This window comes from Salinibacter altiplanensis (assembly GCF_002894645.1).
Classification (GTDB): domain Bacteria; phylum Bacteroidota; class Rhodothermia; order Rhodothermales; family Salinibacteraceae; genus Salinibacter; species Salinibacter altiplanensis.
In genome coordinates this window covers 1-55,341 of sequence record NZ_NCQY01000004.1, presented here as the reverse complement: position 1 = coordinate 55,341, position 55,341 = coordinate 1, and the positions used below count along the sequence as shown (strand labels likewise).

Sequence of the window (55,341 nt, the reverse complement as noted above, 5' to 3'; positions counted from 1 at the left end):
ACTGAGGCATTTCCGCGGCGTCCGCCACGAGGTCGTCGGCGAGCGAGAACGCTCGGTCCGGAGCGGTGCCCGAGGCCAGCGCCGCCACGGGATCGTACAGGACCGCCCCGCTAATCGCCTCGGGCTCAAGAGGCCCACCTGAGAGATAGTCGCGGAGCAGCGCGTACAGTGCGGGGGCCGCTGGGCCTCCGTGAAGGTGCACGGAGGCATTTGTCGGATCAATCCCGTCGAGGATTTGCGCGAGATCGGCCTTCGAACGGAGGGCCACCCCGGACTCATCCGAGAGTGCAGACGACGGGGCGATCTCGAGGGCATCGGCTCCTCCGTCGACCGCGGCCCGGGCGTGCTTGCCCGCCACTTCCGGGTCGGGGTGCCGGATGGACTGGCATACGCTCCACGCGCCGGCGGGAGTGTCTGCGGCATCGGCCAGGGGGAGGGTGCTCTCCGGGTCGGTGTGCGATACGTTCTGCAAGGCGTCGGGAGAGAGGTACGCCGGAAGGGATACCCCCTCCACAGATGACCACTCGAGAAATGCCTCCGGAGCGGTGCCGCCGAGGTCCGACTCTACGTGTTCTCGCCACTTCGCAGGCGTAACTGCGTCGAACTCGTCGAAGAGCGGTGGAAACGCTTCCGTTCCGGGCATGTGGTGAAGGAGCACTCGGTGAAAAGCGGAACGAGGGAGGCAGACGTGAACCCTGCACCAAGGGCTACTCCGTACGCCCTTCGTCTCCGGGCGGTCCGAAGAGCGACCGTGCGCGCCGGATCAGGTCGTAGACCGCGATGCCATAAGCGACGCCTACGTTGAGCGAAATTTTGGCGCCGTGCTGGGGGATCTCGAGGGCGAAATCGACCGCGTCGAGTACGTCTGCTTCAACGCCCCGCACTTCGTTGCCCACGACGAGCGCAAGCGGAAAGGCGTCGGCCGCGACCGCGTCGGGGTGCCGGGTATGGTCCGTCTGCTCAAGGGCCGCGACCGTATAGCCGGCGTCGCTCAGGTCGCGGAGAAGAGGACGTGCCTCGTCGTGCTGGCTCCACTCGACGCTGTCCTGCGCACCGAGGGCCGTTTTGTGGAGGTCCTTGTGCTCCGGAGTCCCGGTAAAGCCGGTGAGGTGAACGTGTTCGATGCGGGCCGCGTCGGACGTTCGAAACATCGACCCGACGTTGTGAATCGACCGCACGTTGTGCACGATGAGGCGGACGGGATGCTTTGGAAGAGCCGGGACGTCCTCAGGGGCCGGCCGCTCAATTTCATCCCAACTAAGCTTGCGCATCGGGCAACTGGTCGAGAAATTGAAAAGCAGTTGGTTTCAAGGCTGTCTTCTGAATTCGCTTTCCGAGGCCCTGTTTCTTGCCGGACGTTCTGCATCTACCTGCACCCACATCCAAATGTAGCCCCATGCTCTCGTCCCCCGTTCGTTGGGCGCTGCCGTGCGCCCTCGGCCTACTCGCGATGGCCGCCACCGGATGCACGGCGTTCCGGGAGGTCGCCAATCTGCGCAAGGTTCAGTTCTCGATCGATCGGGTTGCCCAGCCCCGCCTGGCAGGGGTGGACCTGTCAAGGGTGCAGTCGTACGACGATCTCCGGGGGACCGACGTGCTTCGGCTGGGCTCGGCGCTCTCTGACGGAACGCTTCCGTTGTCCTTTACCCTCCACCTGAACGCCGAAAATCCATCCTCGAACAGCGTCAACGCGCGGCTTACCCAGATGGACTGGACCCTCCTGCTGGAAGACAAAGAAACGGTGTCGGGCCGGTTCGAGCGAGAGAGGGTCCTGTCGCCTGGGGAGCCTACGGAGGTGCCGGTCGACGTAGAACTCGACCTTGTCCGGTTTTTCGACGACAACCTGCAGGGCCTCGTGGACCTGGCCGCGGCCATCCGGGGCGATGCGCTCCCACAGACCCTCAAGCTACGGGTCCAGCCGACCGTCAACACGAAGGTCGGGTCGATCCAGTACCCGTCCCCCATCACGGTTGTGCGCCGGAGCGTTGGGCAGGATTCCCAGCAGCCTTAGCCGTACATTTTCACTGCGTCCATTGACTTTTGACCAGTACTCTTCCGACGTGATTGTTACCATCGATGGCCCTGCCGGCTCTGGCAAGAGCACCACGGCCCGACGCGCCGCCGCCCGACTCAGCTACGTATACCTGGACACGGGCGCCATGTATCGGGCCGTGGCCCTGGGCTTTCTGCGTGCCGATGCCCCCGCTACGATCGCGAGTGCAGAAACCGTGCTCTCCTCGCTGAGGGTGGATGTGCAGTACCGGGACGGGACGATGCAGGTCTTTCTGGGGGACGAAGCGGTCACCGACCGCCTTCGGTCCGCCGAAGTGGGGCGCATCGTGAGCGACATCTCGACCCTTGAACCGATCCGTGAATACATGGTAGAGCAGCAGCGCCGGATCGGGCGCGTCCAGGCCGACCGCCACGGCGGGGTGGTGCTGGATGGACGCGACACGGGCACGGTGGTCTTCCCCGAGGCCCCCGTCAAAATTTTCATGGTGGCCGATATCGACGAGCGGGCCCGGCGTCGGCTCCAAGAGCATGAGGCGGCGGGGGAGGAGATCACTTTCGAAGAGGTTCGCGCCGAGATCGAGCAGCGCGACGAGCAGGATCGGACCCGAGACATTGCTCCTCTTCGGCGCGCCGACGACGCGACCGTCCTTGACACGACCGATTGTACGATTGCGGAGCAGGTTGAGCTTGTCGTAGATCACGTTAAAGCGCAAGACGCCCACGGAACGTAGATGCTCGGGCGCAATACAACTGTCGCCTATTAAGCAGGGCACCCACGCCCATTCACAGGCACGCCTGACACTCTATCTTGTGTTCTGGGGCAGGCAGCCCGTCTGTTCCTAGACCTCCTTCATCCTCTTCACGCTCCCTCCTGGACTGTCAGGACCAGGCAGGTACAAATCGCAATAGTCGTCGGTCGGCCACGTGGCTGGCGACTTGCAAACCTACCACACCGTATATGGCAGAACAAGAACAAGTAGCGCCCAAAGACGACTCTCAAGACACTGCTGACGCTCAGGCTTCTCCCCCCGACGCGGATGCCGCAGACGAGGCTGAGGCCACGGCTCCGGACGCCGAAAATTCGGGCACTGCGACGGAGGCGACCGATGCCGCCGTCGCGTCGACGCCCGATGCGGAGGACGAGGATGCCGATGAGCCTGCGCCTGAAGGATCTCCGTCGGCGGACGACGGACCGGTGGGCGATGGCGGCGACGGGGCCCCCGAAGATCCCCCGGAGGAACCCGGCTTCGTGAGCCGCATCCTCGAAGAGGCCGTGGAGGAGGCGTCCGAAGACCTTCCCATGCCGTCCGGCGAGCAGGCCTCGGTTGACGTGTCCGAGTTCGAAGAGCCAACGGGCACTGTTTCGCCCGACGAGCTTGAGCGAACGGAAGAGGCACAGGGCTTCACGGGCGAGGCCTATGGAGAAACGGTTTCCCTCGATGACCTGGAGGCTGAGGGGCAGGCGCCGACCGATGCCTCAGTGTATGACCAGTTCCGGGATGTCGTCGACGAGACCTCCATTGATGTCCGTGAGCAGGACATCGTTGAGGGCCGTGTGCTGCGGGTCAACGAAGACTACGTGGTCATCGACATCGGCTACAAGAGCGACGGAATCGTCTCCCGTGACGAGTTTGGGGAGGAGGAGGATGAGATCCGTCCCGGGGACACCGTGGAGGTATACCTGGAACGAAAGGAGGACCGCGACGGTCAGCTCGTGCTCTCGAAGGAGCAGGCCGACAAGGTCCGGCGTTGGCAGCGGGTGGAAGAAATCTACGAGAACGAAGAGGTGATCGAAGGCACGATTATCCGTCGCATCAAGGGCGGAATGATCGTGGAGCTCTTCGATGGGATGGAGGCCTTCCTGCCGGGGTCGCAAATTGACGTCCGCCCGGTTCGGGACTTTGAGTCCTACCTGGAGACGCGGATGGAGTTCAAGATCGTCAAGCTGAATCCCGGAAACGAGAACATCGTCGTCTCCCACCGCGAGCTCATCGAGCACGAGCTCGAAGAGCAGCGGCAGGAGATTCTCGAGTCGCTCGAGGTCGGACAGGTGCTCGAAGGCACCGTCAAGAACATCGTCGACTTCGGCGTCTTTATCGACCTCGGGGGAGTTGACGGCCTTCTGCACATCACAGACCTGTCCTGGGGCCGCGTTTCACACCCGAGTGAGGTCGTGGAGCTCGATCAGGAAATTGAAGTCGTTGTTCTCGACTACGAAGAGGAGCGACAGCGCATTTCCCTGGGCCTGAAGCAGCTTCGAGACCATCCCTGGGACAAGATTGGCAACAAGTACGACGAGGACGACGTGGTTGAGGGGAAGGTGGTCTCAATCACGAACTACGGGGCCTTCGTCGAGATCGAGAAGGGCATCGAGGGGCTCGTCCACATCAGTGAGATGTCGTGGACGCGTCACATCGAGCACCCCAGTCAGATGGTGTCCCTTGGGCAGGTGGTCGACGTTAAGATCCTCAACATCGACCAAGAAGAGCGGAAGATCTCACTTGGGATGAAGCAGCTGGAGCCCGATCCCTGGGAGGGCATCAGCGATCGCTACCCGGCGGGCACGGTGCTGACCGGCACGGTGCGCAACATCACGAACTTTGGGGTCTTCGTCGAGATCGAGCCCGGGATCGATGGGCTGGTCCACGTCTCGGACCTGTCCTGGACCAAGAAGATTCGCCATCCGGGCGACATGGTCGATGAGGAGCAGGAGCTCGATGTCGTGATCCTCAACATCGATGAGGAGCGACGCCGCATCTCCCTGGGCCACAAGCAGGTGAAGACCAATCCGTGGGACCAGTTTGCGGATGCGTACGGGGAGGGCAATGACACGAATGGCGAGGTCATCCGTGTGGAGGACAAGGGACTCGTCGTACAGCTGCCGCTGGACGTGGAAGCCTTCGTTCCGGGCAGTGAGCTCAAAGACGGCCCCAAGGCCTTCAAGAATCATTACCACGAGGGGGATGAGCTTGACCTCCGGGTCATTCGGTTCGACAAGGACCAGAAGGACATTGTGCTCAGTGAAACGGCGAAGGACGAGGCCGAGCGCGAGGAGGAGCAGCAAGAGGAGCAGCGCGAATCCCGCCAGAAGGAGCGCGAATCCCGTCAGGAGAAGCCCGAGCCCGAAGAGACCGAGCGGGACTTCAAGCAGGAGCCCGAGGCGCAGCCCGATGAGCCGACGACCGGCCCCACGACGCTCGGGGAGCTCTCTGGGTTGGCGGACCTGCGCCGTGAAATGGAGGAGGAAGAGGCCGCGGAAGAGGCCGCCGAGGCTGAGGTGGAGACGCCGGCTGATGAGGATGTCCCTTCCGAGTCCGACGCCGAGGACGCATCCGACGCCGAGGCGACACCGGAGGACGAGGATTCTCCCTTCGACGAGACGGCTGGCTTCCCGGAGAACTTCCCCCGCGTCTCCCGACTTGAAAATGCAGACGTGACCTCCCTGGCGGAGGTCCGTGAGGTGGATGACCTCACCAACCTTGACGGCATTGGGTCCGCCTACGCGGAGGAAATTTCCGATGCCCTCGACGAGTTTGATGAGACGGGGTCCGTGAGCGACTAGCCGTTTCGGGCCACCGGACGCATCTTTGAAGTACGAAGGGCGGCTTCCCGACTGGAAGCCGTCCTTTTTCTTTAGGGTTCCGGGGCGAGAGGTCTTCGGCAATCGGGTCCTGTTTTTTTCGTTTCTTTCGTAACGCAATTCTCCTACTACGACGCCTAATCCTATGGAAGAGACCGACGAATACCTCCCCAGTGCCAGCAACTCGATCACTGTTCGGGTGGTCATTTCCAACCGTCCCGGCATGCTGGCGAAAGTCACCTCTGTGATTGGCGAGCACGGGGGCAATATTGGGGCCATTGACATCGTGCGGGCCGAAAAGGAAGAACTGACCCGTGACATCACCATCAACACCCGCAGTGACGACCACGCCGAGTCGATCGTTCAGGCGCTGCGTGACCTTGACGGGGTCGAGGTGGTCAACATCTCGGACCGTACCTTCTTGTTGCACCTTGGGGGAAAAGTAGAGGTTGAGAGCAAGTCTCCGCTCCGCACCCGCGACGAACTGTCCATGGCGTACACGCCTGGGGTGGCCCGTGTGTGTGAGGCGATCCACGAGACGCCCGAAGATACACACCGGCTTACGATCAAGAGCAATACGGTTGCGGTCGTCTCCGATGGCACAGCCGTTCTCGGCCTGGGCGACATCGGGCCCGGGGCTGCCCTCCCGGTGATGGAGGGCAAGGCGCAGCTTCTGAAAGAGTTTGCGGACGTGAATGGGTTTCCCATCTGTCTCGATACGACCGACGTCGACGAGATTGTAAATACGGTTCGCCGCATCGCCCCGGTCTTCGGCGGGATCAACTTGGAGGACATCGCCTCCCCGCGTTGCTTTGCCGTGGAAAGGCGCCTGAAAGACGAGCTTAACATTCCGGTCTTTCACGATGACCAGCACGGCACGGCGGTTGTGACGGCTGCCGCCCTCCTCAATGCACTGAAGGTTGTGGACAAGGACCTCGACGACATCAAGGTCGTGACGGTTGGCATCGGGGCGGCGGGAACGGCGGTCACGAAGATGTTCATGGAAATGGGGGTTGAGGAAATCGTGGGGGTGGACAGTGACGGTCCGGTGACCACGGACCGCGACGACCTCAACGGCGCGAAGCAGCAATATGCCGAGATGACGGATCCATCGGTGGACGGCGATACCCTATCGGAGGCGATGGACGGGGCCGATGTCTTTGTCGGGCTAAGCGTTCCGGATGTCCTTGACGTGGAGGACGTGAATCGCATGGCCCGCGACCCAATTGTCTTCGCGATGGCCAATCCGCGCCCGGAGATCATGCCGGAGGAGGCCTACCCACACGTGGCGGTGATGGCCACCGGGCGGAGTGATTATCCCAATCAGATCAACAACGTGCTGTGTTTCCCGGGCCTGTTTAAAGGAATCCTCGACTGCCGGGCGAAGGGCATCACCAGTGAAATGAAAATTGCAGCGGCCGAGGCGATTGCCAAGGCAATTGATGATCAGAGTCTGACCCCGGACTACATCATTCCAAGTGTGTTCGACGAGAATGTGGTAACCCAGGTCTCGAAGGCGGTGTCTCGGACGGCCCAACAGCAGGGACTGGCCCGAAAGCGTACCTAGGGGCGCTCCGATGGACATGTCGCTGCGCTTCGACCCGTCCGGTCGCTAGGACGGCAATTCTGGGGGCATCCGGAAACGTACGAGTTGCCCCGGGATGCTGGGAGGCTCCGGGCCGCCGTGGGAAATCTGTCGTGGCTTCGCAGTCGGAGGTGTGACAGGGGCAGCCACCGGCCCGGACCTTGGGAAACATCGGTACCGATCGAGGCGGTGGCAGTGCAACGCAGTCCCGCGATCGCCCTGCAGTGACGCTGAGTGGGTGTGCCATCTTCATGCTCTTGGCTTCGGAGGCCGCGCCCGGGCGCACCCTGGCCTGCCAAAAGCCGAATCGGGTCGCCTACCCCACTTTGCATGCCCCGCGGCCCTTGCAACGCCCCCCAGGCTCTGTGTCCGGTCCGCGTCTCGCGGCCCCAGGTTTCCAACGTCCGTTGCGTGTCCTCCCACGCTGCGGGGGAGCTTCTCCGAGAGGCGTAGCCCCTGGAATTCCGTCGCACACGACGGAGCAGACGCCACACGGAACAAGGCGCTCCCCCAAATTCCGAAGTCTTCCGAACAGACAGCTCCAATGCATTCCCATGGCGAAGGTCGTCACGTACCTTCTTGTGTCCAATCCAGAAGACCTCGAAGCGGTCCGCTCTCACTCGATCATCGACGAGCACGGATTCGAAGGGCGGCCGATGGAGGAGAGCGACGAGGCCCTCCCGGCTCTCAAATTCGTGACGGAGAGCGCACTGGAGGACCATACGGACCTGGAGAGGCCTTGCAGGGAACTCTCAGAGGCGTTTCCCGAGGCGACGGTGACGTACTGTGAAGTAGAAGAACGGTTTAATCACGTCGAGCACCTCCGATCCGTCGTTTTTATCGACGGAACACGGGCGGGTAATATTGAGCATGGATACGTGTTCAATGTCGGAGCATGAGTCATACCTTGAGGAAATACTGAGCCTGCACCTAGGCTCACCGATGAGTACAATGAAGTATGTTTATATTCGGGATGGTAGAGATAGACATTAAATGAAGCTGAACGAAAAGGGGAACCATGTCTTTGGTTTTAAATTCTGTGCACATGCGAATCTCAGTAACGACTATATCTTGAATTATGAGCGCAGATTTTCAAATGGAAGTCATGGACCAGGAAGATGCCGAGCGTGAACTCGGCGCCAGCGGGGGACGAGGCCGTACGTCCAAGTACGAGCCCATTGCGCAGAAGTGGGGCGAGGTTGGGGATGAGGAGGCAATTGTTCTCTCGGATCTTGAGCAGAACGATATTCAGAACCTCCGCAACCTCTTGTACCGCCGCTTCGGCAAAGAAAATGTCATCGTGCGCTCGGCGCAGCAGGAGGACGAGAGCTACAAGGCGGTCGTTCGGGCCCGGGAAAACGACGAGTACCTCCGGAACGGCGAGTAGCCGACGGAGACATCTCTCACATGTGGTGTCTCTCCGTTTCTGCAATACAAAACGGGTGGTGATGGCATGCATCACCACCCGCATTGCAGAGGGGAAGCCAAAAAAGTGCCCACGCCCGTTTAGTCTTCCACCGAGTCCATCTGGGCCTTTTGTAGTTGCCCGGAGTAGTCGACGTAGAGGGTTTTGTGCTCCGTCCAGAACTCGAAGGCTGCGTAGCCCCCATCCCGCTGCCCATTGCCGGTGTCTTTCACCCCCCCGAATGGCATGTGCGCCTCGGCCCCGATTGTAGGGCCGTTGACGTACGTAATGCCGGCCTCAAGGTCCCGCATTGCCCGGAAGCTGTTGTTCACGTCCTGGGTGTAGATGGAGGAGGAGAGCCCGTACTGGGTGTCGTTGGCCACCGCGACGGCCTCGTCGTAGGACTCCACCTCGAACGTCGCGAGCACCGGCCCGAAGATTTCTTCCTGGGCGATTGTCATCTCCGGGGTCACGTCCGTAAAGAGGGTGGGGGTGTAAAAGTGACCGTCGAGACCATCCACCGAAGCGGGGGCGCCGCCCATCTCCAGGGTGGCCCCTTCCTCCTGTCCGATCTCGACGTACCGGTGGACCTCCTCCGCGGCGGCCTGATTGATGAGGGGCCCCACGTCGGTGTTCGCGTCGTTGCCGTCCCCGAGGACGAGCGTCTCCGCCTCGTCCCGAATCATGTCCACGAGCTCGTCGTGGACCGCCTTGTGACAGATAAGGCGGCTGGTGGCCGTGCAGCGCTGCCCCGTGGTTCCGTATGCGCCCCAAATGGCCCCCTCCAGCGCAAGATCGAGGTCTGCGTCGTCCATCACGATCATCGGGTTTTTGCCGCCCATCTCCAGCGACACCGGTTTGTTGAGGCGGCCGCAGGTCTCGGCGATCGCGGTGCCCACCTCGTAGGACCCGGTGAAGCCGAGGGCATCGACCTCCGGATGCTCCACGAGTGCCTGCCCTGCCTCGTCCGCGCCATGCACGACGTTGATGACGCCCTCCGGAATCCCCGCGTCGATCAGCGTCTGTACGAAGCGAAGGCCGCTGTGTGGGGCGTCCTCGCTCGGCTTGAAGACGATGGTGTTGCCGGCGGCAAGGGCGGGGAAAATTTTCCACGAGGGCACGGCGACGGGGAAGTTCCAGGCCGTGATGATGCCGCACACCCCGAGCGGTCGGCGGATCGTCATGTTCATCTTGTCGGGCAGCTCACTCGGGACCGTGGTGCCGAACAGCCGTCGCGCCTCACTGGCTGCGTAGTAGGCCGTGTCGATCGCCTCCTGCACGTCCCCCTTCGTTTCGAAGAAGGGCTTGCCCATCTCGCGGGTCATCGAACGGGCGATGTCGTCCTTGCGCTCCGTGAGCAGATCGCCGGACGCTTTTAGAATTTTTCCGCGGTTGGGGGCGGGGGTGCTGCGCCAGTCCGAAAAGGCGTCACGAGCCGCCTGTGCGGCGGCGTCGACGTCGGAAGGGGCGGAATCCGGAAACTGGCCGATGTGATCGCTGGGATCGGCGGGGTTCCGGTTGTCGAAGGTGGCCTGGGAGGCGGCGCCGGTCCAACGGCCGCCGATGTAATTTTCGAATGTGTCGGGCATACCAGAAACAAAAGAGACAATTTGGAGAGGAAAGTGCCTTCTCAAACCTAGGTGCCGAGACCTTCAAAATACAACTCGGCACGAGACCTTCGACTGCTATCACGGAAGAGCCCCCCGAACCTCCCGGTAGGGACGAAGTACGTGTCTGTGCCCACTGTCCACTTCGCCCTACACCCGCAACTGACTCCCATGGCCGCCCCTGCCACCGTCCCTGATCTCGATTCATACGTCTCGGAACGGGTCCGCGAGACGCCCCCGAGCGGCATCCGCCGGTTCTTCGACATCGCCGCCACGATGGACAATGTCATTTCGCTTGGGATCGGAGAGCCGGACTTTGGCTCGCCGGACCCGGCGCTGGAGGCCGGCATCGATGCGCTGGAGAATGGACGCACCAACTACACCGCCAATGCCGGTATGGAAGAACTTCGCGCGCTGATCGCGGAGGACTACGAGGAGCGGCATGGTCTCTCGTACGACCCAGGGAGCGAGATTGTCACCACCGTGGGGTGCAGCGAGGCGATGCAGCTGGCCATGCAAGCCCTTCTCGATCCGGGGGACGAGGTGCTGATCCCCGAGCCCTGCTTCGTATCCTACGGGCCGTCCGCCCGGTTTGCAGGGGGCGAGGTGGTGCACGTCCCGACCCATGTGGAGAACGACTTTCAGGTGACGGCCGCCGACATTGAGCCGCACCTTAGCGACCAGTCCAAGGTGCTCTTCCTTGGGTATCCGAACAATCCGACCGGGGCGGTCCTGCGGCGCGACACGCTCCAAGAGATTGCCCAGCTCGTGGTCGATCATGACCTGCTGGTTGTCTCCGATGAGATCTACGACCAGCTTATCTACGGCACGGCCCATGACCGGGGGCACGTGTGCGTCCCCACCGTTGACGGACTGCGCGAACGGACGGTGCTGTTGGGCGGCTTCTCGAAGAACTACGCGATGACGGGATGGCGCATCGGGTTTGCCTGTGCGCCGGAACCGCTCTTGCAGGCGATGCACAAGGTGCACCAGTACATGATTATGAGCGCGCCGACGATGGCCCAAGAGGGGGCCATTGCCGCGTTGCGCGACGCCCAGGGAGACGTAGAGACAATGCGGCAGAGCTACGACGAGCGCCGCCGCACCATCGTGTCGGGCCTGAACGACGCGGGCCTCCCTACCTTTGAGCCGGAGGGGGCCTTCTACTGCTTTCCTGACATCACGCCTACAGGAATGACGTCGGAGGCGTTTGCCCAGCGTCTCTTGGAAGAAGAAAAAGTGGCGTGCGTCCCTGGAACGGCCTTTGGCCCGAGCGGCGAAGGGTATGTGCGGTGCTCCTACGCCACCGGCCTGGATGACATCAAGGAGGCGCTCACCCGGATCGACCGGTTCGTGTCGCGGCACCTGTCCTGAGGGCCTGGTGTGCTCGGCCCGGAGAAACATCCCTCCTCGGGCCCCGGTTTCTACAGGCAATCGGACTCACCTCTAGTCTACATTCTCGTCAAATTCCTCTTCCCCGATCATGAAGTCGTACTCGGACGAAGACCTCGAACAGCTAGCTGAGCGCGTCGAGGCGCTCGGGGGCTATCTTTGACGTAGACGGTCGCCGCATGACCGTAGAGGAGCTGAACCAGGAGCGGATGGATCCCGACTTTTGGGACGATCCGGATCGGGCCCGTGAGATTGAAAAACGAATCGCCCGGGAAGAAGAGTGGATCGAGGCCTGGGAGGACGTGAAGGAGCAGGCCGAAGACATCGAGACGCTCCAGCTTCTCTCTGAAGAAGAGGGGGAAGACATGTCGGACGAAATTGCCGCGGAGGCCGGACGGCTCGAAAAGAAGCTCGACCGGCTCGAGCTGGAGAGCCTCCTCGATGATCCCGACGATGAGCGGAACGCCATTCTTGAGATTAACCCGGGGGCCGGAGGCACCGAAAGCCAGGACTGGGCCGAGATGCTGCTCCGCATGTACATGCGCTGGGCCGAAGAGCAGGACTGCGAGGTGGAGCTCGTTCATCAGCAGTCCGGAGAAGAGGCCGGCATCAAGAGTGCGACCCTGAATGTGCAGGGCACCTACGCCTATGGCCGACTGAAGAGCGAGACCGGTGTCCACCGGCTGGTCCGCATTTCGCCCTTCGACGCCGATAGCCGCCGCCATACCTCGTTCGCGAGCGTCTTCGTCTACCCCGAGGTCGACGATGGCATTGACGTCAATCTCGGCGATGGGGAAATCGAGCTGCAGACCTTTCGGTCCGGGGGGAAGGGAGGGCAGCACGTCAACAAGGTGGAAACGGGGGTGCGGCTCATCTGGACGGGCACCCTGTCCAACGGAGACGAAACGACGGTTCGCGCCGCATGCACCCAGGAACGGAGCCAGCACAAGAACCGTCGTCGGGCACGTGAGATGCTCAAGAGCCGTATCTACCAGGCAGAGCGGCAGCTCAAGGAAGAGGAAAAGGAACGACTCGAAGATTCAAAAAAGAGCATTGAGTGGGGGAGTCAGATTCGCTCGTATGTGCTGCACCCTTACACAATGGTAAATGATCACCGGACGGAGACCAAGCGGACCGATGCCGAGGCTGTGCTGGAGGGCAAATTGAATCCATTTATCAAAGCCTACCTGCTGAAGGGAAAGAAAGACCGGGATACATCACCGGTGTAGGAGAGGAAACATGTGGGCCGATCATGGGGATGGATCCAACGGATGTACAGAAACATCGGATGAGGGCGGACGTTGCAGCGGTGCGACACGCATGACTTCGTGGTTCGCTGAAAACGAAGGTACAACAGGGTGGCCTCCGATGCCACCTTTTTGTACTTTTGTGCTGATGCCCGGCTGTGCTTCTTCCCGTGGGCATCTGAAGGGGGAAAGGCGGCTCAGTGCCTGGGTCGCACGCGGCGTTCGTCCCGCCTGTCGGGCCGGACGCTTTTTTGCACTAGGTGCTTCTGGACACTTGACGATCACAGTTGTGAATCCAACGCAGCAACGCCTTGCCGATCGGGTTTCCGGATTGACCGAAGAGGTTATCGTTGGAACCGACTACTTTCTGGTGGACGTGGAGGTGCGAGGGCACAAGGGCACGCGAGTTGTGGAGGTCTACATCGATTCCGAAGACGACGTAGGCCACGACGATCTTGCCCTTATTAGCAAGGAAGTTGGGTTTCTGCTTGATGTGGAGGACGTGGTGGACGGAAGCTACAAGCTGGAGCTCTCCTCGCCCGGGATTAAGCGTCCTTTGACGATGCCGGCGCAGTATCGGAAGAACGTTGGACGCACCTTGCGTGTACGCTTTGAAGCCAACGGCAATGAGGAGATCGTGGTGGGGGGTCTGGCGGACGCGGACAACGAGGAAATTGAGCTTCAGCTCCCCTCAAGGGAGCGCCTTCAACTGTCATACACGGCAATTACACAAGCACGAATTGAGCTGCCCTGGTGAAGGGCGATGGGACGGATGCGGCGGGCTACGCGGACTTACTTCTTCACAGGACGAGACGGATTATGCGAAGCGAAGACCTGATCTCCTCATTTGGGGAAATTGCCCGGTCCAAAGACATGGACCGGGACACCCTGCAGATCATCGTCGAGGATGTATTCCGCGCGATGCTTCGCAAGCGGTACGGGTCGGACGAGGCCTTCGAAATTATCTTCAATCCGAAGCAGGGAGACATTCAGATCCTCCACATTCAAGAGGTCGTTGGGAACTGGGAGGTTGAGGATCCGGTGACCCAGATCAAAGAGTCCGAAGCCCAGGAGATTGACGATGGGTTTGCGGTTGGCGATGAGGTAGCCGGCGGGCTCGATGTCAGTGAGTTTGGGCGCCGGGCCGTCATGACCGCACGCCAGACCTTTCGTCAGCGGATCCGTGACATTGAGAAAGAACAGGTCTACCAGAAATACACGGAGCTCATCGGCGAAATTGTCGTCGGGGAAATCTACCAGGTCCGTCGCCACGAGACGCTTCTGATGCACGAGGACACTGAGCTTGCGTTGCCCCGCGACGAACAGGTCCCGGGGGACCACTACCGGAAGGGCAACATGCTCCGTGCTGTGGTCAAGGAGGTCCGGCGCGACGCTGGAAGTGACCCGCAGGTAGTCGTGAGCCGTACCTCGCCGATCTTCATGGAGCGTCTCTTTGAGGTAGAGGTGCCGGAGGTGCACGACGGAATCGTTGAGGTCAAGAAGGTGGCTCGGATTCCTGGGGATCGCGCCAAGGTGGCGGTGGAGAGCCACGACGAAAAGGTGGATCCCGTGGGCGCGTGTGTGGGTGTGAAGGGCGTCCGGATTAATGCCATCGTCCGGGAGCTCTCCGACGAAAACATCGACGTGATGCAGTGGTCCGACGATCCCCAGGAGCTTATCTCTCGGGCGTTGTCCCCGGCTGAGCCGACGAACGTTTCCCTGAATCAAGAAGAAGACGCCCCGCGGGCCCGTGTGGAGGTGCCGGCCGATGAGGTCAGCCAAGCGATCGGCAAACGCGGCGTGAACATCAAGCTTGCCTCAGAGCTGACCAGCTACGAGATTGACGTCTACCGCGAAATTCCGGCGGACGAGGAAGACATTGACATCGAGCAGTTTGGGGACGAGCTTACACAGGAGACCATCGGCAAACTCAAGCGAATTGGGTGCGATACCGGGAAGGCCGTACTCGAGTTGTCGCCGGACGCTCTGGCCCGACGGGCCGACCTCGACCGCGACGTTGCCGAACAGGTGATGGAGATTATCGAAACGGAATTTGAAAAAGGGCCGGGCATTATTGAGTCAATTCGTCAGGGGCGGTTCACAGTGGAGGCGGTGCAGACGGCGGGGGCGACCGACGCCGACGACGGCACCTCCCCCAACGAGGCCTCGGCCGAAGCCGCCGCGTCTGCCGACGCGAAGACCTCGGGTGATGCGGACGATGGGGACCCAGAAGCCGCTGCTGCGGATTCTGGGTCGGACGCAGACGGCCCGGAGAGCGCCCCGTCCACGGAGGCACCCGACCCCGACGACGAAGATGCCCCCGTGGAAGACCAGCTCGACGACGAGCCCGACCAGGAACCGAGCACCCAGAACCCTTCCGAAGACCAGCAGGAAGCGGAATCGACCCCCGAAGAGTCTGAGGTTCGATCTTAGCTGTCCATGCCGTCGGGGATGACATCGGCGGCCGTTTTTGTAGTGAGTCTGAGCAACAACCGATTGCCATATGGCAACCAAGACGAAAGACTTTCAAGACAAGAAGCTCTTTCAGGTCGTTCGGGAACTGAATGTTTCCGAAGGCCGCGTGGTGGAGTTTCTAGAGGAGGAAGGGTACGAAGACGCCCTCTCCGGATCCGGTCTCAATGCGAAAATTGTCGACGAAGAGGCGTATCTCGTCCTGCGGGAGGAGTACGCCGACGACGCCGAGGTTGCGGCCCGCATCCGAGAGCTCCGTTCAGGAGACGAGGACGGCGGTCCCGAGCGAGACGAGGTCGCCACTCTCGATGAGGAGCAGGAGGCTGAGCCGGAGTCCACCACCGACGAGGCCGAGCCGGAGGACGCAGAGCCCGAGGACGCAGAGCCGGCAGCCGCGCAGGATGACGAAGCGGTGCAGGACGCGGAGGCGCCAGCGGAGGTGGAACCGGAGGCCCCCGATGAGGAGGCCCTCGGCGAAGAAGCTTCCGATGAGACCGACCCTGCCGAGCGCCTCGTCGACGCGGCGGAGTCGGGCGACACGTCGCCGGACGAGAAGGCGGGCTCTGCTGACGAGGCCGATAAGGTCGACGAAGCACCGGTCGACGAAGAGGGAGAGCAGGCCCCTGAAGCAGTGGCCGCGGGGGACGAGGAAGGCGTCGAAGAGGAAGGGGCGGACGCAGAGGCGCAGGGGGCGACAGAGGCCGAAGGGGACACCACGGAAGAGGCTGAGGCCGAAGCGTCCGTGCCCGAGTCGGACGCATCCGCGCCCGAACCGACCGAAGAAGAGCCGGAGGGATCAACCGGAGAGGCTGAAGAAGCGGTGTCCGAAGAGGATGCCTCCTCGGCCGAAGCAGTGGAGGACTCTGTCCCGGAGGATGACGCGGAGGCCCCGGAGGCATCTGTGGAGGCGGAAGACGGAGATGCCGACACGACCGAGGCGGAGGCCCCGGCGGAAGAATCGGCTGATGCGGCGGACGACGACGCGGACGACGACGCGGAAGAAGAGGAGGAAACGCTGAAGGCCGGGCGCTATCGCCTCAAGGGGCCCAGTGTAGTTGGCAAGATGGACAGCGATCAGCTTCAGCGCCCCGAGCGCAAGCGCAAGCGCAAGAAAAAAGAGAAAGAAAAGAAGAAAAAGAAGAGGCAGAAGAAAAAGAAGAGGCAGAAGAAAAAGAAAAAGAGCAAGAACAAGAAGAAGGGCGGAGGGGGGCCCGACGAGGAAGACATCGAGCAGACGTTGCAGGAGACGTTGCAGGAGCTGGAGCAGGGCGCCAGCCGCGAGCGCCAGCGTCGCCGTCGTCGTCGCCGCAAGCGACACGAAGAGGAGCGCGAGCGCCGTCGAGAGCGCAAGCGTGAGCAGGAGAATATCCTTGAGGTGACGGAGTTTGTCACGACCGGTGAGCTTGCAAATCTAATCGGGGAGCCCGTCAGCGATGTCATCGACGCGCTGTTCGACGCGGGGATGATGGTGTCGATCAACCAGCGGCTCGACACAGAGACGATCGAGTTTGTGGCCGACGAGTACGGCTACGAGGTCGAATTCGTCGCGGAGCGAGACACGCAGGCCGTCGAGGTAGAGGAGGACGACCCGGAAGACCTCGAGCCGCGCGCCCCGGTCGTTACCGTGATGGGACACGTCGACCACGGCAAGACCTCATTGCTCGACTACGTCCGAAACGCCAATGTGGTGGCTGGAGAAGAAGGGGGCATCACGCAGCACGTAGGGGCCCACTACGTGGAGCTTACCGATCATGACAACGAGGCCATTGCGTTCCTCGACACCCCGGGCCACGAGGCATTCACCGCGATGCGGGCCCGTGGTGCTAAGGCCACCGACATTGTAATCCTGGTCGTGGCCGCCGACGATTCGGTGATGCCGCGAACGAAGGAGGCCATCAACCACGCTCAGGCCGCCGACGTGCCCATTGTGGTTGCCATCAACAAGATGGACAAGCGCGAGGCGGACGCCGAGAAGGTGCGGGCCGAGCTCGCCGAGCAAAATGTGCTCGTGGAGGAGTACGGCGGCGATGTGCAGGCCGCTGAGGTGTCCGCCATGACAGGAGATGGCATCAACGAGTTGCTGGACAAGGTGCTTCTGCAGTCCGAGATTATGGAGCTGAAGGCCAACCCTAACCGGGAGGCCTCTGGCGTCATCATCGAGAGTCGGCTGGAGAAGGGGCGTGGAAACGTCATCACCGTTCTCGTGCAGAACGGCACCCTCGAAACGGGCGATCCTTTCCTCGCCGGAATCCACAGCGGGAGCGTCCGTGCTATGTTCAATGAGCGAGACAAGCGCATCGAGTCGGTGGGGCCGTCCCAGCCTGCCCTTGTCCTCGGGTGCGATGGCTCTCCCGAAGTGGGGGACCAGTTTGTCGTCATGGACGACGAGGGGGAGGCCCGGGACGTGGCCCAGGAGCGCCAGCGGATTCACCGCGAACAAGAGCTCCGGCGACAGAGTCAGGTCTCGCTCGATCAGGTGAGCCGCCAGATGGCTGAGGGCGAGTTCCACGAACTTAACCTCATCATAAAGGCCGATGTGGGCGGCTCCGTTGAGGCGCTCTCCGACGCCCTTCTGAAGTTGAAGACCGACGAGGTCGCTGTCAACGTAATTCACAGTGGTGTGGGGGCCATTACCGAGAGCGATGTGATGCTGGCCCGTGCGTCCGACGCCATCATTCTCGGCTTTCAGGTCCGTCCCACGTCGGGAGCTCGCGACGCCTCCCAGCGTGAAGACGTCGACATCCGGACCTACTCGGTGATCTACGCAGCCATCGAAGACGTCCATGATGCCCTTGAGGGATTGCTCTCCCCCGAGCGCCGCGAAGAGACGAAGGGCCGCGCCGAGGTTCGGGACACCTTCAGTGTGCCCGACGTGGGTACGGTGGCGGGCTGCTACGTCAACGAGGGCACTGTGGGGCGCAACCACAAGGTCCGTCTCGTGCGGGAGGGTGTGGTGCAATACGAAGGGGACATCAGTTCGCTCAAACGCTTTGAGGAAGATGTCAACGATGTCCAAAGCGGGTATGAGTGCGGACTCTCGATCGAAAACTTCGACGACTTGAAGGCCGGTGACGAGCTCGAAACGTACGTGATTGTCGAAGAGGCCCGAGAGCTTGAGGTCTAGCCTCACTCCGTCGAGGCCACGTCTGGCCCGGCTCTGTCCTCTGATGACTTTCTTCCGATCCCTTTGCCCCCACTATGAGCGTGTACACAGAACGTGTCGCAGAGCTCGTTCAACGCGAGGTTGCCCGCATTCTGCAGCGCGAGTATGCAGACCGGCTCCAGCCAATGGTGACGATTACCCGTGCCCGAGTGACCGGTGACTTATCGATCGCGTACCTCTACGCGAGCGTCATGGGCGATACCGCCGAGGAACGAGAAGCCACCTTCCGGCAACTGGAAAACCTTGCGGACGAGATTCGGAATCAGCTCGCGTCCCGAATTCAAAACAAGGTGCGTGAAATCCCGGAGCTCAAATTCTTCCACGACGAGTCGTTGGAAGAGGCCAAGCGCATGGAGAACTTGTTTGATCGCATCCGGGAGGAGCGAGAGCGACGGCTCGGAGACACAGAGAATGCCTCTGACCCCCCTGAGTGAGCGGGGCCGTCGGCGGCCTTCTCCTTCCGAAGTGGACCGACGAGACATGTTGTCCGCGACGGCCTTGCGGCGCAGGGAAGAGCTGCGCCCTCACGCCCTCAAACCTGTGGCGGCGAACCGGAACGACTCGTCTACCAACACCCCGCAGAACAGTGGGAGGAGATCGCAGGGAACGCCCCGCTGTGTTGGGCCCGAGCCGCTCGTCCAGAGACGCTCGGCCGGTCACCATCACGGATCTCCACCCCGAGAAGAAGGAATGCCCGCCGGAGCAGTTGGGGCACTTGCCCGCGACTCCGGTGAAGGCCCTGGTGCGGACCCCCGCGGGCCCCTGCGCGATGCCGTCGCAGGATCGTGTGCCGCCAACCACGAGCGGGGCCGGCGAGCCCCGCCGGATACGCTGATCTAGGACGAGCCGATGCCTCCATGAAGCGCGAAATTGGATGGGATGCCATTAGTCACGATCCCCGATCGGTTGTGACCGTCGGAACGTTTGACGGTGTGCATTGCGGCCATCGAGCAATTATTGAATACCTTCAAGAACGGGCTGAGGCGCAAGACGGGCCAAGTACCCTCGTCTCGTTCGATCCTCACCCGCGGGCTGTGGTGCACGACGAGGAGGTTCCGCTCCTGACGACCGTGGCTGAGCGGGCAGATCTGCTGGAAGGTCTTGGTCTCGACCGGTTCGTCGTCATCCCGTTTTCGAACGACTTTGCGCAACTGGGTCCGAAGGCCTATGTCGAAGAAGTACTGGTAGATCGGATCGGCGCGCAAGAGATCACGGTTGGCTACGACCACCGGTTTGGCAAAGGCCGAGCCGGCGACGTCGAAGATCTCCGCGAGTTTGGAGAGCAGCACGGCTTTTCGGTGGATGTTATCCCTCCACAAGAGGTCGATCACGACGTCGTGTCCTCCAGCACCATCCGGTCCCTGCTGTTGACCGAGGGGAGCATCGAACAGGCCAATGCCCGATTGGGGCGGCCCTACCGGCTCAGTGGCCTCGTCTCTCGAGGACAGGGGCGCGGGCGAGAGCTCGGCTACCCCACTGCCAATCTTGCCCTCGAGGACGCCCGCAAACTGACTCCCAAACGCGGGGTGTACGCCACGATGGTTGTGCTTCCGAATGGGAACCGCCGGGGAGGCATGATGAATATCGGGCGTAGACCCACGTTTGACGAGATGGACGTCACCGTCGAGGTGCATCTCCTGGACTACGAGGGCGATTTATACGGAGCCACTCTTTCTGTTGAGTTCCTGCAAAGACTGCGGGCCGAACAGAAGTTTGAATCTGCGACGGCACTGGCGGCGCAACTTTCTGAAGACGAAGAGCGTTGCAGAACTGTTATCCGAACACAAGCCTGACGGCTATTCAGTGTCTTCCCGTTTCGGGACGAAAATCGTGTTCGGCACACTTGCCCGCGGACCCACACTGGAATCGCGGTTTCTTCTTTAGCATGGCATAATCTAAAGAGGTACTTCCCCGCACGATGATTACACAAGAAGAGCAACAGAAGATCATAGATCGGTTCGGCAACGGCCCGAACGACACCGGTACCCCGGAGGTGCAAATTGCGATCTTTACGAAGCGGATCGAACATCTCACGGAGCACCTTGAGGATCATCCCAACGACAATTCTACTCGACGGGGGCTCCTCGACCTCGTTGGAAAGCGTCGGCGGCTGCTCAACTATCTTCAGGAAAATGAGATTGAGCGGTATCGGACCATCCGAGACGAATTGGAGCTCCGGAAATAACCCGTCTTTCCACACGGCGTCCCGGTTCTGCCGGGAGGCCGTTTGCTTTGTGGGGGCTGCCCGGGCCTCCTCCTCGTCCGGCTTCCTGTCGGACCCCCTTTCGCCTTTTGTCGACTCATGGTAGTAGATTGAGACGTATGAAGCCTGAAGCCCACATCGAAGACGTTGAATTCGTCCCCGAACGATCATTGTCTCTGGAGACCGGTCGCATCGCCAAGCAGGCGGATGGGTCTGTGGTGGCCCGGCTGGGCGACACGATGGTGCTCTCCACCGCCACGCTCAGCGACTCGGTAAACGAGTCAAACTTTTTCCCGCTCACCGTTGACTACCGGGAAAAGTTTGCGGCGGGGGGGAAGGTGCCGGGCGGATTCATTAAGCGCGAAGGGCGCCCCACAGACAAGGAGACGCTCACCTCACGGCTGATCGATCGCGCAATCCGACCGCTCTTTCCGGATGGGTTCTACCACGACGTCCACGTCGTGAACTTCGTCATCTCGGCCGGGCAAGACTTCGACGCGGACGTTGTTGCCGGCGTTGGGTCGTCCGCTGCCCTCATGCTGTCGGGGGCGCCCTTTGCGGGGCCCTTCGCGGAAGTTCGGGTGGGGCGCGTAGAGGGCGAGTACGTCGTGAACCCGACGATGCAGCAGACCGAGGAGAGTGACATCGACCTCGTGGTGGCGGGAAAGGAAGACGCCCTCGTGATGGTGGAGGGAGAGGCCGACGAAATTAGCGAGGAGAGCATGATTGAGGCCCTCGACGTTGCCCACCGGTCGATCCGGCGGCTGTGCGAAGGCCAACACCGCCTCGTGGAGCAGGCGGGCGAGCCCGAGCCCTTCGAGTGGGAGGCCGACCGCGTGCCGGAGGCGTTGGTCCAGCGCATGCGGGAGCAGTACGGGCCGAAGGTGGCCGATCACATCCACGGGCCGTACAGCAAAGAGACGTTTCACGGCGGGATTGGGGACCTCAAGGACCAGGCCGTCGACGACGTGCTCGGAGAGAAACGCGAGACCCCCGAGGGCTACACCGCGTCGGACGTCCGCGATGCGATCGGGGAGGTGGAGAAGAACGAGATGCGCAACATGATCGTCGACGAGGGCAAGCGCATCGATGGGCGCGATCAGACGGACGTCCGCGACCTTTGGATGGAGATCGGGTATCTCCCGCGTGTTCACGGCTCCGCCATCTTCACCCGGGGGGAGACGCAGGTGCTCGGCTCGATCACACTCGGAACCTCGGACGACGTGCAGCCGGTCGACGAAGTCTTCGCCGACACGGACAAGTCCTTTTACCTCCACTATCGCTTTCCGCCGTTCTCTGTGGGCGAGGCGAGCTACCTGCGCGGGCCGAAGCGCCGCGAAATTGGTCACAGCATGCTCGCGGAGCGGGCCCTGCGGCCGGTTATCCCGGAGCAGGATCAGTTCCCGTACACCATTCGCATCAACGCCGACGTGATGGAGTCGAACGGCTCCTCGTCGATGGCCAGCGTGTGCGCCGGCAGCCTGGCGCTCATGGATGCCGGGGTGCCCATCGAGAAGCCGGTGGCCGGCATTGCGATGGGGCTCGTGCAGGAAGACGACGAGACGACCGTGCTCACTGACATTCTTGGCCAGGAGGACCACCTGGGCGACATGGACTTCAAGCTCACGGGCACGCGGGATGGCATCACGGCGTGTCAGATGGACATGAAGATTGAGGGCCTCTCGCGCGACGTCATGCTGAAGGCCCTGAAGCAGTCCCGAGACGCGCGTCACCACATCCTCGACCGCATGGAGGAGACCGTTTCGGAGCCGCGGACCGAGCTGTCCAGCCACGCCCCGCGCCTCACCAAGCTCACGATCGACCCCGATCGGATTGGTGCCGTTATCGGCCCGGGCGGCAAGGTTGTGAAGAGCGTTCAGGAAGAGACGAACACCGAGGTTACGGTGGAGGAGGAAGACGGCGTAGGCATCGTGACGATCGCGGCGACCAACCAAACCGACGCCGAGGCGGCCATCGAGCGGATCAAGCAGATCGTGGCCGTGCCGGAGGAGGGAGAGGACTACATGGGCACGGTCAAGGGCATCCGCGACTTTGGAGCCTTCGTCGAGATTATGCCCGAGAAGACGGGCCTTCTCCACGTCTCCGAGATTGACCACGATTACGTCGAAAACGTCGAGGACTACCTTGAGGTTGGCGACAAGGTAAAGGTCCATCTCCTTGAGGTTCACGACGACGGCAAGATGCGCCTCACGCGCAAGCCGTTTGTCTCGGAGGAGAACGGAGAACAGACCGAATAGAGTCGACGCGGCGCCCGTGACACACGGCGGGCCTCAGTGACACATTTTGCCACACAAGCGGCGAGGGCCCTCGGGCTCTCGCCGTTTGTATAGGGGCGAAATGCATCGGGGCCGTTCGCCTTTACAACGAACTGCACACCATTCCTGACGCTTATGCGCGTTCTTGTTACAGGAGGAGCCGGGTACATCGGGAGCACCGTGGCCCGAAGACTCGTGGAGACCGGTATTGACGTGACCGTGCTCGACAATCTATCACAGGGCCACCGGGCGGCGGTGCCGGACGACGCGGCCTTCGTCCACGGCGACCTGAACGATCGTGGACTCGTCGACCGCACCCTCGCCGAGCATCGGCCGGAGGCGATCATGCACTTTGCCTCGCACACCCTGGTTGGGGAGTCGATGGAGAAGCCGTTCCTCTACCTCGACGAAAATGTGCGGTGCGGGATCAACCTGATGAAGTCCGCCGTGGAGCATGGTGTAGACCGCTTCATCCTTTCCTCGACCGCGAATCTGTTCGGCACCCCGGAGCGCATCCCGATCGACGAGGACGTGACGGTTGATCCCGGAAGTCCCTACGGGGAGTCGAAGTTCATGCTGGAGCGGACCCTCCACTGGCTCGACGAAACAGAGGGGCTTACCTACGCTGCACTCCGTTACTTCAACGCGGCGGGGGCCGCCGGGCCTGATCAGGGAGAAGACCACGATCCCGAGACGCACCTGATCCCTATTGTTCTGGAAGTTGCGCTCGGCCAGCGCGACAAGATTGTCATCTTCGGGGACGACTACGACACCCCCGACGGGACGTGTGTGCGGGACTACATCCACGTGCTCGACCTTGCACAGGCGCACATCCGGGCCCTGGATGCGCTGGAGGAGGAGAGCCGCGTATACAACCTCGGCAACGGACAGGGCTACAGCGTGCGGGAGGTCATCGAGACGGCCCGTCGTGTTACGGGCCATGAAATTCCCGCCGAAGCGGGCGATCCGCGACCGGGCGACCCGCCGGCCCTCATTGCGAGCAGTGACAAGATCCGTAACGAGCTTGGCTGGGCCCCGCAGCATGGTGCCCTCAACGACATTATCGGGTCGGCCTGGGAGTGGCACCGGCGCCATCCAGACGGGTACGGAGCCCCGGAGTGAATGTCTGCGGCGATGAGGACGGGGGACCGTCGTTCTCCATAAAACAACACCAGTGGGCATGTACCGGGTTGAGCTGGAGCAATTTGAGGGACCGATGGATCTCCTCCTGTTCTTTATCAAACGGGACGAGATCGACATCTACGACATTCCCATTGCCCGCATCGCGGATGAATACCTCACGTACGTCCGTGTGATGGAGGAAATCGACCTGGATGGTGTGGGCGACTTTATCTACATGGCGGCCCTTCTCATCAACATCAAGGCCCGCATGCTTCTGCCCTCCCAGGACGCCGACGAGGAGGGAGAGGCCGTGGACCCGCGCCGAGAGCTGGTGGAGCGCCTTCTGGAATACGTGCGGTTCAAAGAGGCGGCCGACCAGCTCTCTACCCGCCGGGAGCGTCGGCGCGAGCACTTCGTGCGGGGGGACGCATCTGCGGATCGGGAGCGTGTTGAGGAGTCTCACGAGGTGGAGGTGGACGCGTCGGTCTTCGAGCTGGTCGAAGCGCTGGGGCGGGTCCTCGAAGCCGACGAGGACGACGACGAGAGCGAGCCCATCCACGAGGTCGCGCCGCTTGAACACACCGTCGAGGAACAGCAGCGATACGTCGTTGAGCGCCTGCGTCGCGACTCGCAGGTGTCCTTTCGGACACTGATTAGGGGGGAATCGCGAGGCTTTGTCATTGCGACGTTTTTGGCCCTCCTGGAGCTGACGCGGCAGCAACACCTTCGGCTTCGGGTGGCAGAGCGGGCGTCGGACTTCTCTGTGGAGGCTCGAGACGACGCTGCGCTCCAGTCCGACCGCCCGCTCCAGCAGGTTCCCCCAGGACTTCAAGGGGACGGGGCCGTTGGACCGCCTTCGGGACGTTCCGGCGAGGAATGAGGAGGCGGCGGTGGAGAACGCCTCAGACAGCGGATGCTCGGACGAGACGTGCCCCTTGAAGGCTTATCGCTTTCTTGCGGTCTCCAATCAAACTTTGTCCTTCGTTGGCGAGGCCGCCCCCGCGTCCTCTTCCGTCTTGCCGCACGGTCACCGATTGTGGATGAGTGCCCGTGCCTGGAGAAACAGGGCCCATGCGAATACCAGGGGTGTAAAAATTCCAACCCTTCCGTTACGAAAGTCACCTCTTTGGGCGTGCCTCTCCGGCATTTTGCCCCAAAAACTAGTGTTTTGCTGACGTAATACTCCAAAAGAGGAGTCAAAAAAATCTATAGGATTATCCGTACGGTGGGGGAAGGTCCCGACTCTTCTGCCCCTCCGCCGCATTTGTTCTCTTTCTCGTCCGCCATACGTTGGATTGGATTCGGTGAGCGGGCGGGGAAACCGGGGATGCATCGCGTCGCTCAGAAGGGAGGCAGACGAGGGGGAGGAGATTCCGGAACGCTTCTTGCCGCACCATAAGGGTGCGTCAAATTCCGATCTCCTCTCCGGGTTCATGGCTTCCGTTCTTCCCACCGGTCGATTGCCTTTTTCCTTCCTCGCGATTCTTTTGCTCTTGATTGGGGGACTCGGGTGCGACCTGGGCGGGGCCGGCTCCAGTGATGTGACCGTGACTGGTGACGTAGAGGATACGGAATCCACCCCGCTGGTCGGTGCGGATGTAATCATTCGGTATCAAGACGAGACGGGAGAGGCGATTAGCCAAAAAACTGAGACTGACTCGACAGGCTCCTACAGCGCGACTCTTGAGGTAGAAGAGTCTGCCGAGGTCACCATCACAGTTTCAGTGGAGGAAGTCCGTGAAGAAAAAACGCTGGAGGTGTTGCCTGATGTAGGGAGGAGGTCCGTTTCGACTTTCAAGCTTAACATCGGGGGAGAAGAAAACCGAGAGCCTGGACGGCCCACGGACATTTTGCTCCAGAATCAGTCAGCCGGCTCGATTCGCGTTCAGGAAAGCGGGGGCACGAGCATCGCTCGCCTCACCTTTCAGGTTGTCGACTCGACCGGAAAGGCCATCCAGGCGGAGCAGGCCGTGGACGTAGACTTCCGGTTTGGTCAAAAGCCGGACGGTGCGACCCTGACCCCGAGCACTGTGCAGACCAACGGCCAAGGGCAGGCCACCGTGAACGTGTCGAGCGGCACGACCGCGGGCGTGGTGCAGGTGGTCGCCGAGACTGAACGGCCCGACGGCACGGCCTTTCAGTCCAAGCCCGTGGGCCTTTCGGTTCACGGCGGTCTCCCCAACAAGTGTCACTTCAGCCTCGCCCCGGAGCGGTTCAACTTTCCCGGTCTCGTCGACCTCGGGGTGACGACCTCCATCCAGGTTTTCGTAGGCGACAAGTACGGAAACCCTGTGGTGCCCGGAACGGCCGTCTCCTTCAGTGCGAATGCGGGGCTTATCGGGGGCTCGCTCCAGACCGATGATCAGGGGCAGGGGGGCGTGGCGCTCACGTCTGCGCAGCCGTTGCCGAGCGGCGGGGTCGGCACTGTGCGGGCCGAGACGGCGGGAACCGACGCCGTGAACACGATCGTGGACCCCGACAACTGCCCCGACCCGGCGGACACCGGCAACGAAAACACGATTTCCGAGACGATTCCGATTGTCTTTTCGGGGCGACCAGAGGTGGAGGTGGACCCCAGTTCGGCCGAATTGGGCCAGACCTACGACCTGACGGTGCAGGACGTAGAAAATAATAATCCGCTGGCGCCGGGGACGACCATTCAGGTGCAGGCCGAGGGAACGCAGGTGAAGGCTGTAGGGAGTACCGAGGTCACCCTCGACGACACCGCCCTCAGTGACACTGACGACGACGGATTTGAGGCGGAGGACATTACGAACAAGGACGAGATCACGTCCTTCACCTTCCGGGTCGTTGAGGATCCGGACCCGGAGGTTGCCGAAGATCCGAAAGTCGAAACGGTCACGATCACGCTGGACGGCCCGAACGGCAGTCTAGAGGTTGTCCTCACCCCTCCTGGCGCCGGATCGAGCACAACGGCATCTGCGCAGTCACTGACGCCCACGGACGGGGCCACCGTTCGGCGGACTGCATCGGGGGCGGCGGTGATTCGAGCGCCCCGACAGTAGGGCTGTTTGGGCCTGGTCCGTTTCGGAGGACGTTCGGCCCTGGCCGTTGATGTACCCACGATTTCTCCAAAAGTAGCCAAGGCAATGGCACCGATCGACGTCGAGCGTCAGGGGGTCGTCGTAACCGTGACAACCGACAGCAAGAAGCGCATGTACGCGGTAATTCACCTGGCCGTGCCGGCAGGGTTCGACCCGTCGGACTTTACGCTGACACGTGTGGAGATGAATCGCTGGGATCTCTCATTCAAGAGTGTACCAACCGCCCACCGATTCAAACGCCTGATGGACGAGGCCGCAAATCTCGTGGGGCAGAAGGTTCCCGGATAGGCCCTTAGTCCGGATGAGCCCCTCAGACTGTGGGTGCCCGGTCGTCGTTCGAACCAGTCGTCGTTCGAACAAGGGGACCCTTGTGGGCTTGGCTTGGGGCGACCGTACCGTTGGACGTGCGTCTCGTTGGGCACGAGCGTCGGGGCACCAGGCGGCACCCACACATCCTTATTCGTGTGCCACGGGAGAAATCTCGAGCAGTTCGGCACTCACACGTCCCACGTCTGCTTCTGTCATCGCAATGCAGCGGAGCTCAGGGTTTGTGGGGCGGTCGTGTCCTTCTCCGTCTTTCGACGCCCCGGTGTCAATGAGCGGCTCTACCCCGGCACGGCTCATGGCATCTATCAATTCGGCACTCGTTGTCTCCAAGGCGTCGGCCCAGTCGGCCAGGCGCCCGGTGATAATGCCAGACTGGGAGGTGAGTTCTCCACTGCGGGTATGAGGTTGTACCTTCTGGCTTCTAGCGGAACGAGACCTCATGGATGAACGGGATCGTCAAAAGTAAAGACGGAGAGTCAGGTCGACACTGTGTGTGCTGATGTGCCTCCACAGCATCAGTCAATAGATACCGGAGGAGAAGGGCTCAAGTTTCTCCATGCACATCATGTGAAGGAGGTGTCGGGGCCGTTCCTTTCGGGGCGAGCGGTCACAAATAAAACACGTAGAGCATCGTGGTGGTGACAAGCACAAAGATGAGCGACAGGAGGCTTCCGGCACGAAGGTAGTCGGGGACGCGATAGCCGCCGGGCGTCATGAGAAGTGCATTTACGTGGTGCGTGGGAAGCACAAACGAGTTCGCCGCACAGAGCCCGACCTGAAGAACCAACACCTGAGCCGTCAGGTCGATGGTGCCCGCCATTTCGAGCACGAGAGGAACCATCAGTACGGTCGCGGCCACGTTCGACATGACCAGTGAGAAAAAGGTCATCAGGATCCCCAGCGCAAACAAAATGAGGAACGGGTGCACGCCCTGAACGAGGGTGACGAGGGCTTCGGCGATAATGGCTGCGGCCCCCGACTCCTCCATGGCAATGCCGATGGGGATAAGGCCCGAGATCAAAAAGACCACTTTCCATTCGACGGATCGATAGGCCTCCTCGATCGTCAGGACGCCCCCCAGAACCATGGCGAGGGCGCCGGTAAGGAATCCGATCGAGATGGAAAGGTTGAGGGCGAGCACGAGCACGATGGCGCCCGCGAAGCTACCCACCGAGAGCCACGCCTTCTCCGGCTTCTTCGGGTCGTGCTGCAGCGGCGTCACGTTAATGAAGTCTTCGCTCCCCTCAAAGAACCGCAGACTCTCCTGCTTTGCGTGTAGGACCATGGTGTCGCCCGCGCGGATGACCCGGTCGGCCCAGCCGTCCTCCACCACCTCGCTTTCGCTGAAGAAGAGCACGACCTGTGCGTTGTAGGTCTCGCGCAGAGGGACGCCGCGGAGGGTTTTGCCCACGAGGCTCGACCGGGCCGGAATGACCACCTCCAGGTATCTTCCGCTCGACCCAGTGTCGGACTTGTCCTCTTCTTCTGTAAGCTCGAGTCCGTAGGCGTTTCTGAACGCACCAATGTCTTCTTCTCGACCCTGAACGACAATCTTTTGGCCTTCCCGAAAGCGGATCTCGCGCCAGATGTCGTAGTCCGACTGCTTGTCGTCGTACACCTCGAGAAGGTTGATGTTGTAGTTGGCGCCCATGTGGGACTCCTCGGCAGACCTTCCGATTAGGTCGCTGTCGTTCGGGACCCGAAAGGTATAGATGGTATCCGAGAGGCCCCAGACGTTAAGAAGCTTTTGGCCGGGGCTAACAGTATTGTTCTCCTCGCGTCCAGACGGAAGCACGTACGGTCCCAGAAGGGAGAAGTACCCGATCCCTACAATCAGAAGAACGACCCCAACGGGAAAGACGCTGAAGAGGCCGAACGTTGGCACGCCGCGGGCCGTGAGCAGGTCGTTCAAGACGATCAGCGAGCTCGTTCCGACCATGGTGAGGGTGCCGCCGAGCAGGGCTGCGAAGCCCATCGGCATGAGGAGGCTGGAGATGGAGATCTTCTCCCGCTTCGAAATGCCAGTCATGACGGGGAGGAAAAGAGCGGCGGCCCCAAGATTCTGCATGAGCCCGGACATGAGCCCGACGGTGACCGACACGGTAGAAATGATTTGACGGCGTCCCGTCCCCGCGACCTGCAGGATGAAATTGGCAATTTTTTCGGTGATGCCCGACTTGTAGAGCCCCCGGCCCATGATCATCACCGCGATGATGGCGAGAACCGCGTTGCTTGAAAACCCTGACCGCGCCTGTTGAGGGGTAATGCTTCCGGCCCAAACGAGCGAAAGCATGGCCAGGATCGCCACCACATCGATCCGAAACGCCTCAGTGACGATGAAGGCAACGGTAAGTCCCAAAATCGCGAATACAATCAGCAACTGCAGGTCCATGCAACAAGGAGATAATCGGCCGAAAAAGAACAAAAGTAGGTACAGAGTAGACGGTGCATACTGATGGATGGCAGAATTGGTGTATGCAAGAGACGGAAAATGGGGGAGGAGTGTGCGAATACTGATGAAGGGCCTCCTCTGCGCTGCTGGGGCAGGGCCCAAATCTCCTGGGAGAATCGTGGAACCCATTGTGTGCCCCCAGAGTCTTTCCCTAAGTGTGGCCTCTTTGCATGCGTGGCAAAAGCGAGCCCCAAAACTCAGAAGCACCGAGATCAAGACAGACCCCGAGTTGGAAAGCCAGTGAAGTTAACGCCGTGCCGGAACCCTAAATCACATTGGAGGTTTTTTCGGACTGCACAGCAAACGCCTTGAGGTTGTCTGCTGTGGATTGTCCCCCCGAGGAGGGAGTCCCTTCCGCCGAAGTGCGGTGGGCATCCTCCACACACGCCGATTCCCCCTGAACACGACTACCAAACAGAGCTTATGGCCAAGGAAGAGTTTGCGCGGGAGAAGCCGCATGTAAACGTAGGAACGATCGGGCACGTTGACCACGGGAAGACGACGCTTACGGCGGCGATCACGAAGGTACTGGCCGAGCGCGTTGGCGGGGCGGCGGAGCAGACCTTTGAGGCGATCGACAACGCGCCGGAGGAGCGGGAGCGCGGCATTACGATTGCGACGAGCCACGTCGAGTACGAGACGGAGAACCGGCACTACGCCCACGTCGACTGTCCGGGGCACGCGGACTACGTGAAGAACATGGTGACGGGGGCGGCGCAGATGGACGGGGCGATTTTGGTGGTCGGGAGCGACGACGGGCCGATGCCGCAGACGCGGGAGCACATTTTGCTGGCGCGTCAGGTGGGGGTGCCGTACCTGGTGGTGTTCATGAACAAGACCGATCTGGTCGACGACGCGGAGCTGTTGGAGCTGGTGGAGATGGAGGTGCGGGAGCTGCTGACCGAGTACGAGTTTCCCGGCGACGAGGTGCCGGTGGTGCGGGGAAGCGCGCTTCGGGCCCTCGAGAGCGACGAGGAGCACGAGGAGAACGTGATGGAGCTGATGGCGGCGGTTGACGAGTACATCCCGACGCCGGAGCGGGACGTGCAGAAGCCGTTTTTGATGCCGGTGGAGGATATTTTTTCGATCACGGGTCGGGGGACGGTGGTGACTGGTCGGATTGAGCGGGGCCGGGTGGAGCTGCAGGACGAGATTGAGATTGTCGGGATGCAGGAGGAGAAGATGGACTCGGTGGTGACCGGCATAGAGATGTTCAACAAGAGGTTGGAGGAGGGGGAGGCAGGGGACAACGCCGGGATACTGCTTCGGGGGATAGAGAAGGAGGAGGTCAAGCGAGGGATGGTGCTGTCCGAGCCGGGGACGGTGACGCCGCACCGGGAGTTTGAGTGTGAGGTGTACGTGCTTAGCAAGGAGGAGGGAGGGCGCCACACGCCGTTTTTCGACGGGTACCAGCCGCAGTTTTACTTTCGGACGACCGATGTGACGGGGAGTATTGAGCTGAAGGAGGGGGTAGAGATGGTGATGCCGGGGGACAACGCGACGTTTGAGGGGAGCTTGATCGAGCCGGTGGCCCTGGAGGAGGGCCTTCGGTTTGCGATCCGGGAGGGAGGACACACGGTGGGGGCCGGGGTGGTGACCGATATCCTGGACTAGGATCTCCGCGGCCTCCGGAGGGTGGCGACACCGCCCGCCTCCTGTTCGCCAACACTCTGCATTCGAAACCCGACACGGACACATGGCTGTGCAGCAGGACATACGAATCAAGCTCAAGTCGTACGACCACACGCTGATCGACAAGAGTGCGGAGAAAATTATCCGCACGGTCAAGTCGACCGGCGCGGTTGTAAGTGGCCCAGTGCCGCTGCCAACCGAAAAGAAAATCTACACTGTTTTGCGCGGGCCGCACGTCGACAGCGACAGCCGTGAACAGTTCGAGCGGCGTCACCATAAGCGCTTGATCGACATCCTCTCGTCGAGCAGCGACACGGTGGACTCGCTCATGCAGCTCGAGTTGCCCAGTGGCGTAGACGTGGAGATTAAGGTGTGAGGTCACTGAGCTTCTTCCACCTGGTACGGTTGGGGGTTGGCGGGGTGCTTCTCTGTGCCGGAAGCCTCCTGATCGGTGGCTGTGACGAGGCAAGTTCTCAGCGAGTCTCGCTCTATCAGCGCCTGTCCGACGGAGATGGCACTTGGTTTGTTGAGCGCCTGAGGGGGCAGCAGTTTGACTATGACGCCAAGCTCGATGACCTCTACGACGAGGGGGTGGAGATTACTTTCCGGGACGGAGAGAGGAGACGTACCTACGAGATCGCGGGGAAACGTTCAGGTGAATCGCCGACACTGCTGGCTGAAGGGGGCATTGTGCTCTCGGGCGAACGGCAGATCCGAATGACGGATGTAAGCAGTCAACAATCTGCTGTCTGGCGATATCGGTTTGAAGGAAGACAAGCACGACTCACCATTCGCTTTGGCTCGAGCCCTTTTTTGAGCGCACTCGCCTTGGACTTGGGGCGTGACAATACTCTCGAGCTGTTTCTTTCGCTCGGCAACGACTGAGATCGGGGCGAATTTCCTCACGACGGACACACCATTGCACGGAGGCCAGACCTATGAGTAGCGGACTGATCGGAAAGAAAGTCGGAATGACCAGCGTCTTCGACGACGAGGGCAACAACGTGGCCTGCACGGTTGTGGAGGCGGGGCCCAACGTCGTGACGCAGGTAAAGTCGGGGTCTCCCGACGGTTACAGCGCGGTGCAGCTTGGCTTCGACAACGTGAAGGAAAAAAACGTGACGCAGGCCATGCTGGGCCATTTCGAGAAGGCCGGATGTCCCCCTAAGCGCATGCTTTCCGAGTTTCGCGACTTCGGAGAGAGCGTGGAGCTGGGCGACGTCGTGCATGTCGATGATCTCTTCGAGGAAGAAGAGCGGATCGATGTGGTGGGCGTGTCGAAGGGGAAAGGCTTTCAGGGGGTCGTGAAGCGCCACGGCTTCAGTGGCGTCGGGATGATGACACACGGCCAGTCGGATCGTCAGCGTCACCCTGGATCGATCGGGGCGTCTGCGGATCCCTCCCGCGTCTTCAAAGGCGTCCGGATGGCAGGGCAAACCGGGGGCGACCGAACCAAGATTCAGAACCTGCGGGTGGTCCGGATCCTGGCAGACCAGAACGCCATCCTGATTCACGGGTCTGTGCCGGGGCCGAAGAGCGAATACGTGAAACTGCACAAGAAATAGAGGGCGCGGAACCCTGAGCGCACGCTCCTCCTTCCGTATCGACGCACTGTACACTGTTGAGGCCACGAACCTATGGACGTTGAGATCTACCAAAAAGACGGGGTTGAGTCGGGGGAAACCGCTGCTCTTGCCCCAACGGTCTTCGACATCGAGCCGAATGACCACACCATTTGGCTGGACGTGAAGCGCATTCAGGCTCATCAGCGACAAGGCACCAGCAAGACCAAGGAGCGCAGCGAGGTACGGGGGTCGGGCCGAAAGCTCTACCGACAGAAGGGAACGGGGAATGCCCGGGTTGGCGACGCACAGTCGCCCATCCGTCGAGGTGGAGGGCGGGCCCACGGGGCTCGGCCTCGCGACTACGCCCATGACCTGAACAAGAAGGAAAAGCGGCTGGCGCGGCGATCGGCCCTCTCTTACAAGGCAGACAACGACAACGTCCGGGTCCTTGAGGACTTTTCGTTGGATCGTCCCGATACTCGCGGGCTTACCGATCTCTTCGATCTGTTGGGGGTGGATGGACAGGATCTTTTGCTTGCAACCGCTGAGGTGGAGCGCGAGATTTACCTGAGTGCCCAGAACCTTTCGGACGTGAACGTGCAGGAGGTACAAAGCGTCAATACGGTCGACATCCTGGACGCCGATGTTGTTCTGCTTCAGGAAGGTGCGCTCGACTGGCTGACCAATACACTCTCGACCGAAGAGGCTGTGGCGGCGTAGCGTCCGGCTCCCGTTCTGACTCACCTGTTGCACTCTCCAACGAGCAGCGTTGACCCATGAGCAAACGCGTACTGATTCGCCCTTACGTGACAGAAAAGACCACCCAGCAGATGCAGGAGGGCAAGTACTCCTTCATGTGTGGGCTCGACGCCACGAAGATCGAAATTCGGAGGGCGGTAGAAAACCGCTATGCAGGTGTCGAGGTCGAGAATGTCCGGACCCAGGTGGTCCCAGGAAAGCGACGCCGTCAGTTCCGCGACGGAAACATGATTGAGGGCCGGACCTCCGGCTTTAAAAAGGCCATTGTGGACCTGGACCCGGACGGAGAGCAGATTGACTTTTTTGAGGGCATTTGACGGCCCTTCCCGCGAGTGCATACGACCCTTTGAACCGCTGACACCCCAGCGCCATGTCGATTAAGAAGCGAAAGCCGACCATAAACAGCCAGCGCCAGTATTCGGTGGATGCGAAGGAGGACGTGACGACCTCCGACCCAGAGCGCAGCCTGCTGGAGCCCCTCCCGAACAGTGGGGGGCGCAACAACCAGGGCCGCATGACGATGCGATACCGAGGGGGCGGCCACAAGCGCCGCTACCGCAAGGTTGACTTCAAGCGGCGTGGCAAGGACGGCATTCCGGCTGCGGTGAAGACGATCGAGTACGACCCAAACCGTTCGGCCCGCATCTCACTGCTCGCGTACGCCGACGGAGAGAAGCGATACATCATAACGCCTGACGGCTTGGAGGTGGGGGATACAGTGAGGAATGGCCCGCAAGCGCAGGCCAGGTTGGGCAACTGTCTCCCCCTGACTGGCATCCCACTGGGGACACAGGTGCATTGTGTGGAGATGACCCCGAAGAAAGGGGCCCAGATGGTTCGTGCTGCTGGCACGCATGCACAACTCACGGCACGAGAAGGAGACTACGCGACGCTGGAGCTTCCGAGCGGAGAGACGCGTCTGGTGCCCTCACGGTGCCGGGCGACCATCGGCACAACAAGCAACGTTGAGCACGAGAACGTGGTGCTGGGCAAGGCCGGTCGCAAGCGCTGGCTTGGGCGCCGCCCCCGTACTCGCGGTGTGGCGATGAACCCCATCGATCACCCCATGGGCGGTGGAGAGGGGTTGAAGTCTGGGGGCCACCCTCGGTCTCGAGAGGGCGTACCGGCGAAGGGATACAAGACCCGCAAGCGCAACAAAGAGTCGAACAAGTACATCATTCGGCGCCGCACGGAATCGAAACAGGGGACCGGGGGGCAGTAACTGCTGCCCGCTCGGCCCCCTGTCCCTTGCCCGCCGCCCGCACTTTCGGATTCAAATTTTCCCGACAACATGCCTCGCTCTCTACGCAAAGGCCCGTACGTATATTACAAGTTGCAGCGCAAGGTCGAAGCGCTCAACGAGTCCGACGAAAAGAAGGTCATCAAGACCTGGAGCCGGGACTCCATTATTACGCCGGACTTCGTCGGTCACACGTTTGCCGTTCACAACGGACACCAGTTTATTCCGGTGTACGTGACGGAGAACATGGTGGGGCATAAGCTTGGTGAGTTCGCCCCCACGCGCACATTCGAGGAGCACTCGCAGGCGAAGGTGGACCAGCGAATCCGCAAGCCAGGTCAGTAGCTCCTGGCCCGCGGCGCTGGCTGGAGCCCAGCAGGCGCCCGCGTCTGCTTCGCGACCCTGATTTTCCCCGCAAACCGCACGACGAGACATGCAAGCACGAGCCGTCCGCAGGCACATTCGGAGTTCTCCCCTCAAGATGCGTCGCGTCATCAATCTGGTGCGCGACCGAGGTGTGCCCGAGGCCGTCGCGATCCTGGATTACATGCCGCAGAAGGTGACCGGCGTCGTGGAGAAGACGATCCGCTCCGCCGTCTACAACTTGATGGACCAGCACGAGGAGCGCTTCGATGAGGGGGCGTTGAAGCTGGCGGAGATTCGGGCCGACGAGGGCCCGACGTTCCAGCGCCACCAGGCACGTGCCCGGGGCCGTGCAGCGCCCATCCGCAAGCGCACGACACACCTGAAGGTGGTCGTCGCGGTCGAAGAGGAGGAGGCCGACGAGGCGGCCGCGTAGCCGGACCGTCGTTTCCGACATCACACATTGCTCTCTGAACTAACACACGAGGTACATACCCGTGGGCCAGAAAACGCACCCCATAGGCTTTCGCCTCGGCGCCATCCGTGGTTGGGACTCCAACTGGTATTCCGAGACCAACTTCCAGGAAAAGCTCGTCGAGGACGAAGAGCTGCGCCGTTACCTGCACACGCGCCTCAAGCGCGCCGGTTTGAGCCGGGCGGTCATTGAGCGCACACCGGAGCGAGTTATCCTGACCCTCCACACGAGTCGCCCGGGCGTCGTGATTGGCCGGGGCGGGTCCGAGGTTGAGAAGTTGAAGGGAGAGCTTCAGACCCTTACAGGGAAGGACATCCAGATCAACATCAGCGAGATCAAGCGTCCGGAGCTCGACGCCACGCTCGTTGCGAAAAACATTGTGCAGCAGCTGGAAGGGCGCATTTCCTTTCGGCGGGCCATGAAGCAGGCCATGCAGGCCGCCATGCGCATGGGGGCTGAGGGCGTGCGCATCCGTGCCGCCGGGCGCCTGGGCGGAGCCGAGATGGGACGCGTTGAGGAGTACATGGAGGGGCGCGTTCCACTCCACACGATTCGCGCCGACATCGACTTTTCGCAGGAGACCGCCCTCACAATCTACGGCACGATTGGGGTCAAGGTCTGGATCCACCGCGGAGAGATTCTCGGCAAGCCGGACCTGAGCCCGAATGTGCAGGCGCAGCAGCGCAAGATGAAGGAGTCTCCCCAGCAGCGCCGCCAGCGCCGCGGAGACTCCTAGTCCGTACCGCCGATCCACGCTTTCTGAACCGACCCACACGCACCCGCCCTACGACCCATGCTTGAGCCCAAAGACACGAAGCACCGAAAGGTCCAGCGCAATCAGGGCCGAAAACGAAACAAGTACGCCGTAAAGGGCACCCGGCTCAACTTCGGCGACTATGGCCTCAAGGCCCTTGAAAAAGGCGAGGTCAGCAGTCGCCAGCTGGAGGCGGCCCGCGTGGCGATCAACCGCTACCTAAAGCGGGACGGGAAGGTGTGGATCCGGGTGTTCCCGGACAAGCCCAAGACCAAGACCCCGGCTGAGACCCGAATGGGGAAGGGGAAAGGAGAGCCCGATCGCTTTGTTGCGCCCGTGCAGCCCGGAAACGTTATCTTTGAGGTAGGCGGGGGGGCCGATGAAGAGTCCGCGCGGGAGGCCCTGCGCCTGGGCAAGCACAAACTGCCGATCAAAACGAAATTTGTGGTCCGTCCGGGCGCCCGTGCCGAGGAGTAGTTTCCCGCGTGCGTGATCGGGACCGTTCACCCAAGTCACATAGACCAATGGATGCCGACCAGATTCGAGATCTTAACATCGCGGAGATTGAGACGCGAATTGACGAAGAGGAGGAGGAGCTGGAGGAGCTTCAGTTCCAGCACGCCATTCGGGGGCGATTGGAAAACCCAATGCTGCTCCGAACCAAGCGCCGTCTCATCGCCCGCTTGAAAACGGTTCGCAACGAAAAGCAGGCCGTTCAAGAGGAACCTGCGTAGGCGTCCTGATGCGCCCGCCGATCCACCCATTCAGACGAGCAAACTGCCGATAGGGTATTATGGAGCAAACCGAAGAGCATGCCGACACGCACACGGACGAGCAGGCCCAGACTGCCGACCGCAATGACCGAAAGGAGCGCATTGGGGTCGTCGAGTCTGCCAAAATGGACAAGAGCATTACTGTGTCCGTCCGTCGCCAGATGAAGCACCCGATGTACGGAAAGTACCTGGAACGGTCCTCTACGTTCATGACCCACGACGAAGAAGAGGAGGCAAACGAGGGGGATACGGTCCGGATCATGGAGACGCGACCCATTAGCAAAAACAAGCGGTGGCGACTCGTTGAGATTATCGAGCGGGCCAAGTAGCGTAGTGCCTGTCGCCGGTCGGTAGCGGCCGGCCCTCACGCGGCCTTTTCCCTTCGAACACTGAACCTGGACGACACCCATGATTCAACAAGAAACGCGACTCAACGTGGCCGACAACAGTGGGGCCAAGGAAGCCCAGTGCATTCGTGTGCTTGGCAGCAGCGGACGCCGCTATGCCGGCATCGGGGACCAGATTGTGGTCTCTGTCAAGTCGGCCATTCCGAGCGGGGAAATCAACAAGGGGGATGTGAGCCGGGCGGTTGTGGTCCGCACCGCGAAAGAGACGCGGCGCGACGATGGCACCTACATCCGCTTCGATGAAAATGCTGCCGTGCTCATCAACCAGGAGGAGGAGCCGGTCGGGACGCGCGTTTTTGGGCCCGTGGCACGGGAGGTCCGTGAGAAGCAGTTCATGCGCATCGTGTCCCTTGCGCCTGAGGTGCTGTAGCCCCGCCAGGTCATCCGGTTGCACTTGTGAACCAACATTTACCGCGAAGCCCATGGCTCAAAACAAACTACACGTAAAGCAGGGCGACATGGTCATGCTGAACAAGACCGTCACGTCCGCGAAGTCTGCCGGTGAGGACCGGGAATCCGGATACGTGGGAAAGGTCTTGAAGGTATTTCCGGATGAGGAACGGCTGATCGTCGAGGGCGTCAATGTGCGCGTCTTCCACGAGAAGCCGAGCCGATCCAACCGGGAAGGAGGACGCACCGAGCGGGAGGCGCCGATTCACGTTTCCAATGTCAACCCAATCGACAGCAACGGCGACGCCACCCGGGTTGGGCGAAAGAAGGTCGAAGACCCGGACACCGGACAATCCCGCTGGGTGCGATACGCCAAAACGACTGGGGAGGAGCTTGACGACTAGCCCGAGGTACGGCACGGCATGAAGCGTCCGTGCACTAGGAACTCCACCTGCACATCATCAATTTCCAGCGTCTGCGGCTGCCACGTTGTTTTACGCGCCGCGGCGTGAATTCTGAGCCTTGACCCTTTGAGCTATGGCCGACGTTCCGCGACTTAAAACACAATACCAAGACGAGGTCCGGCCCTCACTGACGGACCAGTTTGGGTACGAGAACCCGATGGAGGTGCCTTCTCTTGAGAAAATCTGCATCAATCGGGGGGTGGGAGAGGTCTCGGAAAACCAGAAGGCCCTCGACCGAGCCGTGGAGGAGATGCGGAAGATTACGGGGCAGCACCCGACCATCCGCCGAGCAAAGCGAAGCATTGCGAGCTTTGACGTGCGGGAGGGGATGCCCGTTGGGGCAAAGGTTACGCTCCGGGACGCCCGGATGTACGAGTTCTTCGATCGGCTCGTCACGCTCGCCCTGCCCAACATCCGAGACTTTGGGGGTGTGCCCGATCGCAGCTTCGACGGCCACGGGAACTACACGCTTGGGGTCGACGAGCAAATCATCTTCCCCGAGATCGACGTGGACAGTGTCGACCGGATTGATGGCATGGACATTACGTTTGTGACCGATGCAGAAACCGACGAGGAGTCCTACGCACTCCTCAAGGGACTGGGCATGCCGTTCGTCCGGCGCGGGGAGGAGGAGCCGGCCGAAGTATAATGGTGGCCGATGTTTTGGCGACCCTTCCCCCTCCGTGTGCGCTTAGATCTATACAGGATAGACTCAACACACCGACGATATGGCCAAGAAAAGCTGGATCGCCCGCGAAGAGAAGCGGGAGAGACTCTACGAGAAATACAAAGAGAAACGACAGCGGCTTAAGGAGGAGGGAAAATGGGTCGAGTTGCAGAAGCTTCCACGGGACTCAAGTCCCGTTCGCCAGAACAACCGGTGCAAGTTGTGCGGCCGTGACGGCGGGTACCTTCGCAAGTTCGGCGTCTGCCGGATTTGCTTCCGCGAGCTCGCCCTCGAAGGCAAGATTCCGGGCATACGGAAGGCGAGCTGGTAGCGCTCGTCCCCAAGGCCCTGAGCATCACACCGGCACAAGGTGGCATTTTCCCCTTGGCCCCCGAGTCCACTTCCGAACCGACGATTCGACGCCCGAAATGAGTGGTATCTCCGACCCCGTCTCGAACTACATGGCCCGACTCCGCAATGCGCAGGAGGCGGAGCAGAATTACGTGGACATCCCGGCCTCGAAGCTGAAGCGGGCCATGACCCAGATTCTCCTCGAAAAGGGGTACATCAAAAACTTCGTCAACATCGAGGACGAGAAGCAGGGCCTGCTTCGGGTATACCTCAAGTACGACGAGTACGACCAGCCGGCCATCCGGACGCTGGAGCGTGTTTCGCGTCCCGGCCGTCGCGAGTACACGGACTCGGACAACTTGCCAGAGGTGAAAAACGGCCTTGGCATTGTCATCCTGTCCACCTCCCGGGGCGTGATGAGTGATAAGGAAGCCCGCCGGTTTGGTGTGGGCGGCGAAGTGCTGGCCAAGGTCTTTTAACCAGGGCCTACCGTTCGCGGGCATGTGTGCCCCCCAACTCCGTTGCACCAGATGAACGACTGAATCCATGGCTCGAATAGGAGACAACCCGATCCCGTTCGGTGACGCGGTCACCGTCTCGGTTGATGATCACAACGTAGTGACCATAGAGGGACCGAAAGGCACCCTTGTGGAGCAGATTGACCCGGAGATGACGCTTGAGATTGCCGACGACCACATGGTCGTGCAGCGCCCGACGGATCAAAAGCGACACCGTTCGCTGCATGGCCTCAGCCGTTCCCTCCTCGTGAATATGGTCGAAGGAGTGACCGAGGGATACAAGAAGGAGCTGAAGATCATCGGGGTTGGCTACCGGGCCCAAAAGTCGAACGGAACCCTCGAGATTGCCCTTGGCTACTCGCACCCGATTTACTTCCTCCCGCCGGGCGACATCTCGGTATCTGTCGATTCGGATCGGGGCCAAGACGATATTATCATCGTGGAGGGCATTGACAAGGAGTTGGTGGGGCAGGTTGCGGCGAAAATTCGCAGCCTTCGCCCCCCTGAGCCGTACAAGGGAAAGGGGGTCCGGTACGTTGACGAGCACATCTCCCTCAAGGCTGGAAAGACGGCGGCTCGCTAGTCCCCCTACCTCGGCCGCGTCCTGCACTGCGGGAGCGGCGTGCTTCGATTGAATGACCACGACGACACAGCGGTTATGCCAAAGGGTAAAAAGGAAAAGGTTGAACGCCGGCAGCGAATCCACGACAGCATCCGAGAGTCCATGTTTGGGACCTCGGTGCGTCCGCGCCTGTCGGTGTACCGGTCCAACGAGTACATCTATGCCCAGCTGGTTGACGACATGGAGGGGCACACGCTCATCTCTGCGTCGAGCCTGGCGGATGATGTGGAGGGGGGCACCCCTACTGAAGAGAGCCGGGCGGTGGGGGCGCTACTCGCTGAGCGGGCCCAGGAGGAAGGCGTCGACAAAGTGGTCTTTGATCGAGGCGGGTACAAGTTTCAGGGGCGCGTTCGGGCCCTGGCAGAAGGAGCCCGCGACGGCGGCCTCCAGCTCTGAACCCTCGACGATCGTAGCAACTATCCTTGCACGCAGCACCACGCACAGACATGGCCGATCGAAAAGAACAGAAGCGCGTCAACGCCGAGAAGCGGCAGGAGAACTGGGTCGACCGGCTCGTGTCGGTCAACCGGGTCTCGAAGGTCGTGAAGGGCGGTCGTCGGTTTTCCTTCAACACGGTCGTGGTCGTCGGAAACGAGGACGGCCTCGTGGGCACGGGCCTGGGCAAGGCCAACGAAGTGTCGAGTGCCATCTCCAAGGGGGCCGACGACGCAAAGAAGAATGTCCTTCGCGTTCCCATGCGCGACGGCACGATTCCCCACAAGGTGGTGGGCAAGCAGGACGCCGGCAAGGTTCTCCTGAAGCCAGCCGCCCCGGGAACGGGGGTGATCGCGGGCGGAGGCGTCCGTGCCGTGCTTGAATGCGCCGGGTACCGAAATGTGCTCACGAAGTCGCTTGGCACTTCCAATCCACACAACCAGGTAAAGGCCACGATCAATGCCCTCGCGGAAACCGAGGACGCCTTGGAGGTGGCACGACGCCGCGACATTCCCCTCGAGAAGGTGTTCAACGGGTAGTGTGGACAGGTCCCGCGGGGAAGGCGGAAGAAAACACGTTTGACAATGCCCTGCCCGGCTTCTCCAAAGACGAATATGGGTTGGGTCCCTATGCTACAGCTCTGTTGCCTCCACAGTGCGGTCAGTCACGGAAATGATCGCCTCCCTGGCTGCGGAGACGGAGAATAGACGCGCACACATCGCTTGAGATCACACAAGGACGGAAGACACGACATGGATTTGAGTAATCTGAAGCCGGCGGAAGGGGCAACTCAGTCGGGGCAGCGCCTTGGCCGAGGCGAAGGTTCTGGGCGAGGCGGGCACAGTTCGACCCGAGGAACGAAGGGACAAAGCAGCCGGTCAGGCGCTGGAACGCGGCCGATTTGGTTTGAGGGGGGGCAGACCCCGCTCTTTCAGCGAGTGCCGAAGCATGGGTTCAACAATGCGCCGTTTCGCACCGACTACGCCATTGCAAACGTGAAGCGCCTGCAGCGGCTGTTGGACGAGGAGGTGCTCGATGAGGATGAGCCGGTTACGCCGGAGCTTCTCGCGAACCTCGGGGTTGTGCGGAGTGCCAATCGGGTGAAGATCCTGGGCGACGGCGACCTGTTCGAGGCGCTTGAGGTTCGGGCACACGCCTTTAGTGAATCGGCCCGACGGAAGATCAAGCAGGCAGGCGGTTCCGTGACGGTCGTCGACCTGTAGGCTGGTCGGCGCCGGGACGTTCTTCCCCGTGGCTTACGCATCAACGAGGCTGACTCATGGCTGGCTTTGCCGAAAGCATCCGCAACATTTGGAGTGTGCAGGAGCTCCGTGAGCGCATCCTGTATACACTTGGCATCCTCCTCATCTACCGGCTGGGGACCCACGTGACCCTCCCAGGAGTGGATGCGGCGGCCCTCTCACAGGTGCGGGCCCAAGAAGGGGGCGGCGGGCTCTTCGGGTTTCTTGATATGTTTGTCGGAGGGGCCTTCAAGCAGGCTGGAATTTTTGCACTGGGCATCATGCCCTACATCACGGCCTCCATCATTATTCAACTGATGGGGGCCGTCGTTCCGTACTTTCAGAAGCTGCAACGCGAAGGCGAGGAGGGACGCCGGCGCATCACGCAGCTCACCCGGTACGGGACGATTGGAATCACAGCCCTACAGTCGATTGGGTATTCTATCAATCTCTTGGCGGGCGCCACCGGGCGGGCGGTCGTGATCAACTCGACCCTCTTCACGATGACGACGGTCGTGGTGCTCACCAGTGGCACAGCGTTCGTGATGTGGCTGGGGGAACGCATCAGCGAGGACGGAATCGGGAATGGCATCTCGCTGATCATCATGATCGGGATCATCGCATTCCTGCCTCAGGCACTGTTCAATGAGATCGGCCTGATTGGCGACAACTTCTTTATTCTGCTCCTTGAGATCGGCGTCTGGGTACTGGTGACAGGGGCAGTGGTCCTGGTATCTCAGGGCATGCGCCGAATTCCGGTCCAGTACGCCAAGCGCGTGGTGGGGAAGAAAGTGCAGGGCGGGACGACTCAGTACCTGCCCCTTCGGGTTAACGCGGCGGGCGTGATGCCGATTATCTTCGCACAGTCGATCATGTTCATCCCGTCGACGATTGCGTCGTTCTTTCCAAACAATGCGACGATGCAGCAGGTAGGGGCCTGGTTTTCAGACATCAGTAGCATGAGCTACTCGGTGTTGTTCTTCGTGGTGGTCGTGTTCTTTACATACTTCTACACCGCGATCACGGTGAATCCGCAGGAGATGGCGGACACGATGAAGCGGCAGGGCGGGTTTATTCCGGGCATTCGGCCCGGCAAGCAAACGAGTGAGTTTATCGACACCGTCCTGACACGAATTACGTTGCCGGGATCTATTTTCCTCGGCCTCGTGGCCATCCTCCCAGCCTTCGCCATGCAGGCGGGGGTGTCGCAAGGGTTCGCCATGTTCTACGGCGGGACCAGCCTGCTTATCCTGGTGCAGGTAACGCTCGACACACTGCAACAGATTGAGAGCCACCTGCTCATGCGCCACTACGACGGGTTTATGAAGAGTGGCAAGATGCGCAGCCCCCGACAAGGCGGGGGGCTGTAAGTCCCTTTTCGACTGACTGACTCCTTTCATGCGGTGGTTCTCCCGCCTCTGGAATCGAATCTCCGGAGCCTCTATGGTGCACCTAAAAAGCGAACGTGAAATTGAGTGCCTGCGTGAGAGCGCAGACCTCGTCGGGCAGACCCTCGCCGAGGTGGCCCGCCACATTGAGGTGGGCACAACGCTACAAGAGCTCGATGCCGTCGCGGAGGAGTACATCCGAACACGTGGAGGGACGCCCGCATTCAAGGGGTATCAAGTCGGCAGCAATGTTTTTCCCAACACGCTGTGTACGTCCGTGAACGACGCGGTCGTCCACGGCATCCCGGACGACTACGCACTTGAAGAGGGAGACCTGCTGTCCATCGACTGCGGCGCGAAGCTGAACGGCTACTTCGGCGACTGGGCATATACATTCGCCATCGGCGACATTGCCGATGAAGACGCGGCGCTCTGTCGCGCGACATATCGGGCCCTCTTGGAGGGCATTGAGCAGGCGACAGACGACCAGCGGGTGGGGGACATCAGCCACGCTGTGCAGTCTCACTGCGAGTCTCAAGGGTTCAGTGTGGTGCGCGACCTTGTCGGGCACGGCGTCGGACAAGACCTACACGAGGACCCGCAGGTGCCGAACTTTGGAGAGGCGGGACGAGGGCGCTCGCTGAAACCGGGCCTTTCTCTGTGTATTGAACCGATGATCAACCGGGGGCGGGCTCAGGTGATCACCGACGACGATGGATGGACCGTACGGGCTGCCGACGGCCTTCCCTCGGCCCACTACGAGCACATGATCGTGGTGCAGGAGGGGGGGGAGCCAGAGGTGCTTTCCGACTACGGATACATCGAAGACGTAATCGATCCTCCCTACGAGACCGACGCTTTTACAGAAACCACCACTCGCTAATGGCAAAAGAAGAAGCCATCGAGAAAGACGGAGAAGTCCTTGAGGCCCTCCCCAACGCGCAGTTTCGCGTTCGGCTGGAGAACGGTCATGAGATCCTTGGGCTTCTCTCTGGAAAGATGCGAATGAACTATATCAAGATTTTGCCGGGGGATCGAGTCAAGGTCGAGATGTCTCCGTACGATCTCTCGAAAGGGCGTATCGTATACCGCTACAAGAACTAGCCCCTTGCCGACCACGGAAAAGAGGCTGGGTGGGGGAAGAGACGTGTGCAGTGCCTACTTGGATTCTAGAACGAACTCAACTGACAAGCCATGCCGAGAATTGAAGGAGTCGACGTGCCAGATGACAAGCGCGGAGAGATTGCGCTCACCGAGATCTACGGGGTGGGCCAGTCGCGGGCCAGTGAGATTCTGGGAAAGGCTGAGGTCAACCACGACAAGTGTCCCCGCGAGTGGACGGAGAGCGAGACCAAGCGCGTCCGGCGCATTCTCGAGGAAGACTACACGGTGGAGGGCCAGCTTCGCACCGAGGTGCAGATGAACATCAAGCGCCTCAAAGACATCGGCTGTTATCGTGGCAAGCGGCACCGCGAGGGACTCCCGGTGAACGGCCAGCGCACGCGGACAAATGCTCGGACCCGGAAGGGCAAGCGCAAGACCGTAGCGGGCCGTAGTCAGTCGACCCAGAAGAAGTAGGTCGGGCATTGGACCTTTGCATTTCCGCCCCGGCATGAGTGGACACAGCACGCCGGGCTTTACCCACAAACACTGAACAGTTTTATGGCTGACGGAGACGATCGAGGGGGCAAACGCACGCCCCGAAAGAAAAATGTTGTTGTTGAATCCAACGGACGAGCCTACGTGAAGGCCACGTTCAACAACGTCATCGTGACACTGACGGATCAATACGGCAACACCATCTCGTGGGCAAGCGCCGGCAAGATGGGCTTCAAGGGAAGCCGCAAGAACACGCCCTATGCCGCGCAGAAGGCCGGTGAATCCGCCGCGAACGAGGCCTATGAGCTTGGCCTACGCCGCGTGGACGTGTACGTGAAAGGACCTGGATCGGGGCGGGAGGGGGCAATCCGAGCCATGTCTGAATCCGGACTGGAGGTCGCGAGCATCCGCGATGTGACACCCCTTCCCCACAACGGCTGCCGCCCTCCGAAGCGCCGCCGTGTCTGACCGACCCGAAGTGATGAGTGGCAAGGCCAGCGGGGTCGATGCGGCCTTCTGCCCGGTGCACACTCGTCGCCTGTTTGCACTTGACACCTGACACCCGACACCGAATATCATGGCTCGTTACAGAGGTCCGAAGCAAAAAATCGCCCGTCGCTTCAAAGAGCCCATCTTTGGGCCCTCGAAAGCCCTGGAGCGAAAGCCGTATCCCCCTGGGCAGCACGGCCAGTCGCGCCGGCGGCGAGAGAGTGAGTATGCCGTGCAGTTGAAGGAGAAGCAGAAAACAAAGTACACCTACGGGCTCCTTGAGCGACAGTTCAAAAACCTGTTTGACAAGGCGTCTGGCATACAGGGCGTGACGGGCGAGAAGCTCCTGATCCTTCTGGAGGCCCGGCTCGACAATACGGTTTTCCGAATGGGAATTGCTCGGACGCGCCGCCAAGCCCGCCAGTTTGTGGCCCATCGTCACATCATGGTGAACGACGAAGTGGTAGACATCCCGTCCTACGAGATGTCTCCGGACGATGTCGTGTCTGTGAAGCCGAGCAGCCAAGACCTTGAGGTCATCCAGACAAACGTGGAGCACCGGCAGCGGACCTTTTCCTGGCTGGAGATGGACCGCCAAGAAATGAAGGGCAAGTTCATCGACTACCCCAACCGGGAGGAGATCCCCGAAAACATCGATGAACAGCTCATTGTCGAGCTCTACTCGAAGTAGAGTGACATGGCGTCCCGCGCCCACTGCCCTGAGCGCATTCCCCCGAGCGCACCCCGGTGTGCTCGATGCGAACCGAAACATCATTCCTTACAATTTGCTGATCCGAGCGTATGAGTAACCACGGGCTTCAGATGCCGGAAGGCGTCCACGTCGAGGAAGATTCCGACTCCGAAGGGCAATTTGTCATGGGGCCGCTGGAACGCGGCTACGGCGTGACCATCGGAAACGCCCTTCGTCGTGTGCTGCTGTCGTCCCTGCGCGGCCTGGCCATCACGGCTGTCAAGATTGATGGCGTCCAGCACGAGTTTTCTACCATCCCGGGCGTCACAGAAGACGTGGCCGACCTGATCCTGAACCTGAAGGAGGTGCGGTTCAAGGCAGACGAGATGCAGGAAGGGCATCTGCACCTTAACCTCGAAGGGCCTGGCAGCTGGACCGCTGGAGACATCAACGAGGCCACCGCGGAGTTCGACGTCCTGAACCCGGACCAGCACATTGCGACCCTGTCCGAGGACGCTGTCGTAAACGTTGATCTTCGGGTCGGGTACGGACGCGGATACACGCCGTCGGAGGAAAACAAGCGGGAGGATGACCCGATTGGTGTCATCGCCATTGATTCCATCTTTACGCCGATCAAGAACGTCAACTACGAGGTCAAGCCGACCCGCGTGGGACAGAAAATCGACTACGAGGAGCTGCTTCTCGACGTCGAGACCGATGGGTCCCTCACGCCGGAAGAGGCGATCACGCAGGCGGCCTCGATCCTGCGGGATCACGTCAGCTTCTTCGTCCAGCTTGAAGAGGAGCCCGAGCCGGTCGTGGAGGAGCAAGAGGTTGACGAGGAGGTCAAGCGCATTCGTGAGCTGCTTGCGCAGCCGGTCGACGAGCTCGACCTTTCGGTGCGTTCCCACAACTGCCTCAAGGCCGCCAACATCAAGACCATTGGGGATCTTGTGCGCCGTGAGGAGGATGAGATGCTCAAGTTCCGCAACTTTGGGCGCAAGTCCCTCCAGGAGTTGGTGGAGGTTCTGAGTGAGCGTGGGCTTCAGTTCGGCATGGACGTGGAGGAGTACCTCGAAGAGCAGAAGACGTCCTAGTGCGCGCCAAGGGCGCCCTCGGACGGCCATGCCGGGCACACCGCTCCGGTCCGCACTGCATCGCGATTCGTCACCCGTTAGAGACTACCAATGCGACACCGTAAGAAAGGAAAAAAGATTGGGCGCACGGCGTCCCATCGCAAGCGCACCCTCCAGTCCCTCTCGAATGCGCTTATCGAAAACAAGCGCATCACCACGACTGTGACGAAGGCCAAAGCACTGCGCCCGTTCGTGGAGCCACTGATCACGCGAGCGAAGGAGGACACGCAGCACAACCGTCGGGAGGTCTTCCGACACCTCCAGAGCAACGACGCAATCGAGGAGCTTTTCGGAGACGTATCTGAGCGCGTGGGCGACCGGCCCGGCGGCTACACGCGAATCATCAAGCTCGGGCAGCGCTCCGGGGACGGCGCGGAGCTTGCCCTGATTGAGCTTGTGGACTACAACGACGTTCCGCCGACCGACACGGGGCAGGGAGGATCCGGGGGGACGCGTCGAGGCAGTGGGAAGGGGCGACGCATCCCGACCGACCAGGGGCAGGCCGAAGAAGAGGAGGGGCAACAGGAGGCCTCCGCCGGGGCGGAGCAGGATGAGGACGAGCCGGTGGACTCCGAGGAAAGTGATACCTAGGATCCGGCCCCCAGCGGGCGTACATATCGGATGGTGTGTGGACAGTACAGGGCGTCGTGAGCCGATCACGGCGCCTTTTCGTTTGGAACAGATTGGAGAAATGGGGGATCGGGCCGAATGAAACGGGGAAACTTGTAGTCCCCCTGGAATTTAAAGAGAGCGTGAGCAAGTCTCGTGAGCCGTCCCCTCCACCCTGCCTATGATCCAAGCGTCGGCCGTCCCGCAAAAGAGCGAGATCGAGATCGACCCGAAGTACGAAGGGCGTCTCGACGCGCTCCTGTCGTGCTGCCGGACCCACCTCCCCACCGTCGACGAGAACATGATTCGCCGGGCCTTCCGGCTAAGCTACTGGGCCCACCGCAACGACCGGCGCGAGTCGGGGGAGAAGTACGTCAGCCATCCGCTTCGGGTCGCGACCATCGTGGCCCGCGACATCGGGCTGGACGACATCAGCGTGGCCGCTGCCCTGCTCCACGACGTGGTCGAGGATACGGAGCTCTCCCTGGACCTCATCCAGGACGAGTTTGGGGACACCATGGCAACGATTATCGACGGCCTTACGAAGATTGAGGGGGTCTTCAGCAGCCAAAAACTTGGGCAGGCGGAGAACGTCCGCAAGCTGATGCTCTCGATGGCGTCGGATCTCCGCGTCATTCTGATCAAGTTTGCGGACCGGCTCCACAACATGCGAACCATCGAGGCGCTTCCGAAGAAAAAGCAGCTCCAAAAGGCCAGTGAGACGCAGGAGCTGTTTGCCCCCCTCGCTCATCGCTTCGGGCTGTTCACGATTAAAAGTGAGCTGGAGGACCTTAGCTTCAAGGTCTTGGATCCTGAGGCGTACACCCACATCGTAGATCGGCTCGAAGAGATGGCCGAGCAACGAGAGGCCTACATCGCCGGGTTCATCGAACCGCTTGCGGAGCACCTGGAGGAGGAGGGGTTTGAGTTCGAAATCAAGGGCCGGGTCAAGAACGTCTACTCCATTCACCGCAAGATGCAGCGAAAGAATAAGCCGATCGATGAGATCTACGACATCTTCGCGATCCGGGTGATTCTAGAGAGCGACGGCCGGAGGGGGAAGGAGGACTGCTGGCGTGTCTACTCGCTCGTCACGGACCTGTACAAGCCGCTTCCCGAGCGCTTCCGTGATTTTATTTCGGTGCCGAAGTCCAACGGCTACCAGAGCCTACACACGACGGTCTTCGGGCCCGGAGGACGCCGGGTGGAGGTGCAGGTTCGAACGCAGGAGATGCACGAGGTGGCCGAGCGCGGGGTGGCTGCGCACTGGAAGTACAAGGAGGGGACGGAGAACGTAGATGAGGAGATGGAGCGCTTCCTGGAGTGGGTGCGCGACTTGCTCGAGAACCCGGAGCCGGAGGAGGCCAGGGAGTTCGTGAAGGAGTTTCGGCTCAACCTCTACGACGAGGAGATCTACGCCTTTACCCCGCAGGGGGACCTGCTCACGCTGCCACAGGGAGCGACGCCGGTCGACTTCGCGTTCAAGGTTCATACGGAGGTGGGGATGCAGTGCATCGGCGCGAAGGTAAACGGAAAGATGGTGCCGCTCTCGCAGGAGCTGGAGAGCGGAGACCAGGTCGAAATCATTACGTCGGAGAAACAGAGCCCGAGCCCGGACTGGATTAACTTCGTCGTCACCCACAAGGCCCGGAGCCGGATTCGGCGATGGACGAACGAGGAGCGGCGCAAGGCCGTGGAGCTGGGCAAAGAGATGTGGACGAAGACAAAGGATCAGGCGGACCTGGAGATCAGCGATCAGGAGCTACAGGAGGTGGCCCACGAGCTCAAATTTCCCGATCTCCAACAGCTGTTCTACGAGATTGGGAAGGGGCTGTACGACCCGGACGAACTTGTCGATCACATTAAGGGCAATGCGCAGCCGGAGGGACAGACCGTCGAGGAGATCGACGAGGAGTCGCTCCAAGAGCAGTACGAACAGTTTCTCGACGCTGCCCAGGAGACTGAGACCCAGGCCCTCGTCATTGACGGGGAGGTGCAGAAGGGGCTAGCGGTAAATTATGCGTCCTGTTGCAATCCGATTCCCGGGGATGAGGTGTTCGGCTTCGTCAGCAAGACCGGTACGGTGAACATTCACCGCTGCAATTGTCAGAATGCCTCTGACCTGCTCGTCAACAAGGCCGATCGCATCCTGGACGTGGACTGGAGTCACCAGAAGGACGTCCAGTTTGCCGCGGCACTGCGCCTCGTGGGAGAGGATCGGGTGGGCATGGTAAACGACATCACGACGGTGATTTCCAAGAACTTAAAGACGAACATCCGGTCGATTACAATCGACACCGAGGACGGCATTTTCTCGGGCACGATTATGCTCCACGTGTCGGACCTGGAGCACTTGCAGCGCCTCATCGAGCGCCTCAAGCGCATTGACGGCATTCAGGGCGTGTACCGGTTCAAAGAATAGGTGGGGCTTCACGCGCATTCTGACACATGTTCTTCCCTTGATGGCAGACCAAGTCGATACGGCAACGAAGGAAGACGTGGCCCGCCGCGTCGCCGACATGCAGGGGTGTCCCCTCTACGAGGCCAAAGAGCAGGTTCGATCTGTTCTCACAGCCCTGGGGGATCTCCTGATTGAGGCGGATCCGGAACGACGGATTGAGCTCCGCAACTTCGGGGTGTTTGAGGTGAAGAAGACGAAGGCCAAACCGACCGCCCGCAATCCCACGACCAACGAGCCAATGTTCGTGCCTAGCCGCCGCAAGACCTTGTTCCGGCCCGGCAAGCGCGTAGAGGAGGTCCTCAAGATGCCGCTCCGCGAGTTGGGCTACGAGGTGCCGGAGGGCAGTGCGGAGCGAGGCGACGGCGAGGCCGATGACGACGGGTAGTGCGTGCCTCCAAGAACGCCAGTCTGTTTGATTCACTGTGTCCATCCGTCCATCGTGAATACACTCTCATCGGAGGCCCGCGTTGTGGGGGTCGACGTGGGCACGAAGCGTGTGGGTGTGGCCGTGGCCGATCCCCTGCGCCTGTTTGCACAGCCCCGCGGCACATACGCTCCGGACGAGGCCCTCAGTGTGCTCCGAACCCTTCGTGACGAAGAGGGCATTGCCCAACTCGTCGTGGGGTGGCCGCTTACTGAAAAGGGCACCGCGGAGGAGGCCACGGAGATGGTGGAGGCGTACACGGAGCGTATCCGGAAGGCCCTCGGGAATGTGAACATCGCCCGGGAAGATGAGCGGTACACCTCCGAGATCGCGAAAGATCTCCTTCGAGAGGCGGGGGTGAGTCAGCCGGGACGATACGACAAAGGCCGTGTCGACGCGGCCGCCGCGGCCGTCATTCTGCAAGGGTTCTTGAACCGCACAGAGTGAGAGGCCGGGCCCTACGTCTGGCTCTCCACGTGGTCTAGGATGCGGTGAGCCACGGTGCGGTTGAGGTCTGGGGCATTGCCCCACGCCCGGTTGTTTGCAACCACGTTGAGCGTCGCGTTTTGGGCCTCGGCCCGGAACGCCAGCGCCGTTACGTCGAGCACCATGTCGTGGGCCTGGTCGGTCTCGCTGAGCGCGGCAACGGGCTCCTCGAACGGATGGGCCGTTGCGTAGGCCTCTGCGTACTTCATGTCGCGCGGGGTAAGGAGGCGCGTTACGACCTGCCCGTCGGCGGCCGTCAGCCGCTTTCCACTCATGGACCACTGCCGGCGGAGGGGGGGCAGCCAGGTCCAGTGGCTGAAGACATGTCCGAGCCCGCGCTCGGCGAGCCAGTCGAAGTAGGGGCCGCGCAGGAGGTGCTCCGACCGCAGCTCGATGTGGGATTGCGGAACGTCGGGGAGGGCCCGAAAGAAGGCATCGAGCTGGTCGACGTTCGCGTCGGGACGGGGGCTGTCGGCCACGCGCTGGTATTCCTGTTGGAAAATGACTCCGTCCAGCCGGTCGCCCAGAAGGTCGAGGGCCGGCTCGTGGAAGGTATTCACGTAGCCCTCGGCGTCCAGGAAGCTGGGATTGTCGACGAACTGCCCGTCCCGGCGGAGGGTGCGAGCGAAGAATTTTTGCGGGGCCTTGAGCAGAAAGGACGCCTCCGCGGGGGCATGCTCGGCGTAGTTGGAGAGGACGTGGTAGTTCGAGCCTCGTTCGTCGTTTTCTTCCAGCAGCGGGCGGTAGAAGGTGAAGTCAAGCTCGAGCACCGAAAAGTGCTCGAAGTAGCTGCGCACCGACGCGACCGGCACGCGTCGTTCGGTGAAGGTCTCGCCGCCCATCTTGCGGGACCGGGTCGAGACCTGGTCGGCGTACCGCTCATGGGGATAGATTTGGCCGATCCAGCCGCCGTACCGGTTGCTGGCCGTGCCGAAGCGGACGTGCGGATGCACCCCATGAAAGTCGTATGCGTCGACCGCGGTGCGGCGGTCCTCAATCGAAACCGTGCTCATAGAAACGAGGCGAAGGTCGTGGGAGTCATTCGGAAGGCTTCCCTGCGCCGGGGGGCTTCGTCGAGTCGCGAGCCTCAGGAGACATGGCCGCACGAAGCTTGCCGTAGGTGGTGCGCGGGTCTTCGGGAAGGACCTTCGTGTCCGCGGTCGTGGCCATGAAGTTGGTATCCCCGTCCCAGCGGGGCACGACGTGAGTGTGGAGGTGCTCGGGGATGCCGGCCCCGGCCGCGCGGCCCAAATTCATCCCGACGTTGAAGCCGTCGGGGGAGACTGCCTCGCGGAGCCATCCCATGCAACGGTCTAGGGTGGCAGTGAGGGCGTGCTGTTCAGAAGCGGTCAGGGCGTCGTACTGCGTAACCTCGCGGTAGGGAAGGAGCAGCAGGTGCCCACTGTTGTAGGGGTGTCGGTTCATGATCACAAACACGTGCTCCCCCCGCCACAGGATGAGGTTCTCTGCATCTTGCTCTTCGTGCAATAGGACCGTGAAAATTGACCCGTCGCCGGCGGGTGTGCGGGCGTCGTCCTCGGACACGTAGGCCGAGCGCCAGGGGCTCCACATGCGATCCATCGGCCGCAAAGGGTGGGTGAAAAGCAGTACGGAATGCTGTCTGTTGTTTCTACGAACCCGCCCGGAGAGGTTCGGTTCAGTACGCCCCGAAAAGTTGTCCGCTTTTTCCGGACGGAAAAACGTACGAGTGGACTTGCCTGATGCCGACTGTAGCCCACCCCTTCCCACTGTGATGCCCAGCGAACCGATCTACGCCGACCTCCACACCCACACTCATTGCTCCGATGGGCATCTTGCGCCGGGGGAACTCGTGGCGCGGGCGGCCGAGCAGGGCCTCCGTGTGCTCGCCGTGACGGATCACGACACTGTGGAGGGCCTTCCAGCAGCCCGCGACGCCGCGGCGACGCACGGCCTCCGACTCGTGCCCGGCGTGGAGCTTAGCGTGGAGGTCGCCGATCGCGCCGTCCACCTTCTGGGCTACGGCTTCGACCCGGAGCATCCTGCCCTCACCGACTACCTGGCTGCCTTCACGGCCCGACGTCGAGAGCGCCTTCAGCGGATGGTCGGGCGGCTCGCGGACCAGGGTGTAGACCTTCCAACGGAAGTGGTACACCGGCACGTGGGAACGAGTGCGGCGCCGGGCCGCCCCCACCTCGCTCGGGCCCTGGCGGCGGAGGGGCACGTCGACGGCTACAGGGAGGCGTTCGAGCAGTACCTGAGCAGGGACCAGCCCGGGTACGTGCCGGCTCCGACCCGGCCTGGGGCGGAGGCCATCGAGGCGCTGCACGCTGCGGGGGGCGTCGCGGCAGTGGCCCATCCCGGCCAGTGGATGCCGAGCACGGTGCTCCGGACCCTCCGTGCGCAGGGGCTGGATGGCGTCGAGTGCTACGCGTCCAGCCACCCCGATTACCTCGTGGACTACTACCGAAAGATTTGCCAGGGCCACGATCTCTTGATGACGGGAGGCTCCGACTACCACGGCGGGCCGGAGGCGAAAGACGCTGAGCCCGGCACCGTGGGCCTCACCCGTGACCACTGGGAACGATTTCGGGACGCTGCCCTGTAACTGCGCCGTCCAAATGCACTGCCCCTTGGTTTTTGTCTTCCACGCAATGCCTACGCATCTCGAAGGAGATCTCGTTGTCGACGACCACCGCTTTGCTCTCGTCGTGGGGCGCTTCAACGAGCACGTCACCGGCGACTTGCTCGACGGTGCCCTCGACACGCTGGAGCGCCACGGGGCCCATCTGGACGACGTGACGGTCGTCCACGTGCCGGGCTCCTGGGAGATCCCCGTTGCGGCCCAAACGTGCGCCCGCACCGGCGACTACGACGCGGTGATCTGCCTCGGTGCGGTCATTCGGGGAGACACGCCCCACTTCGACTACGTTTGTTCGGGGGCCACGAGTGGGGCGATGCAAGCCTCGCTCGACACGGACGTGCCGGTGCTGTTCGGGATCCTCACGACCGACACCGTCGATCAGGCCATCGCACGGGCGGGAGCGAAGGCGGGTAATAAGGGCCGGGAGGCCGCGGAGGCCGCCATCGAAATGGCGACCCTCATGCCCAAACTCAGCGGCTAGGCGAGTGCATTCCCTCGCTCCCTCGGGGCGTCCACGGAAAGTTCACGGCGGGACTGGGGACATAACCGATCTCTGACGAAACGTATCGCCGCATCTGTACGTCGGAAAGAATGAAGCAATGGCGGGATTCAGTACCTCCTAGACGGTGGGTGTAGCTCAGTCGGTTAGAGCGCTAGGTTGTGGTCCTAGAGGCCGTGGGTTCAAATCCCACCACTCACCCCACTTTGATCCCGAAGCGGTGGGATCGCACGCAATGCCGCGTTCGTCTAGCCTGGTCCAGGACGCCGGCTTTTCACGCCGGTAACACGGGTTCAAATCCCGTACGCGGTACCATTTCTACGGCCCCACGGTCCTGGAGAGTTACCTCCAGGGCCCTTCTTTTTTTTTTT

Annotated in this window: 61 protein-coding genes and 2 tRNA genes (1 of these 63 only partly in view); 56 read left to right on the top strand and 7 right to left on the bottom strand. The window is 61.4% G+C overall.

Features of this window, described 5'->3' with window-relative positions; translation table 11 throughout:
* Window positions 1-643, bottom strand: partial view of a methylmalonyl-CoA mutase family protein gene (locus tag B7R93_RS02735; protein WP_103019320.1) — the beginning only. The gene continues 1,373 nt to the left of window position 1, outside the view; 643 of the gene's 2,016 nt are visible here — the first part of the coding sequence; it begins with the start codon at window positions 641-643; its stop codon lies off the left edge, out of view.
* Window positions 644-707: 64 nt separating this feature from the next.
* Window positions 708-1,271, bottom strand: a complete 564-nt coding sequence (locus tag B7R93_RS02730) for a TrmH family RNA methyltransferase (protein WP_103019319.1) — start codon at window positions 1,269-1,271, stop codon at window positions 708-710.
* 125 nt (window positions 1,272-1,396) lie between these two features.
* On the opposite strand from B7R93_RS02730, the gene B7R93_RS02725 reads away from it, so the two are divergent.
* From B7R93_RS02725 to B7R93_RS02700, 6 genes are all read left to right on the top strand, one after another.
* Window positions 1,397-2,011, top strand: a complete 615-nt coding sequence (locus tag B7R93_RS02725) for a hypothetical protein (protein WP_232797937.1) — start codon at window positions 1,397-1,399, stop codon at window positions 2,009-2,011.
* Between the two features lie 49 nt (window positions 2,012-2,060).
* Window positions 2,061-2,744: a (d)CMP kinase gene (gene cmk / locus B7R93_RS02720; RefSeq protein ID WP_103019368.1), complete on the top strand. Its 684-nt coding sequence runs from the start codon at window positions 2,061-2,063 to the stop codon at window positions 2,742-2,744.
* Window positions 2,745-2,971: 227 nt separating this feature from the next.
* Entirely contained in the window at window positions 2,972-5,575 is a 2,604-nt protein-coding gene (rpsA, locus tag B7R93_RS02715) for a 30S ribosomal protein S1 (protein WP_103019318.1), read from the top strand.
* Between the two features lie 163 nt (window positions 5,576-5,738).
* Window positions 5,739-7,160 (top strand): malic enzyme-like NAD(P)-binding protein, encoded by a 1,422-nt coding sequence (locus B7R93_RS02710; protein WP_103019317.1) that lies wholly within the window; start codon window positions 5,739-5,741, stop codon window positions 7,158-7,160.
* 572 nt (window positions 7,161-7,732) lie between these two features.
* Complete coding sequence (locus B7R93_RS02705; RefSeq protein ID WP_103019316.1) at window positions 7,733-8,077, top strand: hypothetical protein; 345 nt, start codon at window positions 7,733-7,735, stop codon at window positions 8,075-8,077.
* Window positions 8,078-8,283: 206 nt separating this feature from the next.
* A complete protein-coding gene (locus B7R93_RS02700) occupies window positions 8,284-8,565 on the top strand; it encodes a hypothetical protein (protein ID WP_232797935.1) in 282 nt (93 codons plus the stop codon).
* A 119-nt stretch (window positions 8,566-8,684) separates the two neighbouring features.
* On the opposite strand, the gene B7R93_RS02695 is transcribed toward B7R93_RS02700, so the two are convergent.
* Window positions 8,685-10,172, bottom strand: a complete 1,488-nt coding sequence (locus tag B7R93_RS02695) for an aldehyde dehydrogenase family protein (RefSeq protein WP_103019314.1) — start codon at window positions 10,170-10,172, stop codon at window positions 8,685-8,687.
* Between the two features lie 189 nt (window positions 10,173-10,361).
* On the opposite strand from B7R93_RS02695, the gene B7R93_RS02690 reads away from it, so the two are divergent.
* The 13 genes from B7R93_RS02690 (at window position 10,362) to B7R93_RS02630 (ending at window position 27,418) form a co-directional block, all read left to right on the top strand.
* On the top strand, window positions 10,362-11,564 hold the full coding sequence (locus B7R93_RS02690) for a pyridoxal phosphate-dependent aminotransferase (protein ID WP_103019313.1): 1,203 nt from the start codon (window positions 10,362-10,364) through the stop codon (window positions 11,562-11,564).
* 109 nt (window positions 11,565-11,673) lie between these two features.
* Window positions 11,674-12,811, top strand: a protein-coding gene (gene prfB / locus B7R93_RS02685; protein WP_157942163.1) for a peptide chain release factor 2 whose coding sequence is annotated in 2 segments (ribosomal slippage) — window positions 11,674-11,742 and window positions 11,744-12,811 — 1,137 coding nt in all. Because the reading frame shifts where the segments join, the coding sequence is not laid out codon by codon here.
* A gap of 292 nt (window positions 12,812-13,103) precedes the next feature.
* On the top strand, window positions 13,104-13,586 hold the full coding sequence (locus B7R93_RS02680) for a ribosome maturation factor RimP (protein WP_103019311.1): 483 nt from the start codon (window positions 13,104-13,106) through the stop codon (window positions 13,584-13,586).
* 62 nt (window positions 13,587-13,648) lie between these two features.
* Entirely contained in the window at window positions 13,649-15,262 is a 1,614-nt protein-coding gene (nusA, locus tag B7R93_RS02675) for a transcription termination factor NusA (RefSeq protein ID WP_103019310.1), read from the top strand.
* 70 nt (window positions 15,263-15,332) lie between these two features.
* The gene (gene infB / locus B7R93_RS02670) at window positions 15,333-18,425 is read left to right on the top strand and encodes a translation initiation factor IF-2 (RefSeq protein ID WP_103019309.1); all 3,093 of its coding nucleotides are present in this window, start codon (window positions 15,333-15,335) and stop codon (window positions 18,423-18,425) included.
* A gap of 74 nt (window positions 18,426-18,499) precedes the next feature.
* Complete coding sequence (gene rbfA / locus B7R93_RS02665; protein ID WP_103019308.1) at window positions 18,500-18,898, top strand: 30S ribosome-binding factor RbfA; 399 nt, start codon at window positions 18,500-18,502, stop codon at window positions 18,896-18,898.
* Between the two features lie 423 nt (window positions 18,899-19,321).
* Window positions 19,322-20,257 carry a bifunctional riboflavin kinase/FAD synthetase gene (locus B7R93_RS02660; RefSeq protein ID WP_103019307.1) on the top strand — a complete coding sequence of 312 codons (936 nt, stop codon included), beginning with the start codon at window positions 19,322-19,324 and terminating at the stop codon, window positions 20,255-20,257.
* Between the two features lie 125 nt (window positions 20,258-20,382).
* Window positions 20,383-20,649 (top strand): 30S ribosomal protein S15, encoded by a 267-nt coding sequence (gene rpsO / locus B7R93_RS02655; RefSeq protein WP_103019306.1) that lies wholly within the window; start codon window positions 20,383-20,385, stop codon window positions 20,647-20,649.
* A 137-nt stretch (window positions 20,650-20,786) separates the two neighbouring features.
* On the top strand, window positions 20,787-22,925 hold the full coding sequence (pnp, locus tag B7R93_RS02650; RefSeq protein WP_232797933.1) for a polyribonucleotide nucleotidyltransferase: 2,139 nt from the start codon (window positions 20,787-20,789) through the stop codon (window positions 22,923-22,925).
* A gap of 153 nt (window positions 22,926-23,078) precedes the next feature.
* Window positions 23,079-24,065 carry a UDP-glucose 4-epimerase GalE gene (galE, locus tag B7R93_RS02645; RefSeq protein ID WP_103019304.1) on the top strand — a complete coding sequence of 329 codons (987 nt, stop codon included), beginning with the start codon at window positions 23,079-23,081 and terminating at the stop codon, window positions 24,063-24,065.
* A 58-nt stretch (window positions 24,066-24,123) separates the two neighbouring features.
* Window positions 24,124-24,945, top strand: a complete 822-nt coding sequence (locus B7R93_RS02640) for a segregation and condensation protein A (RefSeq protein ID WP_103019303.1) — start codon at window positions 24,124-24,126, stop codon at window positions 24,943-24,945.
* A 553-nt stretch (window positions 24,946-25,498) separates the two neighbouring features.
* Entirely contained in the window at window positions 25,499-27,091 is a 1,593-nt protein-coding gene (locus tag B7R93_RS02635) for an Ig-like domain-containing protein (RefSeq protein ID WP_157942162.1), read from the top strand.
* A gap of 84 nt (window positions 27,092-27,175) precedes the next feature.
* A complete protein-coding gene (locus tag B7R93_RS02630; RefSeq protein ID WP_103019301.1) occupies window positions 27,176-27,418 on the top strand; it encodes a hypothetical protein in 243 nt (80 codons plus the stop codon).
* A 168-nt stretch (window positions 27,419-27,586) separates the two neighbouring features.
* Here the strand turns inward: B7R93_RS02630 and B7R93_RS02625 are convergent, their stop codons facing one another.
* Window positions 27,587-27,898, bottom strand: coding sequence for a hypothetical protein (locus B7R93_RS02625; protein WP_103019300.1), 312 nt, complete (start codon window positions 27,896-27,898; stop codon window positions 27,587-27,589).
* A gap of 166 nt (window positions 27,899-28,064) precedes the next feature.
* Window positions 28,065-29,849, bottom strand: coding sequence for an SLC13 family permease (locus B7R93_RS02620; RefSeq protein WP_103019299.1), 1,785 nt, complete (start codon window positions 29,847-29,849; stop codon window positions 28,065-28,067).
* Between the two features lie 483 nt (window positions 29,850-30,332).
* Here B7R93_RS02620 and tuf point away from each other — a divergent pair, with 483 nt between their 5' ends.
* The 33 genes from tuf to ruvX all read left to right on the top strand — a co-directional run bounded on the left by tuf (window position 30,333) and on the right by ruvX (window position 51,809).
* A complete protein-coding gene (tuf, locus tag B7R93_RS02615; RefSeq protein WP_103019034.1) occupies window positions 30,333-31,523 on the top strand; it encodes an elongation factor Tu in 1,191 nt (396 codons plus the stop codon).
* 88 nt (window positions 31,524-31,611) lie between these two features.
* The gene (rpsJ, locus tag B7R93_RS02610; RefSeq protein ID WP_232797951.1) at window positions 31,612-31,917 is read left to right on the top strand and encodes a 30S ribosomal protein S10; all 306 of its coding nucleotides are present in this window, start codon (window positions 31,612-31,614) and stop codon (window positions 31,915-31,917) included.
* Window positions 31,914-32,426, top strand: a complete 513-nt coding sequence (locus B7R93_RS02605; RefSeq protein ID WP_103019297.1) for a hypothetical protein — start codon at window positions 31,914-31,916, stop codon at window positions 32,424-32,426. The genes rpsJ and B7R93_RS02605 overlap by 4 nt, the downstream gene beginning before the upstream one ends.
* A 53-nt stretch (window positions 32,427-32,479) precedes the next feature.
* The gene (rplC, locus tag B7R93_RS02600) at window positions 32,480-33,106 is read left to right on the top strand and encodes a 50S ribosomal protein L3 (protein ID WP_103019296.1); all 627 of its coding nucleotides are present in this window, start codon (window positions 32,480-32,482) and stop codon (window positions 33,104-33,106) included.
* A 72-nt stretch (window positions 33,107-33,178) separates the two neighbouring features.
* Complete coding sequence (gene rplD, locus B7R93_RS02595) at window positions 33,179-33,826, top strand: 50S ribosomal protein L4 (RefSeq protein WP_103019295.1); 648 nt, start codon at window positions 33,179-33,181, stop codon at window positions 33,824-33,826.
* A 56-nt stretch (window positions 33,827-33,882) separates the two neighbouring features.
* Window positions 33,883-34,182, top strand: a complete 300-nt coding sequence (rplW, locus tag B7R93_RS02590; protein ID WP_103019294.1) for a 50S ribosomal protein L23 — start codon at window positions 33,883-33,885, stop codon at window positions 34,180-34,182.
* Between the two features lie 53 nt (window positions 34,183-34,235).
* Window positions 34,236-35,087: a 50S ribosomal protein L2 gene (gene rplB / locus B7R93_RS02585; RefSeq protein WP_103019293.1), complete on the top strand. Its 852-nt coding sequence runs from the start codon at window positions 34,236-34,238 to the stop codon at window positions 35,085-35,087.
* Window positions 35,088-35,156: 69 nt separating this feature from the next.
* Window positions 35,157-35,450, top strand: coding sequence for a 30S ribosomal protein S19 (gene rpsS / locus B7R93_RS02580; RefSeq protein WP_103019292.1), 294 nt, complete (start codon window positions 35,157-35,159; stop codon window positions 35,448-35,450).
* A gap of 88 nt (window positions 35,451-35,538) precedes the next feature.
* Complete coding sequence (gene rplV, locus B7R93_RS02575) at window positions 35,539-35,904, top strand: 50S ribosomal protein L22 (RefSeq protein ID WP_103019291.1); 366 nt, start codon at window positions 35,539-35,541, stop codon at window positions 35,902-35,904.
* Window positions 35,905-35,965: 61 nt separating this feature from the next.
* Window positions 35,966-36,679 carry a 30S ribosomal protein S3 gene (gene rpsC, locus B7R93_RS02570; RefSeq protein ID WP_103019290.1) on the top strand — a complete coding sequence of 238 codons (714 nt, stop codon included), beginning with the start codon at window positions 35,966-35,968 and terminating at the stop codon, window positions 36,677-36,679.
* A gap of 57 nt (window positions 36,680-36,736) precedes the next feature.
* Window positions 36,737-37,174, top strand: coding sequence for a 50S ribosomal protein L16 (rplP, locus tag B7R93_RS02565; protein WP_103019289.1), 438 nt, complete (start codon window positions 36,737-36,739; stop codon window positions 37,172-37,174).
* Window positions 37,175-37,221: 47 nt separating this feature from the next.
* Complete coding sequence (gene rpmC, locus B7R93_RS02560; protein ID WP_232797932.1) at window positions 37,222-37,431, top strand: 50S ribosomal protein L29; 210 nt, start codon at window positions 37,222-37,224, stop codon at window positions 37,429-37,431.
* A gap of 59 nt (window positions 37,432-37,490) precedes the next feature.
* Window positions 37,491-37,799, top strand: a complete 309-nt coding sequence (rpsQ, locus tag B7R93_RS02555; RefSeq protein WP_103019287.1) for a 30S ribosomal protein S17 — start codon at window positions 37,491-37,493, stop codon at window positions 37,797-37,799.
* A gap of 79 nt (window positions 37,800-37,878) precedes the next feature.
* Window positions 37,879-38,247: a 50S ribosomal protein L14 gene (gene rplN, locus B7R93_RS02550; RefSeq protein WP_103019286.1), complete on the top strand. Its 369-nt coding sequence runs from the start codon at window positions 37,879-37,881 to the stop codon at window positions 38,245-38,247.
* A gap of 52 nt (window positions 38,248-38,299) precedes the next feature.
* On the top strand, window positions 38,300-38,671 hold the full coding sequence (gene rplX / locus B7R93_RS02545; RefSeq protein WP_103019285.1) for a 50S ribosomal protein L24: 372 nt from the start codon (window positions 38,300-38,302) through the stop codon (window positions 38,669-38,671).
* A 133-nt stretch (window positions 38,672-38,804) separates the two neighbouring features.
* Entirely contained in the window at window positions 38,805-39,380 is a 576-nt protein-coding gene (gene rplE / locus B7R93_RS02540) for a 50S ribosomal protein L5 (protein ID WP_103019284.1), read from the top strand.
* 79 nt (window positions 39,381-39,459) lie between these two features.
* The gene (rpsN, locus tag B7R93_RS02535) at window positions 39,460-39,729 is read left to right on the top strand and encodes a 30S ribosomal protein S14 (protein WP_103019283.1); all 270 of its coding nucleotides are present in this window, start codon (window positions 39,460-39,462) and stop codon (window positions 39,727-39,729) included.
* A gap of 97 nt (window positions 39,730-39,826) precedes the next feature.
* Window positions 39,827-40,228: a 30S ribosomal protein S8 gene (gene rpsH, locus B7R93_RS02530; RefSeq protein WP_103019282.1), complete on the top strand. Its 402-nt coding sequence runs from the start codon at window positions 39,827-39,829 to the stop codon at window positions 40,226-40,228.
* Between the two features lie 67 nt (window positions 40,229-40,295).
* Window positions 40,296-40,850: a 50S ribosomal protein L6 gene (gene rplF, locus B7R93_RS02525; protein ID WP_103019281.1), complete on the top strand. Its 555-nt coding sequence runs from the start codon at window positions 40,296-40,298 to the stop codon at window positions 40,848-40,850.
* Between the two features lie 75 nt (window positions 40,851-40,925).
* Window positions 40,926-41,285 carry a 50S ribosomal protein L18 gene (rplR, locus tag B7R93_RS02520; protein WP_103019280.1) on the top strand — a complete coding sequence of 120 codons (360 nt, stop codon included), beginning with the start codon at window positions 40,926-40,928 and terminating at the stop codon, window positions 41,283-41,285.
* Window positions 41,286-41,335: 50 nt separating this feature from the next.
* Window positions 41,336-41,863 (top strand): 30S ribosomal protein S5, encoded by a 528-nt coding sequence (rpsE, locus tag B7R93_RS02515; RefSeq protein ID WP_103019279.1) that lies wholly within the window; start codon window positions 41,336-41,338, stop codon window positions 41,861-41,863.
* 213 nt (window positions 41,864-42,076) lie between these two features.
* Window positions 42,077-42,547, top strand: coding sequence for a 50S ribosomal protein L15 (gene rplO, locus B7R93_RS02510; protein WP_103019278.1), 471 nt, complete (start codon window positions 42,077-42,079; stop codon window positions 42,545-42,547).
* A 56-nt stretch (window positions 42,548-42,603) separates the two neighbouring features.
* Window positions 42,604-43,935: a preprotein translocase subunit SecY gene (gene secY / locus B7R93_RS02505; RefSeq protein ID WP_103019277.1), complete on the top strand. Its 1,332-nt coding sequence runs from the start codon at window positions 42,604-42,606 to the stop codon at window positions 43,933-43,935.
* A 73-nt stretch (window positions 43,936-44,008) separates the two neighbouring features.
* Entirely contained in the window at window positions 44,009-44,836 is an 828-nt protein-coding gene (gene map / locus B7R93_RS02500) for a type I methionyl aminopeptidase (protein WP_103019276.1), read from the top strand.
* On the top strand, window positions 44,836-45,057 hold the full coding sequence (infA, locus tag B7R93_RS02495) for a translation initiation factor IF-1 (protein ID WP_103019275.1): 222 nt from the start codon (window positions 44,836-44,838) through the stop codon (window positions 45,055-45,057). The genes map and infA overlap by 1 nt, the downstream gene beginning before the upstream one ends.
* 90 nt (window positions 45,058-45,147) lie before the next feature.
* Window positions 45,148-45,531: a 30S ribosomal protein S13 gene (rpsM, locus tag B7R93_RS02490; protein ID WP_103019274.1), complete on the top strand. Its 384-nt coding sequence runs from the start codon at window positions 45,148-45,150 to the stop codon at window positions 45,529-45,531.
* Window positions 45,532-45,615: 84 nt separating this feature from the next.
* The gene (rpsK, locus tag B7R93_RS02485; protein ID WP_013061620.1) at window positions 45,616-46,020 is read left to right on the top strand and encodes a 30S ribosomal protein S11; all 405 of its coding nucleotides are present in this window, start codon (window positions 45,616-45,618) and stop codon (window positions 46,018-46,020) included.
* Window positions 46,021-46,129: 109 nt separating this feature from the next.
* Window positions 46,130-46,732 (top strand): 30S ribosomal protein S4, encoded by a 603-nt coding sequence (gene rpsD / locus B7R93_RS02480; protein ID WP_103019273.1) that lies wholly within the window; start codon window positions 46,130-46,132, stop codon window positions 46,730-46,732.
* A gap of 110 nt (window positions 46,733-46,842) precedes the next feature.
* Window positions 46,843-47,829, top strand: coding sequence for a DNA-directed RNA polymerase subunit alpha (locus B7R93_RS02475; protein ID WP_103019272.1), 987 nt, complete (start codon window positions 46,843-46,845; stop codon window positions 47,827-47,829).
* 90 nt (window positions 47,830-47,919) lie between these two features.
* A complete protein-coding gene (gene rplQ, locus B7R93_RS16190) occupies window positions 47,920-48,459 on the top strand; it encodes a 50S ribosomal protein L17 (RefSeq protein WP_103019271.1) in 540 nt (179 codons plus the stop codon).
* A 199-nt stretch (window positions 48,460-48,658) separates the two neighbouring features.
* The gene (locus tag B7R93_RS02465; RefSeq protein WP_103019270.1) at window positions 48,659-50,899 is read left to right on the top strand and encodes a RelA/SpoT family protein; all 2,241 of its coding nucleotides are present in this window, start codon (window positions 48,659-48,661) and stop codon (window positions 50,897-50,899) included.
* Window positions 50,900-50,939: 40 nt separating this feature from the next.
* Window positions 50,940-51,323, top strand: a complete 384-nt coding sequence (locus tag B7R93_RS02460; protein ID WP_103019269.1) for an HU family DNA-binding protein — start codon at window positions 50,940-50,942, stop codon at window positions 51,321-51,323.
* 54 nt (window positions 51,324-51,377) lie between these two features.
* Window positions 51,378-51,809, top strand: a complete 432-nt coding sequence (gene ruvX, locus B7R93_RS02455; RefSeq protein ID WP_103019367.1) for a Holliday junction resolvase RuvX — start codon at window positions 51,378-51,380, stop codon at window positions 51,807-51,809.
* Between the two features lie 11 nt (window positions 51,810-51,820).
* Here ruvX and B7R93_RS02450 read toward each other — a convergent pair whose 3' ends face one another.
* Window positions 51,821-52,861 carry a DUF72 domain-containing protein gene (locus B7R93_RS02450; RefSeq protein WP_103019268.1) on the bottom strand — a complete coding sequence of 347 codons (1,041 nt, stop codon included), beginning with the start codon at window positions 52,859-52,861 and terminating at the stop codon, window positions 51,821-51,823.
* 25 nt (window positions 52,862-52,886) lie between these two features.
* Window positions 52,887-53,429 carry an HIT family protein gene (locus B7R93_RS02445; protein WP_103019267.1) on the bottom strand — a complete coding sequence of 181 codons (543 nt, stop codon included), beginning with the start codon at window positions 53,427-53,429 and terminating at the stop codon, window positions 52,887-52,889.
* A 172-nt stretch (window positions 53,430-53,601) separates the two neighbouring features.
* On the opposite strand from B7R93_RS02445, the gene B7R93_RS02440 reads away from it, so the two are divergent.
* The 4 genes from B7R93_RS02440 to B7R93_RS02425 all read left to right on the top strand — a co-directional run bounded on the left by B7R93_RS02440 (window position 53,602) and on the right by B7R93_RS02425 (window position 55,285).
* Window positions 53,602-54,435 carry a PHP domain-containing protein gene (locus B7R93_RS02440; RefSeq protein ID WP_232797930.1) on the top strand — a complete coding sequence of 278 codons (834 nt, stop codon included), beginning with the start codon at window positions 53,602-53,604 and terminating at the stop codon, window positions 54,433-54,435.
* A 46-nt stretch (window positions 54,436-54,481) separates the two neighbouring features.
* The gene (gene ribH, locus B7R93_RS02435; protein ID WP_103019266.1) at window positions 54,482-54,952 is read left to right on the top strand and encodes a 6,7-dimethyl-8-ribityllumazine synthase; all 471 of its coding nucleotides are present in this window, start codon (window positions 54,482-54,484) and stop codon (window positions 54,950-54,952) included.
* Window positions 54,953-55,097: 145 nt separating this feature from the next.
* Window positions 55,098-55,174 (top strand) — tRNA-His (locus B7R93_RS02430).
* A 33-nt stretch (window positions 55,175-55,207) separates the two neighbouring features.
* Window positions 55,208-55,285 (top strand) — tRNA-Glu (locus tag B7R93_RS02425).
* Window positions 55,286-55,341: the final 56 nt, after the last annotated feature.

What these genes read in the sequence shown, in the direction of transcription:
- B7R93_RS02730 (WP_103019319.1), bottom strand. Translation starts at nt 1,271, where the DNA reads ATGCGCAAGCTTAGTTGGGATGAAATTGAGCGGCCGGCCCCTGAGGAC.
- B7R93_RS02725 (WP_232797937.1), top strand. Translation starts at nt 1,397, where the DNA reads ATGCTCTCGTCCCCCGTTCGTTGGGCGCTGCCGTGCGCCCTCGGCCTA.
- rpsA (WP_103019318.1), top strand. Translation starts at nt 2,972, where the DNA reads ATGGCAGAACAAGAACAAGTAGCGCCCAAAGACGACTCTCAAGACACT.
- B7R93_RS02710 (WP_103019317.1), top strand. Translation starts at nt 5,739, where the DNA reads ATGGAAGAGACCGACGAATACCTCCCCAGTGCCAGCAACTCGATCACT.
- B7R93_RS02705 (WP_103019316.1), top strand. Translation starts at nt 7,733, where the DNA reads ATGGCGAAGGTCGTCACGTACCTTCTTGTGTCCAATCCAGAAGACCTC.
- B7R93_RS02700 (WP_232797935.1), top strand. Translation starts at nt 8,284, where the DNA reads ATGGACCAGGAAGATGCCGAGCGTGAACTCGGCGCCAGCGGGGGACGA.
- B7R93_RS02695 (WP_103019314.1), bottom strand. Translation starts at nt 10,172, where the DNA reads ATGCCCGACACATTCGAAAATTACATCGGCGGCCGTTGGACCGGCGCC.
- B7R93_RS02690 (WP_103019313.1), top strand. Translation starts at nt 10,362, where the DNA reads ATGGCCGCCCCTGCCACCGTCCCTGATCTCGATTCATACGTCTCGGAA.
- nusA (WP_103019310.1), top strand. Translation starts at nt 13,649, where the DNA reads ATGCGAAGCGAAGACCTGATCTCCTCATTTGGGGAAATTGCCCGGTCC.
- infB (WP_103019309.1), top strand. Translation starts at nt 15,333, where the DNA reads ATGGCAACCAAGACGAAAGACTTTCAAGACAAGAAGCTCTTTCAGGTC.
- rbfA (WP_103019308.1), top strand. Translation starts at nt 18,500, where the DNA reads ATGAGCGTGTACACAGAACGTGTCGCAGAGCTCGTTCAACGCGAGGTT.
- B7R93_RS02660 (WP_103019307.1), top strand. Translation starts at nt 19,322, where the DNA reads ATGAAGCGCGAAATTGGATGGGATGCCATTAGTCACGATCCCCGATCG.
- rpsO (WP_103019306.1), top strand. Translation starts at nt 20,383, where the DNA reads ATGATTACACAAGAAGAGCAACAGAAGATCATAGATCGGTTCGGCAAC.
- pnp (WP_232797933.1), top strand. Translation starts at nt 20,787, where the DNA reads ATGAAGCCTGAAGCCCACATCGAAGACGTTGAATTCGTCCCCGAACGA.
- galE (WP_103019304.1), top strand. Translation starts at nt 23,079, where the DNA reads ATGCGCGTTCTTGTTACAGGAGGAGCCGGGTACATCGGGAGCACCGTG.
- B7R93_RS02640 (WP_103019303.1), top strand. Translation starts at nt 24,124, where the DNA reads ATGTACCGGGTTGAGCTGGAGCAATTTGAGGGACCGATGGATCTCCTC.
- B7R93_RS02635 (WP_157942162.1), top strand. Translation starts at nt 25,499, where the DNA reads ATGGCTTCCGTTCTTCCCACCGGTCGATTGCCTTTTTCCTTCCTCGCG.
- B7R93_RS02630 (WP_103019301.1), top strand. Translation starts at nt 27,176, where the DNA reads ATGGCACCGATCGACGTCGAGCGTCAGGGGGTCGTCGTAACCGTGACA.
- B7R93_RS02625 (WP_103019300.1), bottom strand. Translation starts at nt 27,898, where the DNA reads ATGAGGTCTCGTTCCGCTAGAAGCCAGAAGGTACAACCTCATACCCGC.
- B7R93_RS02620 (WP_103019299.1), bottom strand. Translation starts at nt 29,849, where the DNA reads ATGGACCTGCAGTTGCTGATTGTATTCGCGATTTTGGGACTTACCGTT.
- tuf (WP_103019034.1), top strand. Translation starts at nt 30,333, where the DNA reads ATGGCCAAGGAAGAGTTTGCGCGGGAGAAGCCGCATGTAAACGTAGGA.
- rplC (WP_103019296.1), top strand. Translation starts at nt 32,480, where the DNA reads ATGAGTAGCGGACTGATCGGAAAGAAAGTCGGAATGACCAGCGTCTTC.
- rplD (WP_103019295.1), top strand. Translation starts at nt 33,179, where the DNA reads ATGGACGTTGAGATCTACCAAAAAGACGGGGTTGAGTCGGGGGAAACC.
- rplW (WP_103019294.1), top strand. Translation starts at nt 33,883, where the DNA reads ATGAGCAAACGCGTACTGATTCGCCCTTACGTGACAGAAAAGACCACC.
- rplB (WP_103019293.1), top strand. Translation starts at nt 34,236, where the DNA reads ATGTCGATTAAGAAGCGAAAGCCGACCATAAACAGCCAGCGCCAGTAT.
- rpsS (WP_103019292.1), top strand. Translation starts at nt 35,157, where the DNA reads ATGCCTCGCTCTCTACGCAAAGGCCCGTACGTATATTACAAGTTGCAG.
- rplV (WP_103019291.1), top strand. Translation starts at nt 35,539, where the DNA reads ATGCAAGCACGAGCCGTCCGCAGGCACATTCGGAGTTCTCCCCTCAAG.
- rplP (WP_103019289.1), top strand. Translation starts at nt 36,737, where the DNA reads ATGCTTGAGCCCAAAGACACGAAGCACCGAAAGGTCCAGCGCAATCAG.
- rpmC (WP_232797932.1), top strand. Translation starts at nt 37,222, where the DNA reads ATGGATGCCGACCAGATTCGAGATCTTAACATCGCGGAGATTGAGACG.
- rpsQ (WP_103019287.1), top strand. Translation starts at nt 37,491, where the DNA reads ATGGAGCAAACCGAAGAGCATGCCGACACGCACACGGACGAGCAGGCC.
- rplN (WP_103019286.1), top strand. Translation starts at nt 37,879, where the DNA reads ATGATTCAACAAGAAACGCGACTCAACGTGGCCGACAACAGTGGGGCC.
- rplX (WP_103019285.1), top strand. Translation starts at nt 38,300, where the DNA reads ATGGCTCAAAACAAACTACACGTAAAGCAGGGCGACATGGTCATGCTG.
- rplE (WP_103019284.1), top strand. Translation starts at nt 38,805, where the DNA reads ATGGCCGACGTTCCGCGACTTAAAACACAATACCAAGACGAGGTCCGG.
- rpsN (WP_103019283.1), top strand. Translation starts at nt 39,460, where the DNA reads ATGGCCAAGAAAAGCTGGATCGCCCGCGAAGAGAAGCGGGAGAGACTC.
- rpsH (WP_103019282.1), top strand. Translation starts at nt 39,827, where the DNA reads ATGAGTGGTATCTCCGACCCCGTCTCGAACTACATGGCCCGACTCCGC.
- rplF (WP_103019281.1), top strand. Translation starts at nt 40,296, where the DNA reads ATGGCTCGAATAGGAGACAACCCGATCCCGTTCGGTGACGCGGTCACC.
- rplR (WP_103019280.1), top strand. Translation starts at nt 40,926, where the DNA reads ATGCCAAAGGGTAAAAAGGAAAAGGTTGAACGCCGGCAGCGAATCCAC.
- rpsE (WP_103019279.1), top strand. Translation starts at nt 41,336, where the DNA reads ATGGCCGATCGAAAAGAACAGAAGCGCGTCAACGCCGAGAAGCGGCAG.
- rplO (WP_103019278.1), top strand. Translation starts at nt 42,077, where the DNA reads ATGGATTTGAGTAATCTGAAGCCGGCGGAAGGGGCAACTCAGTCGGGG.
- secY (WP_103019277.1), top strand. Translation starts at nt 42,604, where the DNA reads ATGGCTGGCTTTGCCGAAAGCATCCGCAACATTTGGAGTGTGCAGGAG.
- map (WP_103019276.1), top strand. Translation starts at nt 44,009, where the DNA reads ATGGTGCACCTAAAAAGCGAACGTGAAATTGAGTGCCTGCGTGAGAGC.
- infA (WP_103019275.1), top strand. Translation starts at nt 44,836, where the DNA reads ATGGCAAAAGAAGAAGCCATCGAGAAAGACGGAGAAGTCCTTGAGGCC.
- rpsM (WP_103019274.1), top strand. Translation starts at nt 45,148, where the DNA reads ATGCCGAGAATTGAAGGAGTCGACGTGCCAGATGACAAGCGCGGAGAG.
- rpsK (WP_013061620.1), top strand. Translation starts at nt 45,616, where the DNA reads ATGGCTGACGGAGACGATCGAGGGGGCAAACGCACGCCCCGAAAGAAA.
- rpsD (WP_103019273.1), top strand. Translation starts at nt 46,130, where the DNA reads ATGGCTCGTTACAGAGGTCCGAAGCAAAAAATCGCCCGTCGCTTCAAA.
- B7R93_RS02475 (WP_103019272.1), top strand. Translation starts at nt 46,843, where the DNA reads ATGAGTAACCACGGGCTTCAGATGCCGGAAGGCGTCCACGTCGAGGAA.
- rplQ (WP_103019271.1), top strand. Translation starts at nt 47,920, where the DNA reads ATGCGACACCGTAAGAAAGGAAAAAAGATTGGGCGCACGGCGTCCCAT.
- B7R93_RS02465 (WP_103019270.1), top strand. Translation starts at nt 48,659, where the DNA reads ATGATCCAAGCGTCGGCCGTCCCGCAAAAGAGCGAGATCGAGATCGAC.
- B7R93_RS02460 (WP_103019269.1), top strand. Translation starts at nt 50,940, where the DNA reads ATGGCAGACCAAGTCGATACGGCAACGAAGGAAGACGTGGCCCGCCGC.
- B7R93_RS02450 (WP_103019268.1), bottom strand. Translation starts at nt 52,861, where the DNA reads ATGAGCACGGTTTCGATTGAGGACCGCCGCACCGCGGTCGACGCATAC.
- B7R93_RS02445 (WP_103019267.1), bottom strand. Translation starts at nt 53,429, where the DNA reads ATGGATCGCATGTGGAGCCCCTGGCGCTCGGCCTACGTGTCCGAGGAC.
- B7R93_RS02440 (WP_232797930.1), top strand. Translation starts at nt 53,602, where the DNA reads ATGCCCAGCGAACCGATCTACGCCGACCTCCACACCCACACTCATTGC.
- ribH (WP_103019266.1), top strand. Translation starts at nt 54,482, where the DNA reads ATGCCTACGCATCTCGAAGGAGATCTCGTTGTCGACGACCACCGCTTT.